This is a genomic window from Sphingomonas guangdongensis (genome assembly GCF_900199185.1).
In the GTDB taxonomy this organism is placed as follows: domain Bacteria; phylum Pseudomonadota; class Alphaproteobacteria; order Sphingomonadales; family Sphingomonadaceae; genus Sphingomonas; species Sphingomonas guangdongensis.
Genome location: NZ_OBMI01000003.1, coordinates 169,405 through 223,792 on the forward strand (window position 1 = coordinate 169,405; position 54,388 = coordinate 223,792).

At 69.2% G+C, this 54,388-nt stretch carries 63 protein-coding genes (2 of these 63 running past the window's edge); 45 read left to right on the forward strand and 18 right to left on the reverse strand.

Going from position 1 to position 54,388, the window contains the following annotated elements:
• The 18 genes from rplD to rpmD form a co-directional block, all read left to right on the forward strand.
• Window positions 1-320, forward strand: the 3' portion of a protein-coding gene (gene rplD, locus CRO12_RS12745; RefSeq protein WP_097064465.1) for a 50S ribosomal protein L4. Its footprint begins 310 nt before the window's first position; only the last 320 of its 630 coding nucleotides appear in the window; its start codon lies off the left edge, out of view; it ends in the stop codon at window positions 318-320.
• On the forward strand, window positions 313-627 hold the full coding sequence (locus tag CRO12_RS12750) for a 50S ribosomal protein L23 (RefSeq protein ID WP_097064466.1): 315 nt from the start codon (window positions 313-315) through the stop codon (window positions 625-627). The genes rplD and CRO12_RS12750 overlap by 8 nt, the downstream gene beginning before the upstream one ends.
• A 5-nt stretch (window positions 628-632) precedes the next feature.
• The gene (gene rplB / locus CRO12_RS12755) at window positions 633-1,481 is read left to right on the forward strand and encodes a 50S ribosomal protein L2 (RefSeq protein ID WP_097064467.1); all 849 of its coding nucleotides are present in this window, start codon (window positions 633-635) and stop codon (window positions 1,479-1,481) included.
• Window positions 1,481-1,759: a 30S ribosomal protein S19 gene (gene rpsS / locus CRO12_RS12760; RefSeq protein WP_097064468.1), complete on the forward strand. Its 279-nt coding sequence runs from the start codon at window positions 1,481-1,483 to the stop codon at window positions 1,757-1,759. The genes rplB and rpsS overlap by 1 nt, the downstream gene beginning before the upstream one ends.
• Window positions 1,759-2,136, forward strand: a complete 378-nt coding sequence (rplV, locus tag CRO12_RS12765; protein WP_097064469.1) for a 50S ribosomal protein L22 — start codon at window positions 1,759-1,761, stop codon at window positions 2,134-2,136. Before rpsS ends, rplV begins: the two co-directional genes overlap by 1 nt.
• Window positions 2,136-2,846: a 30S ribosomal protein S3 gene (rpsC, locus tag CRO12_RS12770; protein ID WP_097064470.1), complete on the forward strand. Its 711-nt coding sequence runs from the start codon at window positions 2,136-2,138 to the stop codon at window positions 2,844-2,846. Before rplV ends, rpsC begins: the two co-directional genes overlap by 1 nt.
• 2 nt (window positions 2,847-2,848) lie before the next feature.
• The gene (gene rplP / locus CRO12_RS12775) at window positions 2,849-3,280 is read left to right on the forward strand and encodes a 50S ribosomal protein L16 (protein ID WP_097064471.1); all 432 of its coding nucleotides are present in this window, start codon (window positions 2,849-2,851) and stop codon (window positions 3,278-3,280) included.
• 4 nt (window positions 3,281-3,284) lie between these two features.
• Window positions 3,285-3,488 carry a 50S ribosomal protein L29 gene (gene rpmC, locus CRO12_RS12780; RefSeq protein WP_097064472.1) on the forward strand — a complete coding sequence of 68 codons (204 nt, stop codon included), beginning with the start codon at window positions 3,285-3,287 and terminating at the stop codon, window positions 3,486-3,488.
• 14 nt (window positions 3,489-3,502) lie between these two features.
• On the forward strand, window positions 3,503-3,781 hold the full coding sequence (gene rpsQ, locus CRO12_RS12785; protein WP_097064473.1) for a 30S ribosomal protein S17: 279 nt from the start codon (window positions 3,503-3,505) through the stop codon (window positions 3,779-3,781).
• An 87-nt stretch (window positions 3,782-3,868) separates the two neighbouring features.
• Window positions 3,869-4,237, forward strand: coding sequence for a 50S ribosomal protein L14 (rplN, locus tag CRO12_RS12790; RefSeq protein WP_097064474.1), 369 nt, complete (start codon window positions 3,869-3,871; stop codon window positions 4,235-4,237).
• Window positions 4,237-4,554 (forward strand): 50S ribosomal protein L24, encoded by a 318-nt coding sequence (gene rplX / locus CRO12_RS12795; RefSeq protein ID WP_097064475.1) that lies wholly within the window; start codon window positions 4,237-4,239, stop codon window positions 4,552-4,554. Before rplN ends, rplX begins: the two co-directional genes overlap by 1 nt.
• Window positions 4,547-5,134 (forward strand): 50S ribosomal protein L5, encoded by a 588-nt coding sequence (rplE, locus tag CRO12_RS12800; RefSeq protein ID WP_097064476.1) that lies wholly within the window; start codon window positions 4,547-4,549, stop codon window positions 5,132-5,134. The genes rplX and rplE overlap by 8 nt, the downstream gene beginning before the upstream one ends.
• A gap of 18 nt (window positions 5,135-5,152) precedes the next feature.
• Window positions 5,153-5,458 carry a 30S ribosomal protein S14 gene (gene rpsN, locus CRO12_RS12805; RefSeq protein WP_097064477.1) on the forward strand — a complete coding sequence of 102 codons (306 nt, stop codon included), beginning with the start codon at window positions 5,153-5,155 and terminating at the stop codon, window positions 5,456-5,458.
• 10 nt (window positions 5,459-5,468) lie between these two features.
• A complete protein-coding gene (gene rpsH / locus CRO12_RS12810; RefSeq protein ID WP_097064478.1) occupies window positions 5,469-5,864 on the forward strand; it encodes a 30S ribosomal protein S8 in 396 nt (131 codons plus the stop codon).
• The gene (gene rplF, locus CRO12_RS12815; protein WP_097064479.1) at window positions 5,864-6,397 is read left to right on the forward strand and encodes a 50S ribosomal protein L6; all 534 of its coding nucleotides are present in this window, start codon (window positions 5,864-5,866) and stop codon (window positions 6,395-6,397) included. Before rpsH ends, rplF begins: the two co-directional genes overlap by 1 nt.
• Complete coding sequence (gene rplR / locus CRO12_RS12820) at window positions 6,397-6,753, forward strand: 50S ribosomal protein L18 (protein ID WP_097064480.1); 357 nt, start codon at window positions 6,397-6,399, stop codon at window positions 6,751-6,753. The genes rplF and rplR overlap by 1 nt, the downstream gene beginning before the upstream one ends.
• A gap of 2 nt (window positions 6,754-6,755) precedes the next feature.
• Window positions 6,756-7,505: a 30S ribosomal protein S5 gene (gene rpsE / locus CRO12_RS12825; RefSeq protein WP_097064481.1), complete on the forward strand. Its 750-nt coding sequence runs from the start codon at window positions 6,756-6,758 to the stop codon at window positions 7,503-7,505.
• Window positions 7,506-7,511: 6 nt separating this feature from the next.
• Window positions 7,512-7,691, forward strand: coding sequence for a 50S ribosomal protein L30 (rpmD, locus tag CRO12_RS12830; protein WP_097064482.1), 180 nt, complete (start codon window positions 7,512-7,514; stop codon window positions 7,689-7,691).
• A gap of 73 nt (window positions 7,692-7,764) precedes the next feature.
• Here rpmD and CRO12_RS12835 read toward each other — a convergent pair whose 3' ends face one another.
• Complete coding sequence (locus CRO12_RS12835; RefSeq protein ID WP_179641026.1) at window positions 7,765-8,133, reverse strand: lysozyme inhibitor LprI family protein; 369 nt, start codon at window positions 8,131-8,133, stop codon at window positions 7,765-7,767.
• 179 nt (window positions 8,134-8,312) lie between these two features.
• Here CRO12_RS12835 and rplO point away from each other — a divergent pair, with 179 nt between their 5' ends.
• The 10 genes from rplO (at window position 8,313) to CRO12_RS12885 (ending at window position 17,279) form a co-directional block, all read left to right on the forward strand.
• Window positions 8,313-8,849, forward strand: coding sequence for a 50S ribosomal protein L15 (gene rplO, locus CRO12_RS12840; protein WP_097064484.1), 537 nt, complete (start codon window positions 8,313-8,315; stop codon window positions 8,847-8,849).
• Between the two features lie 147 nt (window positions 8,850-8,996).
• Window positions 8,997-10,361 (forward strand): preprotein translocase subunit SecY, encoded by a 1,365-nt coding sequence (gene secY, locus CRO12_RS12845; protein WP_097064485.1) that lies wholly within the window; start codon window positions 8,997-8,999, stop codon window positions 10,359-10,361.
• A 35-nt stretch (window positions 10,362-10,396) separates the two neighbouring features.
• The gene (locus CRO12_RS12850; RefSeq protein ID WP_097064486.1) at window positions 10,397-11,083 is read left to right on the forward strand and encodes an adenylate kinase; all 687 of its coding nucleotides are present in this window, start codon (window positions 10,397-10,399) and stop codon (window positions 11,081-11,083) included.
• A gap of 29 nt (window positions 11,084-11,112) precedes the next feature.
• Window positions 11,113-11,646, forward strand: a complete 534-nt coding sequence (locus CRO12_RS12855; RefSeq protein WP_097064487.1) for an SRPBCC family protein — start codon at window positions 11,113-11,115, stop codon at window positions 11,644-11,646.
• Window positions 11,647-11,822: 176 nt separating this feature from the next.
• Window positions 11,823-12,191 carry a 30S ribosomal protein S13 gene (gene rpsM, locus CRO12_RS12860; protein WP_097064488.1) on the forward strand — a complete coding sequence of 123 codons (369 nt, stop codon included), beginning with the start codon at window positions 11,823-11,825 and terminating at the stop codon, window positions 12,189-12,191.
• An 84-nt stretch (window positions 12,192-12,275) separates the two neighbouring features.
• Complete coding sequence (rpsK, locus tag CRO12_RS12865; protein ID WP_066486290.1) at window positions 12,276-12,665, forward strand: 30S ribosomal protein S11; 390 nt, start codon at window positions 12,276-12,278, stop codon at window positions 12,663-12,665.
• 101 nt (window positions 12,666-12,766) lie between these two features.
• Window positions 12,767-13,828: a DNA-directed RNA polymerase subunit alpha gene (locus tag CRO12_RS12870; protein WP_097064489.1), complete on the forward strand. Its 1,062-nt coding sequence runs from the start codon at window positions 12,767-12,769 to the stop codon at window positions 13,826-13,828.
• A gap of 212 nt (window positions 13,829-14,040) precedes the next feature.
• Entirely contained in the window at window positions 14,041-14,460 is a 420-nt protein-coding gene (rplQ, locus tag CRO12_RS12875; RefSeq protein ID WP_097064490.1) for a 50S ribosomal protein L17, read from the forward strand.
• Between the two features lie 90 nt (window positions 14,461-14,550).
• Window positions 14,551-16,683, forward strand: a complete 2,133-nt coding sequence (locus tag CRO12_RS12880; RefSeq protein WP_097064491.1) for a prolyl oligopeptidase family serine peptidase — start codon at window positions 14,551-14,553, stop codon at window positions 16,681-16,683.
• A 77-nt stretch (window positions 16,684-16,760) separates the two neighbouring features.
• Complete coding sequence (locus CRO12_RS12885; protein WP_097064492.1) at window positions 16,761-17,279, forward strand: hypothetical protein; 519 nt, start codon at window positions 16,761-16,763, stop codon at window positions 17,277-17,279.
• Window positions 17,280-17,363: 84 nt separating this feature from the next.
• Here CRO12_RS12885 and CRO12_RS12890 read toward each other — a convergent pair whose 3' ends face one another.
• Window positions 17,364-17,831: an Hsp20 family protein gene (locus CRO12_RS12890; RefSeq protein ID WP_097064493.1), complete on the reverse strand. Its 468-nt coding sequence runs from the start codon at window positions 17,829-17,831 to the stop codon at window positions 17,364-17,366.
• Between the two features lie 285 nt (window positions 17,832-18,116).
• On the opposite strand from CRO12_RS12890, the gene CRO12_RS12895 reads away from it, so the two are divergent.
• The 6 genes from CRO12_RS12895 to CRO12_RS12920 all read left to right on the forward strand — a co-directional run bounded on the left by CRO12_RS12895 (window position 18,117) and on the right by CRO12_RS12920 (window position 28,953).
• Window positions 18,117-20,642 carry a TonB-dependent receptor gene (locus CRO12_RS12895; RefSeq protein WP_097065054.1) on the forward strand — a complete coding sequence of 842 codons (2,526 nt, stop codon included), beginning with the start codon at window positions 18,117-18,119 and terminating at the stop codon, window positions 20,640-20,642.
• A 733-nt stretch (window positions 20,643-21,375) separates the two neighbouring features.
• Window positions 21,376-22,626, forward strand: coding sequence for a lipoprotein-releasing ABC transporter permease subunit (locus CRO12_RS12900; RefSeq protein WP_097064494.1), 1,251 nt, complete (start codon window positions 21,376-21,378; stop codon window positions 22,624-22,626).
• Complete coding sequence (locus tag CRO12_RS12905; RefSeq protein WP_097064495.1) at window positions 22,619-23,293, forward strand: ABC transporter ATP-binding protein; 675 nt, start codon at window positions 22,619-22,621, stop codon at window positions 23,291-23,293. Before CRO12_RS12900 ends, CRO12_RS12905 begins: the two co-directional genes overlap by 8 nt.
• Entirely contained in the window at window positions 23,290-23,769 is a 480-nt protein-coding gene (locus CRO12_RS12910) for a glutathione peroxidase (protein ID WP_097064496.1), read from the forward strand. The genes CRO12_RS12905 and CRO12_RS12910 overlap by 4 nt, the downstream gene beginning before the upstream one ends.
• Window positions 23,770-23,871: 102 nt before the next feature.
• A complete protein-coding gene (gene dnaE, locus CRO12_RS12915) occupies window positions 23,872-27,345 on the forward strand; it encodes a DNA polymerase III subunit alpha (protein ID WP_097064497.1) in 3,474 nt (1,157 codons plus the stop codon).
• 12 nt (window positions 27,346-27,357) lie between these two features.
• A complete protein-coding gene (locus tag CRO12_RS12920) occupies window positions 27,358-28,953 on the forward strand; it encodes a long-chain fatty acid--CoA ligase (protein WP_245858501.1) in 1,596 nt (531 codons plus the stop codon).
• A gap of 171 nt (window positions 28,954-29,124) precedes the next feature.
• On the opposite strand, the gene CRO12_RS12925 is transcribed toward CRO12_RS12920, so the two are convergent.
• The 5 genes from CRO12_RS12925 to CRO12_RS12945 form a co-directional block, all read right to left on the reverse strand.
• Window positions 29,125-30,201, reverse strand: a complete 1,077-nt coding sequence (locus CRO12_RS12925) for a PA0069 family radical SAM protein (protein ID WP_097064498.1) — start codon at window positions 30,199-30,201, stop codon at window positions 29,125-29,127.
• Window positions 30,202-30,350: 149 nt separating this feature from the next.
• The gene (locus tag CRO12_RS12930) at window positions 30,351-30,872 is read right to left on the reverse strand and encodes a hypothetical protein (RefSeq protein ID WP_097064499.1); all 522 of its coding nucleotides are present in this window, start codon (window positions 30,870-30,872) and stop codon (window positions 30,351-30,353) included.
• Window positions 30,869-31,396 carry a molybdenum cofactor biosynthesis protein B gene (gene moaB, locus CRO12_RS12935; RefSeq protein ID WP_097065056.1) on the reverse strand — a complete coding sequence of 176 codons (528 nt, stop codon included), beginning with the start codon at window positions 31,394-31,396 and terminating at the stop codon, window positions 30,869-30,871. The genes CRO12_RS12930 and moaB overlap by 4 nt, the downstream gene beginning before the upstream one ends.
• The gene (locus tag CRO12_RS12940) at window positions 31,386-33,218 is read right to left on the reverse strand and encodes a lytic transglycosylase domain-containing protein (RefSeq protein WP_179641028.1); all 1,833 of its coding nucleotides are present in this window, start codon (window positions 33,216-33,218) and stop codon (window positions 31,386-31,388) included. The genes moaB and CRO12_RS12940 overlap by 11 nt, the downstream gene beginning before the upstream one ends.
• Window positions 33,218-33,922, reverse strand: a complete 705-nt coding sequence (locus CRO12_RS12945; protein WP_097064500.1) for a uracil-DNA glycosylase family protein — start codon at window positions 33,920-33,922, stop codon at window positions 33,218-33,220. Before CRO12_RS12945 ends, CRO12_RS12940 begins: the two co-directional genes overlap by 1 nt.
• A gap of 125 nt (window positions 33,923-34,047) precedes the next feature.
• On the opposite strand from CRO12_RS12945, the gene CRO12_RS12950 reads away from it, so the two are divergent.
• The 8 genes from CRO12_RS12950 to CRO12_RS12985 all read left to right on the forward strand — a co-directional run bounded on the left by CRO12_RS12950 (window position 34,048) and on the right by CRO12_RS12985 (window position 43,667).
• Window positions 34,048-35,706 carry an electron transfer flavoprotein-ubiquinone oxidoreductase gene (locus CRO12_RS12950; RefSeq protein WP_179641030.1) on the forward strand — a complete coding sequence of 553 codons (1,659 nt, stop codon included), beginning with the start codon at window positions 34,048-34,050 and terminating at the stop codon, window positions 35,704-35,706.
• A gap of 28 nt (window positions 35,707-35,734) precedes the next feature.
• Window positions 35,735-37,300, forward strand: a complete 1,566-nt coding sequence (locus CRO12_RS12955; RefSeq protein ID WP_097065059.1) for a tetratricopeptide repeat protein — start codon at window positions 35,735-35,737, stop codon at window positions 37,298-37,300.
• Window positions 37,297-38,127, forward strand: coding sequence for a 4-(cytidine 5'-diphospho)-2-C-methyl-D-erythritol kinase (locus tag CRO12_RS12960; RefSeq protein WP_097064501.1), 831 nt, complete (start codon window positions 37,297-37,299; stop codon window positions 38,125-38,127). The genes CRO12_RS12955 and CRO12_RS12960 overlap by 4 nt, the downstream gene beginning before the upstream one ends.
• A gap of 166 nt (window positions 38,128-38,293) precedes the next feature.
• Window positions 38,294-39,022, forward strand: coding sequence for an N-formylglutamate amidohydrolase (locus CRO12_RS12965; RefSeq protein ID WP_097064502.1), 729 nt, complete (start codon window positions 38,294-38,296; stop codon window positions 39,020-39,022).
• A gap of 8 nt (window positions 39,023-39,030) precedes the next feature.
• Window positions 39,031-40,752: a dihydroxy-acid dehydratase gene (ilvD, locus tag CRO12_RS12970; protein ID WP_097064503.1), complete on the forward strand. Its 1,722-nt coding sequence runs from the start codon at window positions 39,031-39,033 to the stop codon at window positions 40,750-40,752.
• Complete coding sequence (locus tag CRO12_RS12975) at window positions 40,739-41,092, forward strand: hypothetical protein (RefSeq protein WP_097064504.1); 354 nt, start codon at window positions 40,739-40,741, stop codon at window positions 41,090-41,092. Before ilvD ends, CRO12_RS12975 begins: the two co-directional genes overlap by 14 nt.
• On the forward strand, window positions 41,089-42,480 hold the full coding sequence (locus CRO12_RS12980) for an NAD(P)H-hydrate epimerase (protein ID WP_097064505.1): 1,392 nt from the start codon (window positions 41,089-41,091) through the stop codon (window positions 42,478-42,480). The genes CRO12_RS12975 and CRO12_RS12980 overlap by 4 nt, the downstream gene beginning before the upstream one ends.
• A complete protein-coding gene (locus CRO12_RS12985) occupies window positions 42,477-43,667 on the forward strand; it encodes a class I SAM-dependent RNA methyltransferase (protein WP_097064506.1) in 1,191 nt (396 codons plus the stop codon). The genes CRO12_RS12980 and CRO12_RS12985 overlap by 4 nt, the downstream gene beginning before the upstream one ends.
• Here the strand turns inward: CRO12_RS12985 and truA are convergent.
• Window positions 43,642-44,388: a tRNA pseudouridine(38-40) synthase TruA gene (gene truA, locus CRO12_RS12990; RefSeq protein WP_097064507.1), complete on the reverse strand. Its 747-nt coding sequence runs from the start codon at window positions 44,386-44,388 to the stop codon at window positions 43,642-43,644. The genes CRO12_RS12985 and truA overlap by 26 nt on opposite strands.
• Window positions 44,385-45,293 (reverse strand): methionyl-tRNA formyltransferase, encoded by a 909-nt coding sequence (gene fmt / locus CRO12_RS12995; RefSeq protein WP_097064508.1) that lies wholly within the window; start codon window positions 45,291-45,293, stop codon window positions 44,385-44,387. The genes truA and fmt overlap by 4 nt, the downstream gene beginning before the upstream one ends.
• 54 nt (window positions 45,294-45,347) lie before the next feature.
• Here fmt and recR point away from each other — a divergent pair, with 54 nt between their 5' ends.
• From recR to CRO12_RS13010, 3 genes are all read left to right on the forward strand, one after another.
• A complete protein-coding gene (gene recR, locus CRO12_RS13000; protein ID WP_097064509.1) occupies window positions 45,348-45,944 on the forward strand; it encodes a recombination mediator RecR in 597 nt (198 codons plus the stop codon).
• 30 nt (window positions 45,945-45,974) lie between these two features.
• Entirely contained in the window at window positions 45,975-46,499 is a 525-nt protein-coding gene (def, locus tag CRO12_RS13005; RefSeq protein ID WP_097064510.1) for a peptide deformylase, read from the forward strand.
• A gap of 88 nt (window positions 46,500-46,587) precedes the next feature.
• Window positions 46,588-48,000, forward strand: a complete 1,413-nt coding sequence (locus CRO12_RS13010; protein WP_097064511.1) for a DNA recombination protein RmuC — start codon at window positions 46,588-46,590, stop codon at window positions 47,998-48,000.
• 120 nt (window positions 48,001-48,120) lie between these two features.
• Here CRO12_RS13010 and CRO12_RS13015 read toward each other — a convergent pair whose 3' ends face one another.
• The 9 genes from CRO12_RS13015 to CRO12_RS13055 all read right to left on the reverse strand — a co-directional run.
• Window positions 48,121-48,759: an META domain-containing protein gene (locus tag CRO12_RS13015; RefSeq protein WP_097064512.1), complete on the reverse strand. Its 639-nt coding sequence runs from the start codon at window positions 48,757-48,759 to the stop codon at window positions 48,121-48,123.
• Window positions 48,760-48,817: 58 nt separating this feature from the next.
• Window positions 48,818-49,714 carry an arginase family protein gene (locus CRO12_RS13020; RefSeq protein ID WP_097064513.1) on the reverse strand — a complete coding sequence of 299 codons (897 nt, stop codon included), beginning with the start codon at window positions 49,712-49,714 and terminating at the stop codon, window positions 48,818-48,820.
• A 32-nt stretch (window positions 49,715-49,746) separates the two neighbouring features.
• Entirely contained in the window at window positions 49,747-50,544 is a 798-nt protein-coding gene (locus tag CRO12_RS13025; RefSeq protein WP_097064514.1) for a TrmH family RNA methyltransferase, read from the reverse strand.
• 189 nt (window positions 50,545-50,733) lie between these two features.
• Entirely contained in the window at window positions 50,734-51,006 is a 273-nt protein-coding gene (locus tag CRO12_RS13030; RefSeq protein ID WP_097064515.1) for an HPr family phosphocarrier protein, read from the reverse strand.
• On the reverse strand, window positions 51,003-51,410 hold the full coding sequence (locus CRO12_RS13035) for a PTS sugar transporter subunit IIA (protein ID WP_097064516.1): 408 nt from the start codon (window positions 51,408-51,410) through the stop codon (window positions 51,003-51,005). Before CRO12_RS13035 ends, CRO12_RS13030 begins: the two co-directional genes overlap by 4 nt.
• A 29-nt stretch (window positions 51,411-51,439) precedes the next feature.
• The gene (rapZ, locus tag CRO12_RS13040) at window positions 51,440-52,354 is read right to left on the reverse strand and encodes an RNase adapter RapZ (protein ID WP_097064517.1); all 915 of its coding nucleotides are present in this window, start codon (window positions 52,352-52,354) and stop codon (window positions 51,440-51,442) included.
• Window positions 52,351-52,782: an HPr kinase/phosphorylase gene (locus CRO12_RS13045; RefSeq protein WP_097064518.1), complete on the reverse strand. Its 432-nt coding sequence runs from the start codon at window positions 52,780-52,782 to the stop codon at window positions 52,351-52,353. Before CRO12_RS13045 ends, rapZ begins: the two co-directional genes overlap by 4 nt.
• On the reverse strand, window positions 52,779-54,347 hold the full coding sequence (locus CRO12_RS13050; protein ID WP_097064519.1) for an ATP-binding protein: 1,569 nt from the start codon (window positions 54,345-54,347) through the stop codon (window positions 52,779-52,781). The genes CRO12_RS13045 and CRO12_RS13050 overlap by 4 nt, the downstream gene beginning before the upstream one ends.
• A protein-coding gene (locus CRO12_RS13055; RefSeq protein WP_097064520.1) for a response regulator transcription factor crosses the window boundary here: on the reverse strand, window positions 54,347-54,388 show its 3' portion. 666 nt of this gene lie beyond the right edge of the window; the window shows 42 of its 708 coding nt (coding positions 667-708); its start codon lies beyond the right edge, outside the window; the stop codon is at window positions 54,347-54,349. The genes CRO12_RS13050 and CRO12_RS13055 overlap by 1 nt, the downstream gene beginning before the upstream one ends.

Consider the following 54,388-nt stretch of genomic DNA (forward strand, 5'->3'; position numbering starts at 1 on the left):
AGATTCGCGCGCTGGGCCTCAAGATGGCGCTCAGCAGCCACGCAAAGGCGGGCACGCTGATCGTCCTCGACAGCCTGGGTGTTGCCGAGAACAAGACCAAGACGCTGAAGGGCGACCTGGCGCGGCTGGGCTTCGGCAAGGCGGCGCTGGTGATCGACGGTGACGCGGTGGAGACGAGCTTCGCGCTCGCCGCCGGCAACCTCAGGGAGGTCAACGTCCTCCCCGCGATCGGCGCCAACGTCTACGACATCCTGAAGGCCGATACGCTGGTGCTGAGCCGGGCGGCGGTCGAGAAGCTGGAGGCCCGCTTCAATGGCTAAGGCAGCAAAGGGTGCGATCGACAACCGTCACTATGACGTGATCGTCGCGCCGCACATCACCGAGAAGTCGACGCTGATCAGCGAGGCAAACGCGGTCGTGTTCAAGGTCGCGAACGACGCGACCAAGCCGCAGATCAAGGCGGCGGTCGAGGCGCTGTTCAACGTGTCCGTCACGGGCGTGAACACCCTGGTCCAGAAGGGCAAGACCAAGCGCTGGAAGGGCACGCCCTACAGCCGGTCGGACATGAAGAAGGCGATCGTGACGCTGAAGGACGGCGACTCGATCGACGTCACCACGGGGATTTGAGGGTCATGGCACTCAAGAACTACAACCCGACGTCGCCGGGCGTCCGCGGCCTGATCCTGGTCGACCGCTCGGGGCTCTACAAGGGACGCCCGGTCAAGGCGCTGACCGAGGGCAAGACCAAGACGGGCGGCCGCAACAACAAGGGTCATGTCACCTCGCGCGGCATCGCGGGCGGTCACAAGCAGCGCTATCGCATCGTCGATTTCAAGCGCCGCCTGTGGGACGTCGAGGGCACGGTGGAGCGGATCGAGTATGACCCGAACCGCACCGCCTTCATCGCGCTGGTGAACTACGGCAACGACGACGCCGGGAAGGCGAACGTCGCGTACATCATCGCGCCGCAGCGCCTGGGCGTTGGCGACAAGGTGATCGCCGGTCGCAAGACCGACGTGAAGCCGGGCAACGCCATGGAGCTGGGCCAGATGCCGGTCGGCACCATCGTCCACAACGTGGAGATGAAGCCGGGCAAGGGCGGTCAGATCGCGCGCTCGGCAGGTACCTACGTCCAGGTCGTCGGTCGTGACCGCGGCATGGTGATCGTCCGCCTGAACTCGGGCGAGCAGCGCTACATCCACGCCAACTGCATGGCGACGGTGGGCGCGGTGTCGAACCCCGACAACCAGAACCAGAACCTCGGCAAGGCCGGCCGCAATCGCTGGCTCGGCAAGCGCCCGCTGACGCGCGGCGTCGCCAAGAACCCGGTCGACCACCCGCACGGCGGTGGTGAGGGCCGGACCTCGGGCGGCCGGCACCCGGTCACGCCGTGGGGCAAGCCGACCAAGGGTGCGCGCACCCGCCACAACAAGGCGACGGACAAGATGATCATCCGCAGCCGCCACGCGAGGAAGAAGTAATGGCTCGCTCCGTCTGGAAGGGTCCGTTTGTGGACCTCAGCCTTCTGCGGAAGGCGGAAACCGCTCAGGACGCCGGCACCCGTTCCGGCCCGATCAAGACCTGGTCGCGTCGCTCGACGATCCTGCCGCAGTTCGTCGGCCTGACGTTCAACGTCTACAATGGCCGCAAGTTCGTGCCGGTGAGCGTGAACGAGGAGATGGTCGGCATGAAGCTCGGCGAGTTCGCGCCCACGCGCTACTTCCCGGGTCACGCCGCCGACAAGAAGGGCAAGCGCTGATGAGCAAGCCAGCAGCAGGGCGTCGCGTCGGCGACAAGGAAGCGCTGTCGGTCGGCACGCAGATCCGCGGTTCGGCGCAGAAGCTGAACCTGGTCGCAGGCCTGATCCGCGGCAAGCGGGCAGGTGACGCGCTCAACATCCTCGCCTTCAGCAAGAAGGCGATGGCGGTTGACGCGCGCAAGGTGCTCGCCTCCGCGATCGCCAACGCCGAGAACAACCACAACCTCGACGTCGACGCGCTGATCGTGTCGGAGGCGAGCGTGGGCAAGTCGATCACCATGAAGCGCTTCGCGACCCGCGGCCGTGGCAAGTCCACCCGCATCCTGAAGCCGTTCAGCCGTCTGCGCATCGTCGTGCGCGAGCAGGAAGAAGCGTAATGGGTCACAAGAGCAACCCGATCGGTCTGCGCCTGCAGATCAACCGCACGTGGGACAGCCGCTGGTACGCCGACGGCGCCGACTACGGCCGCCTGCTGCTGGAGGATCTGAAGATCCGCCAGTACATCATGAAGACGCTGCCGCAGGCCGCGATCTCCAAGGTGGTGATCGAGCGTCCGGCCAAGCTGTGCCGCATCTCCGTCTTTGCCGCGCGCCCCGGCGTGATCATCGGCAAGAAGGGCTCGGACATCGAGAAGCTGCGCAAGACGCTCGGCGCGATGACCAGCTCGGAAGTGTCGCTGAACATCGTGGAGATCCGCAAGCCCGAGATCGACGCCAAGCTGATCGCGCAGGGCATCGCCGACCAGCTGGAGCGCCGCATCGCGTTCCGCCGCGCCATGAAGCGCGCGGTGCAGTCGGCGATGCGTCTGGGCGCCGACGGCATCCGCGTCGCCTGCGGCGGGCGTCTGGGTGGTGCGGAGATCGCGCGCTCGGAGAGCTACCGCGAGGGCCGCGTGCCGCTCCACACGCTTCGCGCGAACCTCGACTATGCCGAGGCGCAGGCCCACACCGCCTACGGCGTGTGCGGCGTGAAGGTCTGGGTGTTCAAGGGCGAGATCCTCGGCCACGACCCGATGGCGCAGGACCGGCTGATGATGGAGGCCCAGACCTCCGGCGTGCGCCCCGCGCGCGATGATCGCAGGAACTAATCATGCTGCAACCGAAGAAGACCAAGTTCCGCAAGCAGTTCAAGGGCCGCATCCACGGTGATGCCAAGGGCGGCACCTCGCTGAACTTCGGCTCGTACGGGCTGAAGGCGATGGAGCCGGAGCGGATCACCGCGCGGCAGATCGAGGCGGCTCGCCGTGCGATCACGCGTCACATCAAGCGCCAGGGTCGCCTCTGGATCCGCATCTTCCCGGACGTGGCGGTGTCGTCGAAGCCGGCCGAGGTCCGCATGGGCTCGGGCAAGGGTGCGCCGGAATACTGGGCCGCCCGCGTCAAGCCGGGCCGCATCCTGTTCGAGCTGGACGGGGTCGAGGGTCCGCTGGCGGCGGAAGCGTTCGAGCGTGCGGCGATGAAGCTGCCGATCAAGACCAAGGTCGTGGCGCGCCTCGGCGACACGTCGCACCTGGAGGGTTGAGGAAATGGCTAAGGCTACCGATCTTCGCGCCAAGAGCGACGATCAGCTGAGCGAGGAACTCGGCAACCTGAAGCGGGAGGCGTTCAACCTGCGCTTCCAGGCCGCGACCAGCCAGCTCGAGAAGTCGAGCCGGGTTCGCGAGGTCCGTCGCGACATCGCGCGCATCAAGACGCTGCAGAACGAGCGCACGCGCTCGACTGCCCAGTAAGAGGACGAGAAGACATGCCGAAGCGCGTGCTGACCGGGGTGATCGTCTCGGACAAGACCGACAAGACGGTGGTGGTGAACGTTGAGCGCAAGGTGAAGCACCCGCTCTACGGCAAGATCATCCGCCGTTCCAAGAAGTACCACGCCCATGACGAGGCGAACGAGTACAAGGCCGGCGAGACGGTGCGGATCGAGGAGACTGCGCCGATGTCGAAGCTGAAGACGTGGAAGGTGGTCGAGCGGGTGAACACCCATGCGACGCCAGAGCGCGTCGACGTCGACGCAGCCGCCTGAGATCAGGCGCGGTCCCACGAGGGCCGGTTTGTTTGAACGGAACCACCGGGCGCGTCCCGGCAGGCCAGATGAGAAGGATACGGATCGATGATCCAGATGCAGTCCAATCTCGACGTCGCTGACAACAGCGGCGCGAAGCGGGTGCAGTGCATCAAGGTGCTGGGCGGCTCCAAGCGTCGCACGGCCGGCGTTGGCGACGTGATCGTCGTCAGCGTGAAGGAAGCGGTTCCCAGGGGCCGCGTGAAGAAGGGCGACGTGCACCGCGCGGTGATCGTCCGTACGGCGAAGGACATCCGTCGCGCCGACGGTTCGGTGATCCGCTTCGACGGCAATGCCGCGGTGCTGGTCAACAAGAACGAGGAGCCGATCGGCACCCGTATCTTCGGCCCGGTGGTCCGCGAGCTCCGCTCCAAGGGCTACATGAAGATCATCTCGCTCGCGCCTGAGGTGCTGTGATGGCTGCTGCCAAGATCAAGAAGGGCGACCGCGTCGTCGTCCTGTCGGGCAAGGACAAGGGCAAGACCGGCGAGGTCACCCAGTCGCTGCCGAAGGAGGACAAGGTCGTGGTGTCGGGCGTGAACATCGCCGTGCGCCACGCCAAGCCGAGCCAGTCGGATCCGCAGGGCGGGCTGAAGCGCGCCGAGGCGCCGCTGCACATCAGCAAGGTCGCGCACGTGACCGCCGACGGCAAGCCGACCCGCGTTCGCTTCGAGGAGCGCGACGGCAAGAAGGTCCGCGTGGCCGTCAAGACCGGGGAGGCCATCAATGGCTGACAAGTACACGCCGCGCTTGCGGACCATGTATGACGAGAAGATCGCCAAGGCGATGACCGAGAAGTTCGGCTACGCCAACGCGATGGAAGTTCCCAAGCTGGACAAGATCGTCATCAACATGGGCGTTGGTGAAGCCACGCAGGACAAGAAGAAGGTCGAGCAGGCCGCGTCCGAGATGGAGAAGATCGCCGGCCAGAAGCCGGTGGTCACCAAGGCCAAGAAGTCGATCGCGCAGTTCAAGCTGCGTGAGGGCATGCCGATCGGCTGCAAGGTGACGCTCCGTCGCGAGCGCATGTACGAGTTCCTGGACCGCCTGGTCACGATCGCGCTGCCGCGCGTCCGCGACTTCCGCGGCCTGAACCCGAAGTCGTTCGACGGTCGTGGCAACTATGCCATGGGCCTCAAGGAGCAGCTGATCTTTCCGGAGATCAGCTATGACAGCGTCGACAAGATCCGCGGGATGGACATCATCGTGACCACCACCGCGAAGACCGACGAGGAAGCGCGCGAGTTGCTGCGCCTGTTCGGGTTCCCGTTCATCGGCATGACCGATGCGGACCAGCAGGCCCAGGCCGCGTAAGGAAGAGAGCTTAAGTCCATGGCGAAACTGAGTTCGATCAACAAGAATGAGCGTCGCAAGCAGCTGGTGAAGAAGTACGCCGGCAAGTACGCGAAGCTGAAGGCGACCGCGAACGACGAGTCCCTCGACGAAACCGAGCGTCTCATCGCGCGGCTGAAGATGGCGGAAATCCCGCGCAACGGTAACCCGACGCGCATCCGCAATCGCTGCGAGCTGACGGGCCGTCCGCGCGCCTACTACCGCAAGTTCCGTCTTGCCCGCGTCATGCTGCGCGATCTGGCCAACAAGGGCCTGATCCCCGGCGTCACGAAGTCGAGCTGGTAAGGATCAAGAGATGGCTTTGACCGATCCGCTGGGTGACATGCTCACCCGCATCCGCAACGGCCAGCGCGCGCGCAAGGACAGCGTCCTGACGCCGGGCAGCAAGCTGCGGACCCGCGTGCTCGACGTGCTTCAGCGCGAAGGCTACATCCGCGGTTACTCCGAGGAGCAGATGGGCCCGGCCGCGGGCATCCGCATCGAGCTCAAGTATTTCGAGGGCCAGCCGGCGATCAAGCACGTCGCGCGCATCTCGAAGCCGGGCCGCCGCGTATACTCGGGCAGCCAGGAGCTGCCGCGGGTCCGCAACGGCCTTGGCATCACGATCGTCTCGACGCCCAACGGCGTTCTCTCCGACGCGGAAGCGCGCGAGCAGAACGTCGGCGGCGAAGTGCTGGCGGAGGTGTTCTGATGAGCCGCATCGGCAAGAAGCCGGTCACCGTGCCGGCAGGCGTCACCGCCTCGATCGAGGGCAGCACGCTGAACGTCAAGGGGCCGAAGGGTGCCCTGGCACTCGCGATGCGCGACGAGATCAGCTACACGGTGGAGGACGGCGGCATCTCGGTGCAGCCGGCCAACGACACCAAGCAGGCGCGCGCCTTCTGGGGCATGCAGCGTACGCTGGTGCAGAACCTGGTGACCGGCGTGACGGAGGGCTTCTCCAAGAAGCTGCTGATCACGGGCGTCGGCTACCGCGCAAATGCGCAGGGCCGCAAGCTGAAGCTCCAGCTCGGCTACAGCCACGACGTTGACCTGGACGTGCCGGATGGCATCGAGGTGAAGACCCCGGATCAGACCACGGTCGAGATCTCGGGTTCCGACAAGCAGGCGGTTGGCCAATTCGCCGCGGAGATCCGTCGCTGGCGCAAGCCCGAGCCGTACAAGGGCAAGGGCATCAAGTACGATGGCGAGTTCATCTTCCGCAAGGAAGGGAAGAAGAAGTAATGAGCAAGGGTCTCTCCCTCTTCGAAAAGCGGCGTCGCCGCAACCGCACGGCGCTGCGCGCGCGTGGGGCCGGGCGTCCGCGCCTCAGCATTCACCGCTCGGGCCGCCACATCTACGCGCAGGTGATCGACGACAGCGAGGGCAAGACCCTCGCGGCGGCGTCGACCGTCGGCAAGGATCAGGCGGACAAGACCGGCGCGACGATCGAGGCCGCCAAGGCCGTCGGTCAGCGCGTGGCGGAAGCGGCCAAGGCGGCGGGCGTTACTCAGGTCGTCTTCGACCGTGGCGGCTTCCTCTATCATGGTCGCGTCAAGGCGCTGGCGGATGCCGCGCGTGAGAGCGGATTGGAGTTCTGATGATGGCCGACGAGAACAACACGCCGGAAGGCGGCGCGCCGGTGGAGGCCGCATCGGCCCCGCAGGAGGGCGGTTACGCCGGTGGTCAGGGCGGTCGCGGTCGCGGCGGCCCGGGTGGCGGTCGCGGCCGTGGTCCGGGTGGTCCGGGTGGCAACCGCGGTGGCCGTGACGGCGGCCGCGGCGGTCGGCGCGACGATCGTCGCGGCGGTGCCGACGACGGCGGCGAGGAGCTGATCGAGAAGCTGGTCCACATCAACCGCGTGTCCAAGACGGTGAAGGGCGGCAAGCGCTTCGGCTTCGCGGCGCTGGTCGTCGTGGGCGACGGCAAGGGCCGGGTCGGCTTCGGTCACGGCAAGGCGCGCGAGGTGCCGGAGGCGATCAGCAAGGCAACGGCATCGGCCAAGAAGGCGATGGTGCGCGTGCCGCTGAAGGACGGCCGCACGCTGCACCACGACGGCAACGGCCACTTCGGTGCGGGTCGCGTGACGGTGCGTTCGGCCCCGGCGGGTACCGGCATCATCGCCGGCGGCCCAATGCGCGCGATCTTCGAATCGCTGGGCGTCGCCGACGTGGTGACCAAGTCGGTCGGTACGTCGAACCCGTACAACATGATCCGGGCGACCTTCGAGGCGCTGGGCGAGCAGACCTCGCCCAAGAGCGTCGCGCAGCGCCGGGGCAAGAAGATCGCCGACCTGCTCGGCCGCGGCGGGTCGCAGACCGCCGAGGCGGATGCGGCCGCGATCGTGGAGTAAGCGACCATGGCGACCATCAAGATCAAGCAGATCGGCTCGCCGATCCGCCGCACCAAGGACCAGCGCGCGACCCTCGTCGGCCTGGGCCTCAACAAGATGCACCGCGTCAGCGAGCTGGAGGATACTCCCGAAGTACGGGGCATGATCCGCAAGCTGCCGCACATGGTGGAGATCGTGGAGGGCTAAGGCGCGTCCACGGTTGGACTTACGGGAAGGGGCGTCGGCCGGGCCGGCGCCCCTTTTCGCGTCCGGGCGTCCATCAGCGGATCGGGCAGGCGAGGTCGCCCTCCTCGCAGCGGTTGAGCTGGCGCAGTTGCCTCAGGCGATCGTTGGTCAGGCGCTCCATGCAGCCGGCGACCACCATCGGCTGGACGGAGCCGCCGCTGACGCCCGAGGCGACAAAGCGGCACTCGGCGTCGCGGAACGCGATCCAGTGACGCTGCGACGCTCGCAGCAGCTGCTTGGCCGCCGGGGACGCCTTGGTCATCAGCGCGGTGTAGGTCTGGTTGAGGTCGCGGTCGGCCGCCTTCGCTTTGCGGGCCGCGTCGGTATTCAGGGCCATTTGCGTCTGTGCGGCAAGTGGTGCCGGCGCGGCGCTTGCCAGCGTGACGATCAGGGCGAGGGTCATCGGGGGTCGCATCGGGCCTCCTGCGGGTAGGACGGACAGGGTAACGTCCGTGCGGCGGGACCGGGTGCATGCACCATCGCTCCGCACCGGCCAATCAGCGCGTGACAAGCGGTGTGCGCCCCGCTATGGGCCGCCGCTTCCAATCAACCAGCGCGAACATAGCGAAAGCGAGTGCATCCATGAAACTGAACGATCTCCGCGACAACGAAGGCGCCCGTCATCGCAAGATGCGGGTCGGCCGCGGCATCGGTTCCGGCAAGGGCAAGACCGCCGGACGCGGCCAGAAGGGTCAGAAGAGCCGCGAGGGCGTCTCGATCAAGGGCTTCGAGGGCGGTCAGATGCCGCTGCACATGCGGCTGCCGAAGCGCGGCTTCAACAACATTTTCGCCAAGGATTATGCCGAGGTGAACCTGGGCGCGCTGCAGAAGGCGGTGGACGCCGGGACGCTTGATGCCGCGCAGACGGTCGATCATGCGGCGCTGAAGGCGGCGGGTCTCGCCCGCGGCGGCAAGGACGGCGTGCGCCTGCTCGGGAAGGGCGCGCTTTCCGCCAAGCTGACACTGGCGGTGGCGGGCGTCTCCAAGTCGGCGCGCGAGGCGGTCGAGGCGGCGGGCGGATCGGTCCAGGTGGCCGAGATCGTCCCGGCCGCGGAGAAGGCGGCGGCCAAGAAGAACACCGGTCGCGCCGGCAAGAAGCGCGGGCTGGTTCCGGCCTGAAACCGCGCTGACGCCACCCCCGGCCGTGCGGCCGGCGGGCGATCGGGTGCGCCGAGGTTAGACAATGCTTCGGGCGCGCCTATATGAGCGGCGGCGGGCGGAACTAACGCTTGGCCGCCGTTCTCGTTTCCAGGATCAACCGCACTCATGGCATCTGCCGCCGATAACCTCGCCACCGGCCTGAACCTCGCGAAGTTCAGCCAGGCGACTGACCTGAAGAAGCGCCTGTGGTTCACGCTGGGCGCGCTGATCGTGTTCCGGATGCTGAGCTACGTGCCGCTGCCGGGCGTCGATCCGACCGCGCTCAACCTGCTGGCCAACCAGACGCAGGGCGGCGTGCTCGATTTCTTCAACACCTTCTCGGGCGGCGCGCTGGAGCGGATGAGCCTGATCGCGCTCGGCGTCATGCCCTACATCACGGCGTCGATCGTGGTGCAGCTCGCGACCTCGCTCTCGCCGCAGCTCGCCGCGATCAAGAAGGAAGGCGAGTCGGGCCGCAAGAAGCTGAATCAGTACACCCGCTACGGCACGGTTGCGCTGGCGGCGGTGCAGGGCTGGTTCATCGCGGTCGGCCTGGAGGCGTTCGGCGCCAGCCAGGGCGTACAGGCGGTGATCGAGCCCGGCCTCACCTTCCGCGTCGCCGCGGTCGTCAGCCTGGTCGGCGGCACCATGTTCCTGATGTGGCTGGGCGAGCAGATCACCAGCCGCGGCATCGGCAACGGCATTTCCCTAATCATCATGGCGGGCATCGTCGCGCACCTGCCGCGCACGCTGGTCCAGCTGTTCGAGGGCGGTCGCTCGGGCACGATGGGCGTCGGCACGCTGCTCGGCATCCTGGTCGCGGTGGCCGGCCTGATCCTTCTGATCTGCTTCATGGAGCGAGCGCAGCGCCGCATCCTGATCCAGTACCCCAAGCGCCAGACCCAGCGCGGCATGCAGGCGGAGCGCAGCCACCTGCCGCTGAAGCTCAACACCGCGGGCGTGATCCCGCCGATCTTCGCCTCGTCGCTGCTGCTGCTGCCGCTCACCATTTCGCAGTTCGCAGGGCAGGGCGTCTCGGGCGAGAGCGCCTGGGGCGACTTCGTCATCAGCCTCAACCAGTACCTCCAGCACGGTTCGCCGGTGTACATGGCGCTCTACGCGGCCGGCATCATCTTCTTCTCGTTCTTCTACACCGCCGTTGTCTTCAATCCGGAGGAGACCGCGGACAATCTGAAGCGCTACGGCGGCTTCATTCCCGGTATCCGTCCGGGCAAGAACACCGAGAACTACTTCGACTTCGTGCTCACCCGCATCACGGTGATCGGTGCTGCATACCTGACGCTCATCTGCCTGCTGCCCGAGTATCTGGTGTCCGCGCTGTCGATCCCCTTCTATCTCGGCGGCACTAGCCTTCTGATCGTGGTCAACGTTACGATGGACACGGTGACGCAGATCCAGTCGCACCTGCTGGCGCATCAGTACGGCGACCTGATCAAGAAGGCGAAGCTGAAGGGCGGCCGGCTGCGCTGAGCGGCGGCCGTCCGGACGATAAGGGGAGTGGGGGCGTGAACATCATCCTTCTTGGGCCGCCGGGGGCGGGCAAGGGAACCCAGGCGAGCCGGCTGGAAGCGGACCGCGGCATGGTGCAACTGTCGACCGGCGACATGCTGCGCGCCGCTGTCAAGGCGGGCACGCCGGTCGGGCTCAAGGCCAAGATGGTGATGGAAGCGGGCGAGCTCGTCTCCGACGCGATCGTCTCCGCGCTGATCGGCGAGCGGCTCGACATGGCGGACACGCAGGCGGGCGCAATTTTCGACGGTTACCCCCGCACGGCGGCGCAGGCCGACGCGCTCGACCTGCTGCTGGAGGAGCGCGGGCGCACGCTCGACGCCGTCATCGAGCTGACCGTCGACGAGGACGCGCTGGTCGAGCGGATCACCGGGCGGTTCACCTGTGCCAACTGCGGCGCCGGCTATCACGACCAGTTCAAGCCGACGCTCGCCGCCGGCACCTGCGACGTGTGCGGCGCGCACGAGTTCAAGCGGCGGCCGGACGACAATGCGGAGACGGTGCGGACCCGCATGGCCGAGTACCGCGCCAAGACCGCGCCGATCCTGCCCGTCTATGAAGCGCGCGGGATCGTCTACCGCGTCGACGGCATGGCCGACATCGGCGAGGTGAGCGGCGCGATCGAGGCGGTGCTGGCGGAGGTCGGCAGCGCCGCGGTTGCGACGGGCGGACACGCGGCGTAGCCTGCTTCCTCTCGTGGGGAGGACGACAGATGCGGACGGTGGGGCTGGGCGCGCTGGTGCTGGCCGGGCCGGCGACGGCGGAGGTGACCGCGGTCACGCCGACGAGCTTCGTGATCGAGCAAAGTGTTACCGTGGCGGCGGCGCCGCCGCAGCTGTGGGAGAAGCTGCGCGCGCCGCAGAAGTGGTGGGATCCCGAGCACAGCTACTCGGGCGACAGCGCCAACCTCTACCTGGATGCGCAGGCGGCCGGGTGCTTCTGCGAGCGCACGCCCAAGGACAAGGGCAGCGTCGAGCACGCGCGGGTCGTCTATGTGGCGCCCGGGCGGATGATCCGCCTGGTCGGAGCGCTCGGCCCGCTTCAGGCCGAAGCGGTGACGGGCACGCTCACCTGGCGGGTCGACCCGGTTGATGCGACCACGTCGAAACTGTCGCTTAGCTACGTCGTCGGCGGACACATGCGCCAGGGTGGCGAGGTGATGGCGCCGCTGGTCGACAAGGTGCTGCTGAACCAGCTGACCCGGCTGAAGGCGGCGGCGGAGGCCGGAATGGCTCCGGCAAAATGAGCGGGAACGCTTCGCTTGACAGGGCGTTTGCGCGCGCCTAACTGACGCCTCTTCCGAACCACCGTAGCCCGGCGGCGCATGCGCGCACGTCGGTCATCGTGCGTCCGGGAAGACTAACAATGCGATGAGATGGATCGGCGGCCATGCCGGTCCGTGGAGCTGGGAGAACCTATCACATGGCACGTATCGCGGGTGTCAACATCCCGACCAACAAGCGCGTGATCATCGCGCTGCAGTACATTCACGGTATCGGCCCGTCGAAGGCCGAGGAGATCACCGCCAAGCTCGGCATCTCCGCGGAGCGCCGCGTCCAGGACCTGACGGACCAGGAAGTGCTGCAGATCCGCGAGGCGATCGACGCCGGCTACACGGTGGAGGGCGACCTGCGCCGCCAGACGGCGATGAACATCAAGCGCCTGATGGACCTGGCCTGCTACCGCGGCCTGCGCCACCGCAAGGGCCTGCCGGTCCGCGGCCAGCGCACCCACACCAACGCGCGCACCCGCAAGGGCAAGGCCAAGCCGATCGCGGGCAAGAAGAAGTAAGCGCGAGCGCTTACTCCTTCTCCGCCGGAGGCAGGTCGGAAGCCGATCGCCTCCCGATCACCGTATCAGGTCAGGATTAATACAATGGCACAAGCACCGCAGCGTCTTCGCCGTCGCGAGCGCAAGAACATTACCGCCGGCGTCGCGCACGTGAACGCCAGCTTCAACAACACCATGATCACCATCACCGATGCGCAGGGCAATGCGATCAGCTGGTCGTCGGCCGGCATGATGGGCTTCAAGGGCTCGCGCAAGTCGACCCCGTACGCGGCGCAGGTCGCAGCCGAGGACGCCGGCAAGAAGGCCGCCGAGCATGGCGTTCGCACACTGGAGGTCGAGGTCAAGGGTCCGGGTTCGGGCCGCGAGTCCGCGCTGCGCGCGCTCCAGGCCGTCGGTTTCCAGATCACCTCGATCCGCGACGTGACCTCCATCCCGCACAATGGAGTGCGGCCGTCAAAGCGCCGCCGCGTCTAAACACACCCGTCGGGTCCGCGCGCGGTTGATCGCGCGGCGCGGACCCATTCTCCCATGGTCGTGGCCCCGATCAGCCGCGACCCAAAAGCAAGGGGTAGCCCGTGGCCGTCAACGCAAAGAACTGGCAGGAACTGAAGAAGCCCAATGGGCTGGAGAAGAAGGGCGGCGACGGCAAGCGCAAGTCGACCTTCATCGCCGAGCCGCTGGAGCGCGGGTTTGGCCTGACGCTCGGCAACGCGCTGCGCCGCGTGCTGCTGTCCTCGCTGCAGGGTGCGGCGGTGACCTCCATCAAGATCGAGAACGTGCTCCACGAGTTCTCGAGCCTGGCGGGCGTCCGCGAGGACGTGACCGACATCGTGCTCAACGTGAAGCAGCTCGCCATCCGCATGACGGGCGAGGGGCCAAAGCGGCTCCAGCTCGCCGCGACCGGCCCGGCCGAGGTGAAGGCCGGCGACATCGCGGTGTCGGGCGACATCGAGGTGATGAATCCCGAGCTGGTGATCTGTCACCTGGACGAGGGCGCGACGCTCAACATGGAGCTGACCGCCGACACGGGTAAGGGCTATGTTCCGGCCGCGAACAACCGTCCGGCCGACGCGCCGATCGGGCTCATCCCGGTCGACGCGCTCTACTCGCCGGTTCGCCAGGTCAGCTACAAGGTCGACCCGACCCGCGTGGGTCAGGACCTCGACTACGACAAGCTGACGCTGACGGTCGAGACCGACGGTACGGTGACCCCGGAGGACGCGGTGGCCTATGCCGGTCGTATCCTCCAGGATCAGCTCGCGCTGTTCGTGCACTTCGACGACTCGAGCGTCCGCACCTCGGCGCCGATCGGCGTTGCGGCGCCGTCGGCCGTGCCGGAGACGCCGGGCGACACGGCGACGATCAACCGCTTCCTGCTGAAGAAGGTCGACGAGCTCGAGCTGTCGGTCCGCTCGGCGAACTGCCTCAAGAACGACAACATCATCTACATCGGCGATCTGGTCCAGAAGACCGAGGCCGAGATGCTGCGGACCCCGAACTTCGGCCGCAAGTCGCTCAACGAGATCAAGGAAGTGCTGTCCTCGATGGGGCTGCGGCTGGGGATGGAGATCCCGGGCTGGCCGCCCGAGAACATCGAGGAAATGGCCAAGAAGCTGGAGCAGGAGATTCTCGGCTGATCGCAGCGGATTAGCGCGAGCTAATCCGCGCCACGGCGATCAACGCGGCCGGCGAGCTTAGCTCGACCGACGACGCGGGCTTCGCCCGCGGCGCTCCTCGGATTGCTGGACCCCGGCCTACGCCGGGGTGACGGATGTATTGGGTGAGCCAGCCGTCCTCACCTGGTCTGGGGTTCCGTCAGACGGCCCCTTAACGAACGAAGGAAACGATCATGCGTCACAAGGTTGGTGGCCGTAAGCTGCAGCGCACCTCGGCCCACCGTCTGGCCCTGTTCCGGAACCAGTCGGCCGCGCTCATCAAGCACGAGCAGATCACCACGACCCTTGCCAAGGCGAAGGAGCTCCGACCCTACGTCGAGAAGCTGATCACGCTGGCGAAGAAGGGTGGCCTGTCCAACCGTCGCCTGGCGCACGCCCGCCTGCTCGACGATGCGCAGCTGGTGAAGCTGTTCGACACGCTGGCCGCGCGCTACGCCGACCGTAACGGCGGCTACACCCGCATCATTAAGGCGGGCATCCGCGCGTCGGACGCGGCGCCCATGGCGATCATCGAGTTCGTCGACCGCGACACCGCCGCCAAGGGTCAGGACTCCGGTCCGGTCATGGCGGACGAGGACGTCGAGAACGCCTGACGCGCACTTCGTCGTAAAAACGCTTGAGGGGAGGGTCGCGCCGGCTACGGTGCGGCCCTCTTTATCGTTTCCGGAGGGAACCACTCAACGATGCGCCGCGCTCTGCTTGCCGCCCTCATGCTCGCCACCGCCGCGCCCGCGGCCCTCGCGCAGGACCCGATGCCGAAAATCACCTACCCGCAGACCGAGCGCGGCTCGACCGTCGACGAGCAGTTCGGCGTCAAGGTCGCCGACCCCTACCGCTGGCTGGAGAACGACGTTCGCAGCGACGAGAAGGTTCGCGGATGGGTGAGCGCGCAGAACGCGGTCACCGATCAGTACCTGGCGACGCTGCCTGGGCGACAGGTGTTCCGCGACCGGATCAAGGCGCTCTACAATTTCGAGCGCTTCGGTCTCCCGACCAAGAAGGGCGGCAAGTACTTCTACTCGCGCAACACCGGGCTCCAGAACCAGTCGGTGCTCTACGTTCGCGACAGCCTGAACGGCGAGGGACGGGTGCTGATCGACCCGAACGCCTGGGCGAAGGACGGCGCGACCGCTCTCGGCGGGTACAATCCATCGGAGGACGGGACAAAGCTGCTCTACTCGATCCAGGACGGCGGCACCGATTGGCGGACGCTAAAGGTGAAGGATGTCGCGACCGGCCAGGACGCCGGTGACCAGCTGGAATGGGTGCGGGGCCTGGGCGACTGGATGAAGGACGGCTCCGGCTTCTTCTACACACGCTTCCCCGAGCCGCCGGCCGGGCAGAAGTATCAGGCGCTGACGCTCAACTCCAAGGTCTACTTCCACAAGCTCGGCACGCCGCAGTCGGCCGACCGGCTGGTCTACGAGACGCCCGACCTGCCGAAGCGCGGGCATTATGCGAGCGTTACGGACGACGGGCGCTGGCTCGTCATCTACACCAGCGAGGGCACCGACAACCGCAACGAGGTGTCGCTGGTCGACCTGCAGTCGGCCGACTGGCGCCCGCGCAAGCTGATCGCAGGGCTGGAGAACGACTGGTCGGTCGTCGGCAACAGCGGCACCCGCTTTGTCTTCCGCACCAACAAGGATGCGCCGCGCAACCGCATCGTCACGATGGACGTGGCGCAGGCGAACGCGCAGCCGGTCCAGCTGATCGCCGAGGACAAGGCGGTGCTGGATGGCGCGTCGATCATCGGCGGCGTGCTGCTCGCCGACTACATGGTCGACGTGAAGACGGAGGTGCGCCGCTACGGCCTGGACGGCAAGCCGATGGGCGCGGTGGCGCTGCCCGGGATCGGTTCGGCGGGCGGATTCGGCGGGACGCCGGACGATCCGGAGACCTTCTTCGCCTTCACCAGCTTCGCGACGCCTTCCACCGTCTACCGCTATGACGCGCGAACCAATCAGGCGAGCGTGTGGGCGGCGCCGAAGGTCGCCTTCGACCCGAACGCGTTCGAGGTGCGCCAGGTCTTCTATCCGTCGAAGGACGGGACGAAGGTGCCGATGTACATCGTCCACAAGAAGGGGCTGAAAGGCCCCGCGCCGACGATCCTCTACGGCTATGGCGGGTTCAACGTCTCGCTGCTGCCGAGCTTCTCGCCCACGCGCATCGCGTGGATGGAGCAGGGCGGGGTGATCGCCCAGCCGAACCTGCGCGGTGGCGGCGAGTACGGCAAGGCGTGGCACGATGCCGGGCGGCTCGCCAACAAGCAGAACGTGTTCGACGACATGATCGCGGCGGCCGAGTATCTGGGCAAGCAGGGCATCGCGTCGCCGAAGACCACGGTGATCCAGGGCGGATCGAACGGCGGTCTGCTGGTCGGGGCGGTCATCAACCAGCGCCCGGACCTGTTCGCCGCCGCGCTGCCGGCGGTCGGGGTCATGGACATGACCCGCTTCGATCGCTGGACGGCAGGGCGCTACTGGGTGGACGATTACGGCTACCCGTCGAAGCAGGCGGACTTCGCGACGTTGTACAAGTATTCGCCGTACCACAATGTCCAGTCGGGCAAGGCCTATCCGGCGATCCTCGCGACCACGGCTGACACCGACGACCGCGTCGTCCCCGGCCACACCTTCAAGTACACCGCGGCGATCCAGGCGGCGGACATCGGTGACAAGCCGCACCTCGTCCGCATCGAGACGCGTGCCGGGCATGGCTCTGGCAAGCCGACCGACAAGATCATCGAGGAAGCGGCCGACCTGTGGGCCTTCAGCGCGCAGTGGACGGGCATGCAGGTGAAGCCGGTCAACTAAGGTCGTTACGCCAGCGGTTCATCACGCCGTCAGAACGACTCGTCTACGCCGCTCTCCAACGACAAGGGAGAGCGGCGATGATGGTGAAGCGGGTTGGAAGCGCGTTGGCGGTCCTGGCGATGGTCGGGCTTGCCGCACCCGCGGCGGCGGACGACCGCAAGCCGCGACGGCACCATCACCGCGGTGATCGCGATCGTGGCAACAAGGTAAGCGCCGGCGGAATTGCGATCGGCGCGCTGCTGATCGGCGGCGTGCTCGCGCTGGCCGGGGGCAAGATCGAGGATGTGGAAGTCGCGGATATCGACGACGAGCCGGCCGAGGTCCCCGCCGCGATTCCGGTACCCACACCCTTCAGCGAGGAGGAGGCGACCGACGCCTGTGCGCAGGCCGCAGAGTCGAGCGGGGGCGCACTCGCGCGTGTGGTCCGCATCGGTGAGGTGACCCAGGTCGACGCGGCCGGCGAGGGCTGGATTGTGAAGGGAAACGTCAGCTTGCGCGACGGCTATCGCGCGGGCCTGCCGGTCACCACGCGCGGCTTCCGATGCACGATCGCCGGCACGGGCGTGCCGAGCGTACGCTTCGACGCGACGTCCTGAGCGACACAAGAAAAAGCGCCCGGACCAGCGTGGGTCCGGGCGCCCTCCTGCGGCGCCGAAAGGGAGCTACAGCGCCGCGAGCGGTTACGCGGCTTCGGCGGTGCGATGCTCGATCGTCTGGGTCGAGCCTGCGGTGCCGACCGCGATCTTCTTTGGCTTCATCGCTTCGGGGATTTCGCGCACCAGGTTGATGACCAGCAGGCCATCGGTCAGGTTCGCGTCCTCGACCCGGATGAAGTCGGCAAGCTCGAAGCGGCGCTCGAACGAGCGGTTCGCGATGCCGAGATGCAGCATCTGCGCCGCATTGTCCTGCGCTTCGCCGCGCTTGCCGGTGACCACCAGCAGGTTCTGCTGCGCGGTGATGTCGATCTCGTCGTTGCGGAAGCCGGCGACGGCGAGCGTGATGCGGTAGCGGTCCTCCGCCACGCGTTCCAGGTTGAACGGCGGGTAGTTGTCGGGGGTCGCTCCTCGCGCGCCCTGCTCCAGCAGGTCGAACAGCCGGTCGAAGCCGATGGTCGAGCGGCGATAGGGGGTGAAATCGATCTGACGCATTTTCAAAGCCTCCAAATATGAGCGTTTCGAACGTCGTGTCCGGGGCCGCTCACGGCGCACCTCCGGCACTCCGCGGCCCGTCCAGCGGCGCCGCGTAGCCGTAATTTTGGAAGCGGAAGGGACGGCTTCAAGGGGGTGAGCGACGATCCGCCAGCGCCGACAAGCACGACTTGTGCGGGCGCAAGATCATCTGGTGAGTACTCCCACTGAATCGATGGGAATATGGTTGCCGACACCAAGAAGGGCAGCCCCACCGATGACGATCGCACCACCGGACTCGCGCGCATGATGCTCCGCGCACTGCTGCTCGCGGGAGCTGCCTCGTGGGCCGCGCCTGCCTTCGCCCAGGATCAGGCGATTGCCCCCGATGACGGCGGCGCCGCTCCAGTCGTGACCGCCGCGGCTGCGGACGAGCCGGCTGCGCAGACCACGCCGCCGGTTGCCTCCGGTGAGATCGTTGTGACCGCGCGTCGTCGGCAGGAGAATGTGCAGGACGTGCCGATCGCGGTGTCGGTGGTGAGCGGCGCGACCCTGGACGCGGTGGGCACCTACAACATCCAGCGGCTGACCCAGCTCGCCCCGACGCTGCAGTTCTATTCGCAAAATCCGCGCAACACGTTCATCAACATTCGTGGGATCGGCGCGCCGTTCGGGTTGACCAACGACGGGTTCGAACAGGGCGTCGGCATCTACATCGACGACGTCTATTATAATCGCATCGCGTCGGCGACGCTCGACTTCGTCGATGTCGAGCGAATCGAGACGCTGCGCGGCCCGCAGGGCACGCTCTACGGAAAGAACACGACCGCCGGCGCGATCAACATCACGACGCGCGCGCCGAGCTTCGAGTTCGAGGGGAAGGCGGAGGTGTCGCTCGGCAATCTCGACTTCGTTCAGGGCAAGGCGTCGATCTCCGGACCTTTGTCGGAGACGGTTGCGGCGCGGCTGAGCGTCACCGGGACCAGCCGGCGCGGCACGCTGTTCGACACGTACAAGAGCACCTACATCCAGTCGCAGGACAGCATTGGAGTGCGCGGCACCGTGCTGTGGCGAGCCTCACCCAATCTCGCGATCACGCTGGCTGGCGACTACAACCTCCAGGATCCCAATTGCTGCGCCTTCGCCTACGGCGGCTACGGCCCGACGCAGCGTGCGGCCAATCGCCAGTACCCGGCGCTGATTTCCTACTTCCCGGGCTACAGCGTGCCGAGCATCGACCCGTACGATCGCCTGACCGACGCCGATGCGGCGCTCAGGGCGCGGAACGAGCACGGAGGGCTTTCGGCGCGCGCGGTGTGGGACATCGACGACGCGAACACGCTGACCTCCGTCACCGCCTGGCGCTACTGGGACTGGAGCCCGGCCAACGACCGCGACTACACCGGGCTGCCGATCTACACGGCCGTCAACAACCCGACCAAGCAGAACCAGTACACGCAGGAGTTCCGCTTCAACCACCAGGGCGACGGCTATGACGTCGTGTTCGGGCTGTTCGGCTTCTATCAGGAGATCCGCACCAGCGGGCTCCAGCAGACCGGGCCCGCCGCCAGCCGCTGGCTGCTCGCACCGCCGAGTGGCGGGGTGTGCACGCCGACAGCCACCGCGCTCGCGTGCAATCCGGCGGTGCTGAACAACGTCGTCGCGATCAACGACATTCGCCTCGACAACACCAGCCTTGCCGCCTTTGCCAAGCTCAACTGGGAGTTCGGGCGGCTGACGGTCTCGCCCGGCATCCGGCTCAACTACGACAATAAGGACGGGCTGTACGACTCGGTCGTCACTGGCACCGCGTCGGACGGGACGCGCCAAGTCGTCTCTGCGGCCCCAGGGTCTCCCTACTTCTCCGATCCGTGGACGGCGGCACAGCGCGGCGTGCAGGCCTCCCAGTTCTTCGAGCCGCAATATGACGCGTGGAACCTCTCCTACGACGTCAATCTGCGCTACGAAATCACCGACGACGTCAACCTGTACGCAAACTACGCGCGGGCGTTCAAGACCGGCGGCATCAACCTGAACGGCGTGCCCGCCGACGCCAACGGTGCGCCGATCCTGGCCGCGGGTACGATCGAGCCCGAGAAGGTCGACCACTTCGAAGTCGGCATCAAGACGCAGTTCCTCGATCGGCGCGCAACGCTCAACGTAACCGGGTTCTGGACGGAGATCCGCGACTTCCAGGCGAACGTCACCAACGGCCAGTTCGGCACCATCCGCGGCTACCTGGCCAACGCCGACAAGGTGCGCAGCCGGGGCGTGGAAGCGGACTTCTCCATCCGCCCGAGCGCGCAGTTCAATGCCTATCTGAGCGGCGCTTACACCGACGCGACCTACACCCGCTTCACCGATGCGCCGTGCCCGCCCGAGCTGTCCGGCGGCACCACGGTGACCGGCAGCCAGGTGCCGGGTCCGGCCGGCGTGCCGGGCTCGCTCAGCCCGGCCAATTGCGACGTGTCGGGGCAGGTGCTGCCCGGCGTGTCGGAGTGGACGGCGTCGTGGGGCGCGGAGGGCAACGTGCCGAGTACGCTGTTCGGCGAGGAAGGGCAGTTCTACCTCGGCTATGACGCGAGCTACCGGTCCGACTGGTCGTCCAACCCGTCGCCGTCGATCTACACCAATGTCGAGGGCTACTCGCTTCACAACTTCCGCGGCGGCTTCCGCACCGACCGGTTTGATGCCTTTGCCTGGGTGCGGAACGCCTTTGACCAGGACTACATCGACCTTCTGCTCGCGGGCACCGGCGGCAACACCGGGCTGATCGCGGCGCAGGTCGGAGACCCGCAGACCTGGGGCGGAACGATCCGCTTCAACTTCTGACGCCGGTTCAGGCTGGCGACATGATGCCGTGGTTACCGCTACGGCAAGGGGGCACGGGACGGTGCCGTCGGTCTGGAAGCTCCGGCACCGTCCCGTTCAAGTCGAGGGTCACGCGAAGCGGTGATCCGAGATCGGACGGCGGCTCGGCAGTTATCCGCCTAACCCGGCCGACGGCGTTGCCGGCGGCGTGACCGACCGCTTTGCTCCCCTTCCTGAAGGGGGCCGGGGGTGGGTCTATGCATGCGTTACGGTCGCCAAAGCTCGCGCCAGCAGCTTAGTCCAGGCCTCTATTCACCCGCGACCCCCGCTCTTCAGTTAGGGGGTAACGAGTGCGGGCGACGGCGAAGCCGCCGCCGTGACGTCGAACGGGATCGGCCTTCGGCCGAACCGCCGGCCGGTTCGGGCGATCCTTGCTGCGCTCGGATCGTTCGCGATGCTCGCTTCGCCCGAACGCAAACGCCCGGATCGTTTCCGACCCGGGCGTCCTGCGTGACGATAACTCGTCAGCCCCCTGATTTTCCGCCTCCTGCCCGCACGCCCACCCTCCCAGATGAGCGGGGCCGGAGGCCTCCCTGAACCGTGGCCATTGCCTACGTTCCAGTGAGTTTCGGGTACGCCCACGGAAACGGATTGTCACGGAGGTTGCGACCCTTAGCGGACGATTGCCGCGTCCGTGTGGGATTCGTGCAACACACCGCTTGTGCCTCGCCCGCGCCCTTCCTAGAGCACGCCCATGCTGCTGTCCCGTTACGAGCGCACGATCGCGAGGCGCTATCTTCTTCCCGGACGCGGCGAAGCCTTTATCGCCCTGGTGGCGGGGATCAGCCTGGCGGCGGTGATGCTCGGCGTCGCCGCGCTCCTCGTCATCATGAGCGTCATGAACGGCTTCCGCGCGGAGCTGTTCGACAAGATCGTCGGGCTGAACGGCCACGCGGTGATCCAAGGCTATAACGGCCAGCTGCGCGACTGGCGCGCGATCGTCGCGGAGGCGCGCGCCACGCCGGGCGTCACCGGCGCTACCCCGCTGGTCGAGCAGCCGCTGATGGCCGGCTTCAACGGCCGGGTGGAGGCGGTGCTGGTGCGCGGGATGCGGGTACCCGACATCCGCGCCAACCAGACGCTGTCGGGGAACGTAGTGGTGGGATCGCTCGGCGCGCTGACGCCCGGCAGCGGCCGGATCGCAATCGGCTCCCGCCTGGCGCAGACGCTCGGCGCGACGCTCGGCAGCGAGGTGTCGCTGATCAGCCCGCAGGGGCCTGCATCCCCGTTCGGCACCGTGCCGCGGATCGTCAGCTACACGGTCGGCGCGATCTTCGAGGTCGGCGTCTACGACTATGACAAGCAGTTCGTCGTCATGCCGATGGAGGATGCGCAGACGCTGCTGCTGATGGGCGACTCGGTCGGCATGGTCGAGCTCGACACCGAGAACCCGGACCGCGTCGCCGCGATCCTGGCGCCGCTCGCGCCCAAGATCGCGGGCCGGGCGCAGCTGACCGACTGGCGGCAGATGAACGCCCAGCTGTTCGAGGCGCTCTCGGTCGACCGGCTGGTAACCTTCACCGTGCTCTCAATCCTGCTCGCGGTGGTCAGCTTCAACATCGTGTCGTCGCTGATCATGCTGGTGCGCGCGAAGACCCGCGACATCGCGATCCTGCGCACCATGGGCGCGACCCGCGGCGCGCTGATGCGGATCTTCATGACGGTCGGCACCACCATCGGGTTGCTCGGGACGGCGGCGGGGTTGGTGCTGGGCGCGGTGCTGCTGGTGTTCCGCCAGCAGGTCGTGAGCTTCCTAGGGCTCGTCACCGGCACCCAGATCTGGGACCCCTCCATGCGCTTCCTGACCGAGCTACCCGCCAAGACCGATCCGCTGGAGGTGGTCGGCATCGTCGCGATGGCGATGGGGTTCAGCTTCCTCGCGACGCTCTACCCGGCCTTCAAGGCGGCGGGAACCGATCCGGTGCAGGTGCTCCGCTATGAGTGAGCCGGTACTCCAGACCCGCGGACTGGCACGCTCGTTCGAGCAGGGTGGCGTGCGCATCGACGTGCTGCGCCAGGTCGATCTGGACGTCATGCCCGGAGAGATCGTCGCGCTGCTCGGGCCGTCCGGTTCGGGCAAGTCGACGCTGCTCCAGGCGGTCGGGCTGCTCGAGGGCGGCTTCGCCGGATCGATCCGGATCATGGGCACGGAGGCGGCGAAGCTCGACAGCGCGGGGCGCACGACGATGCGGCGCGACCGGCTCGGCTTCATCTACCAGTTCCATCACCTGATGCCCGATTTCACGGCGGCGGAGAACGTGATCCTGCCGCAGCTGATCGGCGGCGCGACGCGGCCGGAGGCGCAGGTGCGGACCGAGCAGCTCTTGTCGGCGCTGGGGCTGGGCGCGCGGCTGACTCATCGGCCCAACCAGCTGTCGGGCGGCGAGCAGCAGCGCGTGGCGGTCGCTCGCGCGCTCGCCAACCGGCCGGCGCTGATCCTCGCCGACGAGCCGACGGGTAATCTGGACGAGGCGACCGCGGACGTGGTGTTCGCCGAGTTCCTGCGGCTCGTGCGCGAGGAGCGCTCTGCGGCGCTGGTCGCGACCCACAACGAGCGGCTGGCGGCGCGGATGGACCGGGTGATGCGGCTGCATGAGGGAGTGCTGACGTGAGCGAGCTGACGACGATCCCGGTCCGCACCGCCGATGGGAATGCCGGTGACCTGTCCGCCTACGCCGGCAAGGTGCTGCTGATCGTCAACACCGCGTCCAAGTGCGGGTTCACGCCGCAGTATGAGGGATTGGAGGCGCTTCACCGGCGCTACGCCGACCGCGGGTTCGAGGTGCTGGCGTTCCCGTGCAACCAGTTCGGCGCGCAGGAGCCGGGCGATGCGGCGGAGATCGCGAGCTTCTGCTCGCTGACCTATGACGTGACCTTTCCCGTGTTCGCGAAGGTCGAGGTGAATGGTGACAAGGCCGCGCCGCTGTTCCGCCACCTGAAGAAGGAAGCGCCCGGGCTGCTGGGATCGCAGGCGATCAAGTGGAACTTCACCAAGTTCCTAATCGATCGCTCGGGCACCGTCGTCAGCCGCTACGCTCCGACCACCAAGCCGGAGGAGCTGGCGAGCGATATCGAGGCGCTGCTCTAACTACCGCCGCCATCCCGGCCTTGAGTTGGAGCGGCGGTTTGTCCACCGGAAGTTGCCTGCACTCCGCTGGCAAAATCAGCCGCCTGGCCTTACACTTGCGCGATGCCTCACGCCGGTTTCGTGCCTCTCCGCGTCTTCTCATCCTACACCATGCTGGAGGGTGCGATCGAGCCGAAGGCGATCGCCAAGCAGGCGAAGAAGCTCGGCTTCCCCGCGGTTGCGCTGACCGACCGCAACGGGCTCTACGCGGCGATGGCGTTCGGCGACGCGTGCAAGGCGGAGGGGGTGCAGCCGATCGTCGGCACGCTGCTCGCGGTGCAGCGTCCGGTGCCCGACGGCACGGCAGCGGTGATCGATTGGCTCGCGCTCTACGCGCAGGATGAGGGCGGATACGACAATCTGTGCGCGCTGGTCTCCATGGCGCATCTCGACCGACCGATCGAGATCGACGCGCATGTGCCGCTGTCCGCGCTTGAGGGGCGTACTGGCGGTCTGCTCGCCACAACTGCGGGCGCGGAGGGCGCGCTCGCGCGGCTGCTGGCCGATGAGCAGGCGGAGGCCGCCGCAGCCTACCTCGATCGATTGCAGCCGCTGTTCCCCGACCGGCTCTATATCGAGCTGTCGCGCCGCGGCGACGCGATCGAGGAGCGTGCGGAAGAGGCGCTGGTCGACCTGGCCTATGCCCGAGACCTCCCGCTCGTCGCAACCAATCCGTGCTGCTTCGCCGACGCGGCCTTCCACGAGGCGCACGACGCGATGCTGTGCATCGCGAGTTCGAGCTACGTGACGAGCGAGGAGCGCCCCCGCAGCTCGCCGGACGCCTGGATGAAGCCGGCGGACGCGATGAAGGCGGCGTTCGCCGACCTGCCCGAAGCCATCGACAACACGCTGGTCGTCGCGCAGCGCTGCGCGGTGGCTGCGCCCAAGCGCAAGCCGATCCTCCCCAGCCTGGCCGGCGACCGAGAGGGTGAGGCCGCCATGCTGCGCGAGCAGTCGCGCGCGGGCCTTGCCGCGCGGCTGGAGAAGGCCGGCATCGCGGACGACGCGGCGGTCGAGAGCTACAGCAAGCGCCTGGAGTTCGAGCTCGACGTCATCATCCAGATGGGATTCTCCGGCTACTTCCTGATCGTCGCCGACTTCATCAAATGGGCCAAGGATCACGACATCCCGGTCGGCCCGGGCCGCGGGTCGGGCGCGGGCTCGGCGGTCGCGTGGGCGCTTACCATCACCGACCTTGATCCGATCCGCCTCGGGCTGCTGTTCGAGCGGTTCCTGAACCCGGAACGCGTGTCGATGCCCGACTTCGACATCGACTTCTGCGAAACCCGGCGCGGCGAGGTCATCCGCTACGTTCAGGGTAAGTACGGCCGCGATCAGGTCGCGCAGATCATCACCTTCGGTAAGCTGAAGGCGCGCGCGGTGCTGAAGGACACCGGCCGCGTGCTGCAGATGGGCTATGGCCAGATCAACCGGCTGGCGGGGCTCGTACCCAACCACCCGACCGACCCATGGACGCTCGATCGCGCGCTGAACGGGGTGGGGGAGCTCCACGCCGAGTACAAGAACAACGCCGACGTCCGTCGCTTGCTCGATCTCGCCATGAAGTTGGAGGGTCTGCCGCGCCATTCCTCGACCCACGCGGCCGGCGTGGTGATCGGCGACCGGCCGCTCGCTGAGCTGGTCCCGCTCTACCGCGACCCACGCTCCGACATGCCGGTCACCCAGTTCGACATGAAGTATGTCGAGGGCGCCGGCCTCGTTAAGTTCGACTTCCTCGGCCTAAAGACGCTGTCGGTGCTCAAGAAGGCGGTCGAGCTGCTCGGCGATCGCGGCATCCACGTCGATCTGGACACGCTCAGCTGGGACGATCCGGAGGTCTATGCCCTGCTTCAGCGCGGCGACACGGTGGGCGTGTTCCAGTTGGAATCAGAAGGCATGCGCCGCACGCTCTCCGCCGTGCGCCCGTCCAACTTCGGCGACATCATCGCGCTCGTCTCGCTGTACCGTCCGGGTCCGATGGACAACATCCCCTCCTTCGGCGCGCGCAAGAACGGGCGCGAGCAGGTGACCTATCCGCACCCGCTGCTCGAGGGCATCCTCGCCGAAACCTACGGCATCTTCGTGTATCAGGAGCAGGTGATGCAGGCGGCGCAGGTGCTCGCCGGCTACTCGCTGGGCGGCGCCGACCTGCTGCGTCGCGCGATGGGCAAGAAGATCCAGGCGGAGATGGACGCGCAGCGCGCGACCTTTGTCGAGGGGTGCGCGACCCACAACAACATACCCGCCGACTACGCGAACCAGCTGTTCGACCTGATCGACAAGTTCGCGGGCTACGGTTTCAACAAGAGCCATGCCGCGGCTTACGCGCTGCTCGCCTACCAGACCGCGTGGCTGAAGGCGCACTACCCGCACGAGTTCTTCGCAGCCTCGATGTGCTTCGACATCCACCAGACCGACAAGCTCGCGATCTTCCTCGACGATATGAAGCGGCTGCGCGTGCCGTGCCTGAGCCCTTGCGTGAACGAGAGTGGGGCGGAGTTCGGGGTCGAGCGCCACGGCGACGACTGGGCGGTGCGCTACGCGCTCGGCGCGCTGAAGGGCGTGGGGGAGCGCGCGATGGAGCAGCTGTGCGCCGAGCGGCAGGCGAACGGGCGCTTCACGTCGCTGGACGACATTGCGCGACGGGTCGATCCGCGTTTGCTCAACAAGCGGCAGGTGGAAACGCTCGCCGCCGCCGGCGCGCTCGACTGTCTAAGTCCGAACCGCGCCGGGCTCTACGCCGCGGCGGAGACGCTGCTGGCGGTCGCGGCGAGCACGCACCAGAGCCGCGCGACCGGACAGGGCGGGCTGTTCGGCGAGGCCGACCCCGGCCGCACCGATATTCCGCTGCCAAGAGACGCGCGCTGGTCGCTGGTCAAGCGGATCGAGGCGGAGAAGGAGGCGTTCGGCTTCTTCTTCTCCGCCCACCCGCTAGATCGCTACAGCCATCTGGCGCGCGGCAATGGCGCGCGCACCATCGCGACGCTGAACGAGGTACCGGTGGCGGAGGGTGCGCGCTCCGGCGCGACGCTGGTCGCGCTGATCGAGGACGTGCGCCGCCGCACCTCCGCGCGCGGCAAGCAGTATCTGATGCTGACGCTCAGCGACCAGTCGGGCCAGGTCAATGCGACCTGCTTCGACGAGGTGGTCGGCAAGGAGCTGGAGGAGGCGGGCAAGGCCGGCGGGTGCGGGCTGCTGACCGTCGAGCTCGACCGGCGGCCGGGTGAGGACAGCGCGCGCGTCACGGTCCGCCGGATCGTGTCGCTGGAGGAGATCGCCTCCAGCGCGCGCATGACGCTGACGATCACGGTCGATGATGCCGGCGTGCTGCCGCAGGTGGCGCGGACGTTCGGCGAGCACCGCGACGGGCGCTGCGAGGTGCGGCTGCTCGCCGCGCTGCCGGCGGGGGAGGCGGAGGTGCTGCTCGGCCGCGATTTCCGCGTCGACTCCGAACTTGCGGGCACGCTCGAGAATTTGCACGGTGTGCGCGGCGTAACGCTGAAGGCCCAGGAACAAAGGCTGGCGCTCGCCGGATAGGAGAGCGCGCCCATGACCCCCGGCACGATGCAGGATGTCGAGCTCAGGGTGCCGCGCCTGCTCGACCACGCCGCCCGCGAGCATCCCACCCGGGAGATCGTGACCCGCTGGGCCGACGGCCGCGAGACCCGCAGCGACTGGGTCGGGATCGCGCACGATGCGAAACGGCTGGCGCAAGCGCTGGAGCGGCGCGGCGTGCTGCCGGGCGACCGGGTGGCGACGCTCGGCATGAACCACGGCGCACACCTGGCGGCCTGGTACGGGATCATCGGCATGGGCGGCGTGCTCCATACGATCAACCCGCGGCTGTTCGATGATCACCTGATCTACATCGCCAACCATGCGGAGGATCGGGTGCTCCTCTACGATCGCGCGTTCCAGCCGATCGTGGACCGGCTGCGCGGGCGCTGGAAGACAATCGAGCACTTCATCTGCTTCGACGGCGACGGGCCGGACGGATGGGACGCGGTGCTCGCGGCGGAGGACGGCGCCTACGCCTGGGTGGAAGGAGACGAGCGCACGCCGTGCATGCTCTGCTACACCAGCGGGACAACCGGCGACCCGAAGGGGGTGCTCTACACCCACCGCTCCACCGTCATCCACGCGATCACCGAGCTGCAACCGGCCGAGTTCGACCTGTCGACGCAGGCGGTGGCGCTGCCGGTGGTGCCCTTCTTCCACGCGGTCGGCTGGGGGCTTCCCTTCGCCGCCGCGGCGGTCGGGGCAAAGCTGGTGCTCTCCGCCGTCAACGATCCGGTGGTGCTGTGCGATCTGATGAACCGGGAGCGCGTGACCCACACGGCCGGTGTCCCGACCGTGTGGTTCGCGATGTTCGGCCACATGGACGCGACCGGCGAGGCGCCGCGCCACCTGAAGATCGTCACTATTGGCGGGTCCGCCGCGCCGCGCGCGATGGTGGAGCGGCTGATGCGGATGGGCGTGCGCGTCAATCACGCCTGGGGCATGACCGAAACCTCGCCGATTGGGACCATGGGGGCGCCGAGCGCCGACTGGGACGAGCTCTCCTTCGAGCAGCAGGTCGATCAGGTGGTCAAGCAGGGGCGGGTGCCGTTCGGGGTCGAGATGCGGGTGGTGGACGATGACGGCATCGTGCAGCCGCGTGACGGCGCCAGCTCGGGCGCGCTGCAGGTGCGCGGGCCCTGGATCGTCCAGCGCTACTACAAGGGGGCCGAGAGCGCGCTGACCGCGGACGGCTGGTTCGACACCGGTGATGTCGCCGTCATCCACCCGGACGGCGTCATGCAGATCACCGACCGTGCCAAAGACGTCATCAAGTCGGGCGGCGAGTGGATCAGCTCGGTCGAGCTCGAGAACGCGGCGGTTGGCTGTCCGGGCGTGGCGGAAGCGGCGGCGATCGGCGTGCCTCACCCGCGGTGGGACGAGCGGCCGATCCTGGTGGTGGTGCGCAAGGACGGGAGCACGGTGACGGCCGCCGACATCACCGAACACCTCGCGACGCGCGTCGCGAAATGGTGGCTGCCGGACGAGGTCCACTTCGTCGACGCACTGCCGCACACCGCGACCGGCAAGCTGCTGAAGACGGCGATCCGGGCGCAGTACCGAGACCATCGCCTGGCGTCGGTGTGAGGGTTTAGGGCGTCGACACGCCCCACTTGAAGTCACCCCAGCGAAGGCCGGGGCCCATGTCTGTCGCGACACCCGCTGCCGTCAGCCCATGGGGACAGAGACATGGATGCCAGCCTGCGCTGGCATGACGGAATTAGAAGTTACTCATCGTGCCTCCGCCGGCTAAGCGCCCTAGAACAACTCGCCCTGCGGCCCTGCGGGTGGGCGGAACAGGTCGGTACGCAGCGCCAGCCGCTCGCCCGTCAGCCCGTGCTTGCGGCATGCGATCTGGAAGCGGGTGCGGAGCAGGTCCGCCCACGGGCCGGAGCCTTGCATCCGCGTGAAGAAGTTCGGATCGTTGCGCTTGCCGTCGCGCAGCGAGCCGACGATCGCCATCACCTTGGTCTTGCGGTCGGGAAAGTGCTCATCCAGCCACGCCTCGAACAAGGGCGCGACCTCCCACGGCAGGCGGACCGGGATAAAGGTGGCGGAGCAGGCGTCGGCCGTTGCCGCGCGCGCGATCAGCGCCTCCACCTCATGGTCGGTGATCGCCGGAATGACGGGCGAGATCGACATGCGGACGGGCACGCCAGCTGCGGCGAGCTTCGCGATAGCGGCGATGCGGCGCTCGGGCGTGGCGGCGCGGGGCTCCAGCGTCATGGCGGTGCGCGGGTCGAGCGTCGTCACCGACACCATGACCGCCGCCAGCCCCTTCGCCGCCATCGGCGCGAGCAGATCGAGGTCGCGCACGACCCGGTCCGACTTTGTGGTGATCGTCACCGGGTGGTTGCACGCGGCCAGCACCTCCAGGCAGGCGCGGGTGATACGCCACTTGCCCTCGATCGGCTGATAGGGGTCAGTGTTGGTGCCGAAGGCGATCGGACGGCAGACGTAGCCGGGCTTCGACAGTTCCACGCGCAGCAGCTCGGCAGCGTTCGGCTTGGCGAACAGCCGCGTTTCGAAGTCGAGCCCGGGCGAGAGATCGAGGTAGGCGTGGCTCGGCCGTGCGAAACAGTAGATGCAGCCGTGCTCGCAGCCGCGGTAGGGATTGATCGAGCGATCGAACGGTACGTCCGGCGACTGGTTGCGGGTTATGATCGTGCGGGGCGGCTCGACGGTCACCGTCGTGCGAAGCGGCGGTGGCGCGCCGTCGACCACCGCCTGCGCATCGAGCCAGTCGCCGTCCGCCGCACGCTCGGGTAGGTTGAAGCGGCTGCTCTCCGCATTGAGCGTAGCACCACGGACGGCGCGGGGTTTCGCGACTCCCATGCCGCGACGATAACAAAGGCGGCGGAACGTAACAAGAACATACCGTTCCTTAACGTCATTCGGCTAGATCGATATGTCAGCCTGCTGCGCTACCGACCTGCGCGGGCGGCGCAAACTCCCCCGGCGATGGCGCCGATCGAGGTGCCCGGTCAGGGGATCGCTGCGACCTCGTCCGACTGAGCCGGAAAGCGGCCCATCACGCCGCGCGCCAGCTTGGCGGCGAGGGCGGCGGGGCTGTCGTTGCGGGTGGCCTCCACCTGCACGGTGAGCGCCTTGCCGGTCCACACCGGCTGCCCGCCGCCGCGCGGCACGATCGCGATGTCGAGTCGGGTCGCGTAGAGCATCCGCATCTGCGGCTTGCGCGAGGGTAGGCGAACGGAGAGCGCCGCGCCCCATGACCCGAGCCCGCCCGACGAGTCCCAGCGCGGTTCGCTCGAGGCGACCTGGCCGCGTGCCTCGCGACTGACGCGGAGCCGGGCCGTGTAGCGGCCCTGACCGGGCGGGCGGATCGGCAGGAACTGGACGTCGGTGAGCGCACCCTGCACGGCCTCGGCGAAGATCTGTGCCGTTGCACCGGACACATCGCCAGTCGCGGGCTCGACCGAAACCGTGCCGGGCACCGGCGCCTGCGCGGCAAGAAGCAGCGGCAGCAGGGCGGCGAGCGCCCTCACGCCTCGGTCAGCCGCGGCATCAGCTCGACGAAGTTGCAAGGCTTGTGGCGGATGTCGAGCTGGCTGGCGAGGATGCCGTCCCACCCGTCCTTCACTGCACCCGTGGAGCCCGGCAGCGCGAAGATATAGGTGCTGCGCGCGACGCAGGCGGTGGCGCGCGACTGGATGGTCGACGTGCCGATCTTGTCGAAGCTGAGGTAGCGGAACAGCTCGCCGAAGCCGGGGATCATCTTGGTCGCGACCCGCTCCAGTGCCTCCGGTGTGACGTCGCGGCCCGTCACCCCGGTGCCGCCGGTAGTGATCACGCAGTCGATGGCGGGATCGACGATCCAGCGCTCGAGCTGGGTCACGATCAGGTCGGCGTCATCGCGTAGAATGGTGCGCTCGGCAACCTCGTGGCCGGCAGCTTCGATCCGGGCCACCAGCGTGTCGCCCGAGCGATCCTCAGCCAGGCCGCGGGTGTCCGAAACTGTCAGCACCGCGATCCGCACCGCGCGGAACGCGACGCTCTCGTCAATTGGCACGAGCGGCGTGGCCACCGGCGAGGTCGCGGGCGCTGACCCGCACCGCCTTGGTGCCGCGCATGCCCGGGAACTTGGGCCACAGCCCCTGCGCCAGCGCCGCCCGGCTGACGGACGCCTTGCCGGCCTGACCCTCGTACATCCAGTAGTTGCGCAGCACCGTCATGACATAGCCGCGGGTTTCCCAATAGGGGATGCTCTCGATATAGAGCAGCGGGTCGCCGCCATCGCGCATCTGCGCGTTCCACACCGAGACGGGGAGCGGTCCGGCGTTGTAGGCCGCGATCACCTTGGGCAGCAGCCCGCCGGTCGCCGGCTGGTCGCGCAGCTTTTCCAGGTAGCTCTGCCCGACCTCGATGTTGGTCGACGGGCGGGTCAGCGCCGCGCGGTCGAGCGCGGTCAGGCCCTTGGCGCGCGCGATGTCGGTCGCCGCGGCGGGCATGATCTGCATGAGGCCGTACGCGCCCGCGGGGCTGACCACGCCGATCCGGAACCGCGATTCCTGGAGCGTGTGGGCGAACACAAGCTCCTTGTCGACGCGCCAGCCGCCGTCCGGCTGCCAGTTGGGGGAGGGATAGCGCGACGCCATCGCAGGGCGCACGCCCTGCGGGCAATTGTGCGACAGCCACAGCTGCGTGGCGGGCAGGTCGAGCCGCCCGGCCAGGCGGGTGAGTGCGGGGAAATCGCGCGGGTCGCCGATCTTGGCCTGCTGGCGAAGTACGGCGTCGGCGAGGTCGCCCTCGCCGACCTCGACCAGCGCCGCGGCCACGCGGACGTTCGGGCGTCGCGCGAGCTCCTGCCAATCCTCGGCCGTGGTCTTCTCGCCCGCCGAAGCGAGCGCCGCCGTGACGCCGAGCGACTGGCGCGCGAGCTGGCCGTAGAACGTCTCCGGATACTGGGCCGCAAGCTGCAGCCGGCCCTGGACCAGGTCGGGGCGGCCCGCGGCCATGTCGGCGCGCGATGCCCAGAAGGCGCCGGCGGCGCGCAGGTCGGTGTCGCTCGCACGCTGCGCGACGCGGCTGAAGGCGGTCCCGGCGCCCGCGAAATCCCTGGTGCGCCAGGCCGCCAGCCCGGCAACCCAGTCGCCCTGCGCCGCCCACTCGCCGGCACCGGCCTGCGCCAGCGCCGCCATCCGGCGGGCACCGGCGTCGTCGCCGGCGACGTAGTAGATCCAGGCGACGCGCTGCCGCCACTCGGTCAGCGCCTCGGGCGTAAGGAGCGCGGCCTTGCTCTCAACCAGCGCTTCCGCCTCCGCCCCGCGATCCTCCTTGATCAGCGGGGCCATTGCCACCGTCAGCTCGGCCGCCGCAGCGTCGGAGCGGACCGCGCGGGCGCGCTGGCGGTTAGGGGCGCCGTCGACCCAGATCAGGCGCTGCTCGACCGGCAGCTGCGGCAGCTCGACGGCGCCGCGGCTCTTCGCCAGCCGCGCGAGCTGCGGCGCCTGCGGCAGCTCAGGTGCCTGCGAGAGGAGCGCCAGCACCGGCTCCAGCGCAACCTTGGGCGAGCCCTTGGCCGTGTAGATTTCGGCGGTTGCGATCGGGTGCAGCGGCCCGGGCTTCATGGCGTCGAGCGCGAGCTGCGCGTCGCTCCAGCGGCCGGCGCGGATGCTCGCGAACACCGCGCGGTAGGCGGCGCGCTGCTCACCGTCGAGCTGGTCGGGGATGCCGTCGCCCTTGGGTGCGGCGGAGGTCGTCGGGAAACGCGCGTCGACCGGCGTGACGGCCGCGGAGTCCGCGATCGGTGCGGCGACTGCCGCAACTCCCTCAGCCTGGGCAGCGATCGGCAGCGTCGAGGCGAGGAGTGCAAACACGAGTGTGGAGCGCATCAGCGCAGTCCCCCCTTCAGCAACAGCAGGTCCCTCCAGGCCGCCGCCTTCTGCGCAGGATGCTCCAGAAGGAACCGCGGGTGGAGGCTCGCAACAACCTGAACAATGCCGCTTTCTAGGTTAACGGCATGTAAATTACGCCCGGGCGGGGAAGCGTCCGTCCCGATCAAGGCACGGCTCGCCGCCAGGTTTAGGCTCAGCACCACCTGCGGGCGGACCAGCGCGACATGGTGACGGAGCAGCGGCGCGAGCGTGCTCACCGCCTCCGGCACCACGCGGCCGGCGAGCGGCCGGGTTGGCGTGAGCGCGGCGAGGTGGACGGCCGATCGCGCGAGGCCGATCGCGGCCAGCATGCGATCGAACAGCCGGCTCGCGTCGTCGTTCAGCAGCGCGGCGCCCTCCGGACAATCGACCAACACCATCACGGCCGCGTCGCCCGGACCCTCCGGCGCGACGGGCGTGCCGCGGCCGGCATCGGGTGCATCCGGCCCGAGCCGCCAGGCGAGGAACGCCGGGAGAGTGTCGGGTAGCCGCCGTGCCGCCGGCGGCGCGGGCAGCGGTGCGGCGATCGTCGGAGCAGGCGCGGGCGGGGCATCGAGCCAGTTGCGCGGCGCGTCGTCGACCGGCGTGTCGACGCCCGCGTCGCGCCACCAGTCGAGCGCACTCGCCGCCAGTGCCCGCCAGTCGTGCTGTTCTGCCCCCATCCGGACAAGGCTAGGCTAACAGCTTGACCTGCGGGTCAATCTGACCGAACCGCAGGTGAGACAAGATGGTGCGCGCGTGCGGCGGGTAACGCCGCGACGCCAATGGTGCACCCTAGGAGACGACCATGTCCGAGCGCGAGTCCATGCCGTATGACGTCGTGATCGTCGGCGCCGGCCCGGCGGGGCTTGCGGCCGCGATCCGACTGAAACAGCTTGCGGCGGAGAGCGGGGCCGAGCTGTCGGTCTGCGTCCTGGAGAAGGGGTCGGAGGTCGGCGCCCACATCCTGTCGGGCGCGGTGATCGACCCGCGCACGCTGGACGAGCTGCTGCCCGACTGGCGCGAGGACGGCTGCCCGCTGGCCGAGGTGCCGGTGACGGAGAACCTCCACTGGGTTCTTTCGAAAAAGAGCAAGGTCAACCTGCCGCATCTCTGGACGCCGCCGTTCCTCCACAACAAGGGCACCTACACCGGCAGCCTCGCCAACCTGTGCCGCTGGCTCGCGGGCAAGGCCGAGGAACTGGGCGTCGAGATCTTCCCGGGCTTCGCCGCGGCCGAGGTGCTGTTCAACGACGACGGCAGCGTGAAGGGGGTCGCGACCGGCGACATGGGGGTAGCGCGCGACGGCACTCGCAAGCCCGACTATCAGCCAGGGTTGGAGCTCCATGCGAAATATACCTTCCTTGCGGAGGGCGCGCGCGGGCACCTGACCAAGGAGCTGATCCGCACCTTTGATCTCGCAGCGGACAGCGACCCGCAGGTCTACGGCCTGGGGATCAAGGAGCTGTGGGACATCGCGCCGGACAAGCATGTGCCGGGCAAGGTCGTCCACACACAGGGCTGGCCGCTCAGCGAAACCGGGTCGAACGGCGGCGGCTGGATCTACCACCAGGCGAACGGACAGGTGTCGATCGGCTTCGTCACCTGGCTCAACTATTCCAACCCGTACCTGTCGCCGTTTCATGAGATGCAGCGCTGGAAGACGCACCCGGCGGTTGCCGAGTTGCTGGAGGGCGGCAAGCGCGTGTCCTACGGCGCGCGCGCGATCAACGACGGCGGACTGCAGTCTATCCCCAAGCTGGTCTTCCCGGGCGGCGCGCTGATCGGCTGCTCGGCCGGGTTCCTGAACGTGCCGCGGATCAAGGGCACCCACACAGCGATGAAGTCGGCGACGATGGCGGCCGAGGCCGCCTTTGCCGCGATCCAGGCGGGCCGCGCCGGCGACGAGCTCGCCGCCTATCCGGCCGCCTTCGAGACGTCGTGGGTGCGCGAGGAGCTGTCGGTCGTCCGCAACGTGGTGCCGCTGGTCAAGAAGTTCGGCGACTTCGTGGGCTCCGGCCTGTCGGGCATCACCATGTGGCTGGAGCACTTCGGGCTGAAGATGCCGTTCACCCTGCGTCACAAGCCCGATCACGAGACGCTGTGGCGCAAGGACATGGTGAAGCCGATCGATTATCCGAAGCCGGATGGGGTGCTCACCTTTGACCGGCTGTCCAGCGTGTTCCTGTCGAACACCAATCACGAGGAGGACCAGCCGGTCCACCTGACGCTACGCGACCCGGACATCCCGATCGCCTACGACCTGCCGATGTTCGACGAGCCGGCGCAGCGCTACTGCCCGGCCGGCGTCTACGAGGTGGTGAGCCAGGATACGGGTGACCCTAAGTTCGTGATCAACGCGCAGAACTGCGTCCACTGCAAGACGTGCGACATCAAGGACCCGACCCAGAACATCAACTGGGTCGTGCCGGAGGGCGGCGGAGGACCCAACTATCCGAACATGTAGCGTCCTGCCCGCGCTCGCCGCGTTGCTGATGCCGACGGCGGCGCACGCGAACACGCCCGAGGCGCTGGGTGCCTATGTCCGCGCGCGGGCACTGGATGCCGCCGGGCAGGTCAATCTCGCCGCCGCCAACTACGCGGCCGCGCTGGCAGCCGCACCCGGCGACCCGGTGGTCGCGGTGCGCGCCTACCGAGAAGGAATTGCGGCCGGCGACCTGGCGCTCGCGACGCGCGCGGCGGCCGTGCTCGAGCAGGCCGGCGTTGCGCCGCCGGACACCGCGGTGCTGGCGCTGGCCCGCGCGGTGCACGGGCGGGACTGGACCGCGGCACAGGCCGCAGCCGCGCGACTGGAACGTGGGCCGCTCGCTTTTCTCGCCCCCGCGGCGCTCGGCTGGATCGCCTTCGAGCGTGGCGCGCCCGATCTGTCCGCGCTCACCGCGGACAGCAGCAACCTGCTCGCGCGGCGCTTCAACGCGGAGAACCGCGCGCTGCTCCAGATCGCGGGCGGGCAGGTCGATGCGGGGCTCGCGTCGCTGCGGCTGCTGCTCGGAATCGACGCGGGCAACGCTGGCTTGCGGATCAGCGCAGCGCAACTGCTCGCCGCGCGGGGGCGCAAGGAGGAGGCAAGGGCGCTCCTCGCCGGAGATGATCCCGTACTCGCGGCCGAGCGCCGCGCGCTCGGGCGGCGCGTAAAGCCGGGCGCGGCATGGGGTGTCGCGCGGCTGTTCGACCGGCTCGCCGCCGATATCGCGGACGGCGACGCGCGCACGCTAGCCATCCTGCTCACCCGCTCGGCACTGCTGCTCGATCCGCGTGATGACGGCGCCCGGCTGATCCTGGCGCAGGCGCTTGCTGCCGACGGGTCGCCAGGAACAGCGCTCGCGACGCTTGCCCAGGTGAGCGCGAGCAGCCCGCGCGCGGCGGCGGCACCGGCCGTGCGGATCGCGATCCTGGCGGCGAACGGCGACGGGTCGGCGGCGCTGACCGCCGCTGCGCGGCTGAACGATGACGATGACGCGAGCGGCGCGGATGCGCGTCGTCTGGGCGACCTGCTCGCGGGTGCCGGCCGCTATGACGAGGCGGCGGCCGCCTACGCGACTGCGATCGCGCGAACGGAGGCACCCGCCGAGTGGAGCCTGCTCCTCCAGCGCGGCGGAGCGCTGGAGCGCGCCGGCCGGTGGGAAGAGGCGCGGCCGCTGCTTGAACAGGCGGCGGCGCTCGCCCCCGACGAGCCGGTTGTGCTCAACTACCTAGGGTATGCGCAGGTCGAGCGCGGCGAGAATGTCGCTGCGGCACGCGCGCTGCTGGAACGAGCCGCCAGGCTTCGGCCCGACGATGCGGCCATCACCGACTCGCTCGGCTGGGCCTATGTGATGAGCGGCGACCTGGCGAAGGCGCTGCCGCTGCTGGAGCGGGCCGCGCGGGCCGAGCCGGCGGACGTCGCGATCCAGGAGCATCTGGGTGACGCCTTGTGGCGGTCCGGTCGCCGCTACGAGGCACGCTACGCCTGGCGCGCGGCGTCGGTCTATGCCGACGCGGGCGAGGCGGAGCGGCTGTCGTTGAAACTCGCGCGCGGGCTGGAGCGGGCGCAACCGTGATCGTCGAGTTGGCGCCGGCCAAGCTCAACCTGGCGCTGCACGTCCGCGCGCGGCGGGCGGACGGCTATCACGAGCTCGAGACCTTGTTCGCCTTCGTTGCCGACGGTGATCAGGTCACGCTCGCGCCGGCCGAGCGGGAAAGCTTCGTCGTGACCGGTCCGTTCGCGAGCAGTTTGGCGCAGAGCGACGACAATCTGGTGACTCGGGCGGCGCGGCTGTTCGCCGAGACAGTCGCACCGGTCGGGCCGCTCGCGATCACGCTCGACAAGCGCTTGCCGGTCGCCTCCGGGATCGGTGGCGGCTCGGCCGACGCGGCGGCGACGCTGCGGGCGCTGGCGCGGATGTCGGGCGTCGCGCATGACGATCCGCGGCTGGTCGCGGCGGCCGAGCGGCTCGGGTCGGACGTGCCGGCCTGCCTGCTCGGGCTGACGGCGCGGGGCGGGGGGCGGGGCGAGCGGCTCGACCCCGTCGCCGGGCTCGCCGGGACGCCGGTGCTGCTCGTCAATCCGCTGGTCGCCGTCTCGACCGCCGCCGTGTTCGCGCGGTGGGACGGGATCGATCGTGGTCCGCTGCCGGCGGGCAATGCCGCACAGGTGGCGGCGGCCGGGCGCAACGACCTGACCGTGCCGGCGAAGCTGGTCGCACCCGTTATCGGTGAGGTCATCGATGTGCTGGACGGGCTCGGCGGCGCTCGCCTCGTGCGCATGTCGGGATCGGGCGCGACCTGCTTCGCCCTGTTCGATACGACCGCGGACCGCGCCGCCGGACGCGCTCGGCTGTCTGCCGCTTACCCGGGCTGGTGGTGCCTCGAAACGGCACTCACGTGACACATAGCTGTGCCGTCGTGGCACGATCATCCGACCGCACGTCGCTCATACGGGGCGAAACCGCGTCTGGCATGGTCCGTGCTGTTGCTCGGAGCAGCGGATCCGTCGCCGGGAGCGAACCGTCCGTCGGTGGCCTGCGGCTCGTCCGCTCGCCACCCTCCGATCGATGAGCGCGCGCGTCCTGGACGGCAGTGGCGACGTGCTGCTGCTGTGCGATCACGCCTCTGCCGCCGTGCCGGACGACATCGCGCTCGGGGTCGCCCCAACAGTGATGGCTAAACATGTCGCGCTCGACATCGGTGCCGAGGCGCTGACGCTGGCGCTCGCCGCCCGGCTGGACGTCCGGGCGGCGCTTGGCACTGTGTCGCGCCTCGACATAGACCTGCACCGCGAGCCCGACCACCCGCAGCTCATACCGGTCGTGAGCGACGGCTATGAGGTACCCGGCAACCACGCGGCGGACCGCGCCGAGCGCATCCGCCGCTTCCATTCGCCCTATCACCGCGCGGTCCACGACCTGGTCCGCGTCCGCCGCCCGGCACTGATCGTCGCGGTGCACAGCTTCACCCCGCGGCTGGAGGTCGGCAGGGCCGCGGACCGGAGGTGGGATATGGGCGTCCTGTCCAACCGCGATCGCCGCGCCGCCGATCTGGCGATCGCCTTCCTCGCTCAGGAGAACCTGGTCGTCGGTGACAACGAGCCCTACTCGGGGCGGCTGCTCAACGCGACGCTCAACCGCCATGCCGAGGCTCGTGGCATTCCGAGCCTTAGTCTCGAGGTGCGCAACGACCATCTCCTGAGCGCACCTGGCGTCGCGACCATGTGCGACATCGTCGCGCGCTGCGTTGCGCACGTGCGGGACGGGCTTGCGCGCGGGCGTCACTCCGCGACATAGGCAGCCGCATGCCGCAGCAATTCGACAAGTCGCGCCTGCCGAGCCGCCACGTCTCCGTCGGCCCGGAGCGCGCACCGCACCGCAGCTACTATTACGCCATGGGGCTAACGGAGGAGGAGATCGCGCGCCCCTTCGTGGCGCTCGCCTCCGCCGGCAACGACAGCGCGCCGTGCAACACCACGCTCGATGCACAGGCCGACGCGGCACGGGCCGGGGTGGAGGCGGGCGGGGGCATGCCGCGCCGCTTCAACACCATCACCGTCACCGACGGCATCGCGATGGGTCACCAAGGCATGAAGTCGTCGCTGGTCAGCCGGGAAGTCATCGCCGACTCGATCGAGCTGTCGGTGCGCGGCCACTGCTACGATGCGCTGGTCGGGTTCGCGGGCTGCGACAAGTCGCTGCCGGGCATGATGATGGCGATGCTGCGGCTTAACGTGCCGTCGATCTTCGTCTACGGCGGCTCGATCCTCCCCGGCCGGTTCGAGGGCCGCGACGTAACGGTCAAGGACGTGTTCGAGGTGGTCGGACGCTACGCCGCCGGCGCCTGCCCGATCGAGGAGGTCCACGCGCTCGAACGCGCCGCCTGTCCGGGGCACGGCGCGTGCGGCGGGCAGTACACCGCCAACACCATGGCCTGCGTCGGCGAGGCGATCGGGCTGTCCTTGCCGAACAGCAACATGGTGCCGGCCCCTTATACGTCCCGCGAGCAGATCGCCCACGCCGCTGGCGCGCAGGTGATGGACCTGCTCGCGCGCAACCTCCGCCCGCGCGATATCTGCACGCGCGAGGCGTTCGAGAATGCGGCCCGCATCGTCGCCGCGACCGGCGGCTCGACCAACGGCGCGCTTCATCTGCCCGCGATGGCGCATGAGGCGGGGATCGCGTTCACGCTCCACGACGTGGCGGAGACGTTCAAGTCCACGCCCTATTGCGCCGACCTTCAGCCCGGCGGGCGCTACGTGGCGCGCGACATGTACGAGGCCGGCGGCGTCTACATGCTGATGAAGACGCTGCTCGCCGAGGGATTGCTCCACGGCGACTGCCTGACCGTCACCGGCCGCACCTTGGGCGAGAACATCGACGAAGTGACCTGGAACCCGGACCAGAAGGTCATCTACGACGCGCGCGCACCGATCACCGCAACCGGCGGGGTCGTCGGCCTTCGGGGTACGCTCGCGCCCGATGGCGCGATCGTGAAGGTCGCCGGGTTGCACAGCCTGCAGTTCGAGGGGCCGGCGCGCGTCTTCGACTGCGAGGAGGACACCTTTGCCGCGGTCGAGGCGCGGACCATTGCCGAGGGCTCGGTGATCGTGATCCGCTACGAGGGGCCGAAGGGCGGGCCGGGCATGCGCGAGATGCTATCGACCACCGCCGCGCTCTATGGGCAGGGGATGGGGGAGAGCGTTGCGCTGATCACTGACGGCCGCTTCTCGGGCGCGACCCGCGGCTTCTGCATCGGCCATGTCGGGCCGGAGGCGGCGGACGGCGGACCGATCGCGCTGGTCGAGGACGGCGACCCGATCCGGATCGATGCGGAGGCGGGAACGATCGACCTGCTGGTCGACGCCGCCGTGCTCGCGGAGCGCCGCGCCCGCTGGCAGCCGCGCCGCAACGATTACCAATCGGGCGCGCTGTGGCGGTACGCGCAGAATGTCGGGCCTGCCTGGGCAGGCGCGGTGACCCATCCCGGCGGCGCGTCCGAGACACACGTTTATGCGGATATCTAGCGCACTGCTCCTGCTGATCGCACTTGTCGGCTGCGACGGCGCGCCGGAGGACAGCGGCTTTCCCGGGACCAACGCCGCGGCGCCCGCGCCCGAACGGATCGCGTGTGCGCGCGGCGAGGGCCCGCTCGCCGAGCAGTGCCTGGTCGAGCGGTCGCCGGCACCGGGTGGCGGCGAGCTGCTGGTCATTCACCACGGCGACGGCGGGTTCCGGCGCCTGCGCCAGGCCGGCGCGACGGTGGAGTCGCTCGATGGCGCGGTCGCACCAACAGTTGAGATGCGTGACAGCGGCCTGGACGTGCAAGTCGGGCAGGATCGCTACCGGCTGCCGACCGCGCGATGAGCCGATTGCCGGCGGGTGCGCCGATCGTCACCGCGGCGCAGATGCGCGCGGCGGAGGAGGCGGTGTTCGCCGGCGGCGCGACACCGCTCGCGCTGATGGAGCGTGCCGGCGTCGCAGTCGCGAGGCAGGTGGCGCGGCTCGCGGCCGGTCGCCCAATCCTGGTACTGGCGGGGACGGGCGGCAACGGCGGCGACGGCTATGCCGCCGCGCGGCTGCTGCGCGAGGCGGGGTGTGACGTCCGCGTTGCGTCGCTCGGCCCGCCTACCCATCCGGCGGCGATGACGATGGCGGCGCGCTGGACCGGGCCGACCTGGCCGCTGGCGAGCGCGGCGTCTGCGCCGGTGGTCGTCGATGCGCTGCTTGGGATTGGTGCCGCGCGGCCCTTCGCGGCCGAGCCGGCCGCCGCGCTCGACCGGCTGCTCGCCCTGGCCGACCTGCGGATTGCGGTCGACCTGCCGAGCGGGCGCGACCCGGGCACGGGCGAGGGCGGCATCCAAGCCGACGTGACGATCGCGCTCGGCGCGCTGAAGCCCGCGCATGTGCTCGGCGACGACCGTGCTGGCCACGTGCTGCTCGCTGACCTGAGCATCCCGCTCGCGAGCGACTGGTCCACGCTGTCGCGGCCGACGCTCCGCCCGCCGCGTCGGGAGGCGACCAAGTTCACCCGCGGCAAGCTGGTGGTGGTCGGCGGCGCGATGGCGGGGGCGGGTGTGCTCGCCGCGAGTGCGGCGCTGCACGGCGGCGCCGGCTACGTCATCCTCGCCGAACCCGAGCGGCGTGACGGTGCACCTCATGCGCTGGTCCGCCGCCACGTGGCCGATGCGAGCGCGCTCGCCACGCTGCTCGCCGATGACGGAATCGGGGCGGTGCTGGTCGGGCCGGGGCTGGGGCGGGACGAGGCGGCACAGGCCCAACTGGCGGTGGTCCTCGCGTCGCCCCACGACCTGGTCATCGATGGCGACGCGCTGACCTTGCTCGGCCGTGAGGTGGGCGCACGGATCGGCACGGATCGCCGTCGCGTGTTCCTGACGCCCCACGGCGGCGAATTTTCGCGAATGTTCACGGGCCATGGCAGCAAGATCGCAGCGACCGCCGGCGCCGCCGCCGCGAGCGGCGCGACGGTGATCCACAAGGGTCCGGCGACGGTCATCGCCGACCCGAGCGGCCGGGTGCAGGTCGCCGCCGATGCGTCGTCGTGGCTGGCGAGTGCCGGGACGGGCGACGTGCTCGCCGGGCTGGTCGCCGCGCGGCTGGCGGCCGGGGACGAGCACCCGGCGGAAACGGCCGTGTGGCTGCACGGCCGCGCCGCGGCAAGGGTCGGGGCCGGGCTGATCGCCGATGCGATGATCCCGGCGCTCTCACCGCTGCTCGATCGGCCGAGCACGTGAGCGAAGTCGTCCGGATCGCCGCGCGCGGCGACGGGGTCACCGCCGACGGGCGGCACGTGGCGCTCGCCGCGCCGGGCGACATGCTCCGCGACGATGGCACGCTGCAGCCCGGCCCGCATCACCGCACGGCGCCCTGCCGGCACTTTCCGGCCTGTGGCGGTTGTCAGCTGCAACAGCTCGATGGTCCAAGCTATGCCGGGTTCGTCCGCGACCGGGTGGTGGGGGCGCTCGCCGCCCAGCAGCTCGTCACCGACGTGCGCGATGCGATCGTCTCACCGCCGCGGACGCGTCGCCGCGCGACGCTCCACGCCGAGCGGCAGGGGCGGCATGTTCGGCTGGGCTTCGCTGAGCAGGGCAGCCACCGGCTGATCGACCTCGCCGAGTGTCACGTGCTGCTGCCGGAGCTGTTCGCGCTGGTCGCGCCGCTCCGCACGCTGCTCGCCGCGGTACTGCCGGAGAGGTCCCGCGCCGACGTCCATCTCGCCCGCGCCGACGGCGGCATCGACGTGCTGCTCCGCGGCAGCGTGATCGATGGATTAGCCGCAGCGGAAGCGATCACCGGCTTTGCCGAGCGACAGCGCCTCGCCCGCTTTGCCGTAGACGAGGGGCTCGGCGCGGAGGTGCGCTGGGAGCCGCAGCCCGCGACGATCACGCTCGGTGGCGTGCCCGTGCCGCTACCCCCAGGCGCGTTTCTCCAGGCGACCGCGGATGGCGAAGCGGCGCTGATCGCGGCGGTGCGGGAGGCGATCGGCTCTGCGCGAACGACGGCGGACCTGTTCGCCGGGCTCGGCACCTTTGCGCTCGCGCTGCCCGGCCGCGTCTATGCGGCGGAGGGCGCGCGCGACTCGGTGCTCGCACTTTCAGGGGTCGGGCGTGCCCGCGGGGTGTTCGCGGAGCACCGTGACCTGTTCCGCCGCCCGCTGGTGCCGGCCGAGCTCGACCGTTTCGAAGCGGTGGTGCTCGATCCGCCCCGCGCCGGGGCGCGCGAACAGGTGCTCCAGCTAGCCGGATCTAAGGTGTCGCGCATTGCTTACGTCTCCTGCAATCCCAGCAGCTTCGCGCGCGATGCTGCGGTGCTGTGCGAGGGTGGCTACCAGCTCGACTGGGTGCAGCCGGTCGGCCAGTTCACCTGGTCGACCCATGTCGAGCTCGCCGCCGCCTTCAGTCGGCCGGGTAGTCCGCGCTGAGAAAGTAGAGGCCGTCGGGCGGCGCGTTGAGCCCCAGTGCCGCGCGGTCGCGGGCGGCGAGCGCGGCGCCCATGTCGTCGGGCGACCAGCGGCCCTGACCGACCAGCGCGAGGCATCCGACCATCGAGCGGACCTGGTGATGGAGGAAGGAGCGGGCGGAGGCGTAGACGTCCACGCCCTCCGCGGTCGGCACCACGTCGAGCCGGTCGAGCGTGCGGAGCGGACTGTCGGCCTGGCAGTGCGCCGAACGAAAGGTCGTGAAATCGTGCCGGCCGACCAGCCGCTCGGCGCCCGCGGCCATCGCGGGCCTGTCGAGCGGAGTCGTCAGCCGCCACGCGAGACCCTGCTGCCAGGTGAGCGGCGCCCGGCGCACGACGATGCGGTAGCGGTAATGTCGCGCGACGCAGGAGAAGCGCGCGTGCCAGTCGTCCGGCACCTCGCGAGCGGCGAGTACCGCCACCGGATCGGGCCGAAGCCGCGCGTTCAGCGCTTCGCTCAGCCGAAAGGCGGTGATCGGCTTGGCGATATCGAGGTGCGCGACCATGCCGCGCGCGTGCACCCCCGCGTCCGTACGGCCGGCGGCGTGGACCGTCACCGTCTCCCCCGTGACCTCCAGCGCCGCCCGCTCCAGCGCCGCCTGCACGCTCGGCCCGTGATCCTGCCGCTGCCAGCCCATGAACGGCCGGCCGTCATATTCGATCGTCAGCGCGAAGCGGGTCACGCGAGGTGGGTGCCCGCCGTAACAGGGAAGCCGCGAAGCAACTCGGCCGTGACTACCATCCCGCGGCCGGCGCGCTGGACCGCGACCGGCACCAGGACGCCGTCGCCGCACGCGACCTCCAGCGCATCGCCGATCACGGTGCCTGGCGCGCCGCCGCCCCCTTGGACGGTCGCGGCGAGCAGCTTGATCCGCTCACCGCCGATCTCGAACCAGGCGCCGGGCGCGGGATTGAAGGCGCGGACCTGACGCTCGATCTCCGTGGCGCTGCGGGTCCAGTCGATCCGCGCCTCGGCCTTGTCGATCTTGGCGGCGTAGGTCACGCCGTCGCTCGGCTGCGGAACCGGCGGGTAGCGATCGAGGTCGCCCAGCACCTCTATCATCAGCGTTGCGCCCACGACCGCGAGCTCGGCGGTGAGCTCGCCCGCGGTCTTGCCGTCCACCGTCGTTCGCGCCTCCGCCCGCACGACCCCGGTATCGAGCCCCGCCTCCATCTGCATGATCCCGACGCCCGTTTCCGCATCGCCGGCCAGGATCGCGCGCTGGATCGGTGCCGCGCCGCGCCAGCGGGGCAGGAGCGAGGCGTGGATGTTGAGGCAGCCGTGGACCGGCGCGTCGAGCACCGGCCGCGGCAGGATCAGGCCGTAGGCGGCGACCACCGCCACATCGGCGGCGTGCGCGGCGAACGCCTGCTGCGCCTCTGCGCCGCGCAGGGTCACGGGCGTCAGCACCGGCAGCCCGAGCGCATCGGCGCGGACGTGCACCGGCGTTGGCACCTCAGCCTTCCCTCGCCGGCCGCCCGGCCGCGGAGGCTGGGTATAGACCGCCGCGATCTCGTGCCCCGCGGCGACCAGCGCGTCGAGCGCCGGCACCGCAAAGTCGGGCGTTCCCATGAAGACGATCCGCATGGGGCCGCTCTCGACACGCTGGCGCGCCCGGGCGCAACCCCCTATCTGTTCCCCATGGCTTCCCCGGAGATCGAGGCGCTGTCGGGCGCGTTGGCGCGTCTGCCCGGGCTGGGGCCACGGTCCGCCCGGCGCGCGGTGCTGCACCTGCTCAAGCGGCGCGAGACGTCGCTCGCGACGCTGCTCGGCGCGCTTCAGGCGGTCAATGATCGGCTCTCCACCTGCTCGATCTGCGGCAACGTCGATACGAGCGACCCTTGCGCGGTGTGCGCGGACCCGCGCCGCGACGCGCGCGCGCTGTGCGTGGTGGAGGAGGTCGCGGATCTGTGGGCGCTGGAGCGCTCGCGGCTGTTCCCCGGGCGCTTTCACGTGCTCGGCGGGCGGCTATCGGCGCTGGAGGGGGTCAGACCGGAGGATCTCGCGATCGACGGGCTGATCCGCCGGGTCGCGAACGGCGGCGTCGATGAGGTGGTGCTGGCGATGAACGCGACACTGGAGGGGCAGACCACCGCCCACTACCTCGCCGAGCGGCTGGAGCAGTTCCCCGTGCGGCTCACCCAGCTCGCCCACGGCCTGCCGGTCGGCGGCGAACTCGACTATCTGGACGAGGGCACGCTCGCGCAGGCACTCCGCGCGCGCCGTCCGCTTGCCTGATCCGAGCACAAGGATTAGCTCGACCGGATCATGACCGTGCTGACCATTCTCGAGATACCCGACCCCCGCCTGCGCGCGGTTGCCGCCCCCGTGGAAACCGTTGATGACGCGGTCCGCCAGCTGATCGACGACATGTTTGAGACGATGTACGCCGCCCGCGGCATCGGCCTCGCCGCGACCCAGGTCGGGGTCGAGCGCCGGGTAGTCGTCATCGACCTGCAGGAAGGAGAGGATGACGAGGGCAAACCGATCCGCGATCCGCGCGCCTATGTGAACCCGGAGGTCACCTGGGTGAGCGAGGAGCTGTCGCGCTACAACGAAGGTTGCCTGTCGATCCCTGAGCAGTACGCGGAGGTCGACCGGCCGGCCCGCTGCCGCGTCACCTGGCTCGATCGCGATGGCCAGCCCCACGAGGCGGAGATGGACGGCCTGCTCGCGACCTGCATGCAGCATGAGATCGATCACCTGAACGGCGTGCTGTTCATCGACCACATATCTCGGCTGAAGCGGGACATGCTGGTCAAGAAACTCAACAAGGCGCGCCGTGCGGCCTGACGCAAACCCGCTCAACTTGGCGCGGGCACCGCTTGTCCACGCGGCGCGCGGCAGGTAGGTTCGCCCTCTGTTCTGAGTGGGGCGTGGCATGGATAGCGTGATGTTCGTGGCGATCGTGGTGGCCGTCATCGTCGGTCTGGCGGTCGGCTGGCTGCTCGGCGCGCGCGGGACCGCCACGGCGCGGGCCGAGCGGGACGCGCGCGAGGAGGACTTCAAGCGCGCGATCAGCGATCTGGCGGTCGCCAGTGAGCGCGTCCGCGAGATGCCTGAGCTCCGCCAGGCGCTCGAAGAGACGACGCGCGAGCGTGACGTCGCCCGGCTGGAGGCGGTCGAGCTGCGGACCCGCGCCGCCGCGTTCGAGGCGCGCTTCGCCGAGTTCAAGGCGGACCGCGAGGCGATGGCGGCGCAGTTCCGCGATCTCGGTGCCAAGGTGCTCGACCAGGCGCAGGAGAGCTTCCTCAAGCGCGCCGACGAGCGCTTCGGCCAGGCCGGCAGCGCCAATGCCGAGAAGATCAAGGCGCTGCTGGCGCCGGTCGAGACGACGCTGAAGCGCTACGAGGAAGGACTTCAGAAGGTCGAGCGCGACCGGATCGACAGCTATGCGGGCTTGCGCGAGCAGATCGAGCACGTCCGCGCCGGGCAGGGCCAGGTCCGGGACGAGACCGCCAAGCTCGTCAACGCGCTCCGTACCAGTCCGAAAGCGCGCGGGCGCTGGGGTGAGCAGAGCCTGAAGAACGTGCTGGAGCAGGCCGGGCTATCGCCCTTCGCCGACTTCCAGCGCGAGGTGGTGGTCGGCAGCGACGACGGCACGCTGCGCCCGGACGTCATCGTCCGCCTGCCGGGCGGTCGCCAGCTGGTGATCGACGCGAAATGCTCGCTGAACGCCTTCCTCGACGCGAGCGACGCGATCGAGGAGGACGCGCGCCAGGCGGCGCTGCGGGCGCACTCGGCCTCCGTCCGCAACCACGCCGGAGCGCTGGGTTCCAAGAGCTACTGGGACAAGTTCGGCGACGCGGCCGATTACGTCGTCATGTACATTCCCGGCGAGCATTTCCTGTTCGCCGCGCTGGAGCAGGATCCGCTGCTCTGGGAGTGGGCGATCGAGCGTCGCGTGCTGCTCGCGACGCCCACCAACCTCGTCGCGATCGCGCGCACCGTCGCCAACATCTGGCGGCAGGAGAAGCTGGTCGAGGACATGCAGGCGGTCGATGCGCTCGGCAAGGAGCTGCACGAGCGCCTGGCGGTCGCGGCGACGCATCTCAAGCGGGTGGCGGGCGGGCTCAACACCGCGGTCGACAACTACAACAAGTTCGTCGCGAGCTTCGACGGGCGGGTGATGGTGTCGGCGCGCAAGTTCAAGCAGCTGAACGTCGGCACCGGCGCGCGCGACATCGACGCGCTGGAGACGGTGGATGTCGCGGCGCGGCTGTCATCGGCGGACGTGAGCATGTTGCCGAGTATTCCTGAGAGTGGCGAGGAACGGGCCGAGGCGGCAGAGTAAGACGGTCGGGTCAGTAACTTCGTCACCCCAGCGCAGGCTGGGGTCCATGTCTGTGGCAAAGCTATGCCACGTCAGCTCGATTGACACAGACATGGATGCCAGCCTCCGCTGGCATGACAATCAGCGCTTCAAGGTCAGGCTGGTTTCGCCATCGGACAGCACCAGACCGTCGGTGCCCTGGTGCACGTACAGCTTCTGCCCCAGCGCGCTGATCACGGCGCGCTCGGCCGCCATAGATGCTGGCGGGCACATCATACGCGTCGCCGCGATCGGGGCGGTGGTCAGGATGCCGCGCGCGAGTGTGTAGGAGCCTCGCAGCGTGTTGCAGACCTTGCCGGTGAGCGCGCCGTCCGTGAAGGACAGCGTCGCGGCCACCGTTGGAGCGAGCGCTCGACCGTTCACTTGCGTAATCCGCCACTTACCGCCCTCCAAACCGGCGACTTCCGTCGCGGCACCGCCGCAACCCCTCAGTATCTGCCGGCCGACGCGGACCTGCACCGTTTCCGGGTAGCGGCGGTCGCTCATGCCGTCGCTGCACGGCACGCGGGTGATCTCGACGGTTAGCGCGGCGGTGCGGTAGCGGCGGCCGCCACGGATGGTGACGGCGCGCGGTGTCGTGACGCGCACGTTGCGGCCACCCGCAGGCTGATAGCTGATCTGGTCGCGCGCGATCGTCAGCGACCAGAACGGCTCGGTGCCGACCGCCTTGTAAGGTGGCGGCATTGCGGTAGCAGCGAGGAGGAGCGTCAGGGCAGGCATGGCGGGACTCCGGATCGGATTTGCTGCAGTTGCCAACAGCGGCTGAACCGCGGCTTGCTCAACGCAGTGCCAGTCCCATCGCCACGCAGGCGATCCTGGCGGCGATCGCGGCCGAGCGCCGCCGTGCGTCGTCGCGGTCAGGTACGTGTTCGGCGACGATGATCCCGGCGATCGTCGCCCGCTCAGCAGTCGCGTGGAGCAGGTCGATCACGTCGTCGTAGGAGAGCCCACCTGGCGTCGGCATCGCGACGGCCGGGAACACCGCGGGATCGATCCCGTCGCAGTCGAGCGAGATCACGACGCGCGCGCCGGGTGTCAGCCGCGCGGCCGTGGCCGCGGCACCCTTGCGGCGAAACTCGCGGGCGGTGACGAGCTGGCTGCCCCAGGCACGCGCGTCCTCGATCTGCCAGGCCTTGCCGCTGCCGAGACCGCGCAGGCCCACCTGCACCATGCCGGTCACGTGTGCCATCTCCGACGCGCGACGCATGGTCGAGCCGTAGCCGAGCGGGTTGCCGCGCACCCGGTCGCCCCAGTCGGCATGCGCGTCGATCTGCAGCACCTCGATCTGCCGTTCACCTGCGAAGCCGGCGAGCGCCGGGATCGGCACCGAATCGTCGCCGCCGAGCACCACTGGCATCGCACCTGCCGTGACGATAAGCGCTACCGCCTGCTCGATGGCGAGGCGGTTCTCGGCGGGTGTGTCGACCTTGGTGGGCACATCGCCGACGTCGACGATGCCCCCGGTCGGCATCGTTCCGTCCAGGTCGAAGTCGTGATGGGCAAGCTGGGCCGCGAACCCGATCGATGCGTCACGGATCGCCGCCGGTGCGCGCGCCGCGTGGCTCGGCTGGTCGGCGTACGGAGTCGCCTCGCTCGCGCCGACCACCACCGCGTGCGCGCCGCGCAGGTCATCGAGCCGGGCGGCAGGCGCGCGGATGAAGGTTGGGAAACTCATACACCGCGCCAATGAACGGGCAGGCGTTTGGTTCAGCCGAGCTGCGCCAGTACCTCATACGCCATCACTGCGGTCGCAACCGCGGCGTTGAGGCTGTCGGCCTTGCCGCGCATCGGGATCTTGACGAGCAGGTCGCAGGCGCGGGCGAGCGCGTCGGGCATCCCCTGCGCCTCGTTGCCGGTGAGCAGGAAGATCGGGGCGGCGTAGCGTGCGGCGCGGTAATCCTGATTGGTGTCGAGGCTCAGCCCGACCAGCTGACCCGGGCCGGTGCGCAGCCAGACGAGGAAGTCCGCGGCACTCGCCCGCGCGATGGGGACGGTGAACAGCGCCCCCATGCTCGCGCGCACCGCCTCAACGGAGAAAAAGTCGACCGAGTCGTCGAGGAGGATCAGTCCGCCCGCACCGACCGCGTCGGCGGTGCGCAGGATCGTGCCAAGGTTGCCGGGATCGCGCAGCCGCTCTGCCACCAGCCAGATCGCGGCGGCGCTCCGGTCGAGGTGGTCGAGCGGCGTGACGAACTCTTCGTAGACGCCGAGCACTGCGCCGGGATTATCCTTGCCCGAAAGCTTGGACAGGATGTCGACGGTGGTCAGCACCGCCTCGCCGCCGGCACGCTCCGTCTCGGCAACCAACGCGGTCACGAGCGGGTGCGCGGCCATGTCGCCCGAGAAGAACAGGGTGGCGGGCAGGCGACCGGCCTCGCGTGCTTCCGTCAGGATTCGCAAGCCCTCCGCCAGGAACTGCCCCGCCTCGCGCCGGTGGCGCTTTTCCCGCAGCAGCCGCGTCTGCTTGACGAGCGGGTTGGAGAAGGCGGTGATCTCGCGGGGCATGGGGCGCGCGTAAGAGGCGTGCGAGGGCAGGCGCAAGATTAATCGTCGTTTCGACTCAAGGCCGGGGCGGCGGAGAAGTGTGGTGAGTGGAGGCGCGACACGGCGAGCCGTGTCGTCGGTCGGCGCGAAGCGCCGCCGGCCGTGATCGCTGCCGAGCCGCCAAACTGCCCGGCAGTTTGGCTGCGGCGATCAGTCCTCCCCGAACTTGGCCTCGACCAGCTCGCACAAGGCGGTCACCGCGTCCTCCGCTCCCTCGCCGGTCGCACGGATCACGATCTCGTCGCCCATCGCGGCGCCCAGCATCATCAGTCCCATAATGGAGGTGCCGGTCACGCTCGACCCGTCCTTGCTGACGGTCAGATCGGCACGCTGGGCCGACGCGAGCGTCACGAATTTGGCGGAGGCACGGGCGTGGAGCCCGCGGCGGTTGCAGATCTGGACGGTACGCTCCGCCTCGCTCACGCCGCCGCTTCTCCCAGCACCTCGGACGCGACGGAGATGTACTTGCGCCCGGCGTCGCGCGCAGCGGCGACCGCGTCCACGACCTTCATGGCCCGCCGCGCGCCGCCCAGGCGGATCAGCATCGGCAGGTTGATGCCGGCGATCACCTCGACCCGGCCCGGCTTCATCAGCGAGATGGCCAGATTGGACGGCGTGCCGCCGAACAGGTCGGTCAGCACGATCACGCCGCTGCCATCGTCGACGCGGGCGATGGCGTCGGCGATCTCGCCCCGGCGGCTCTCCATGTCGTCCTCCGGGCCGATGCAGATCGTCTCGATCCGCTCCTGCTTGCCGACGACATGCTCCATCGCGACCACGAACTCCTGCGCCAGCCTGCCGTGCGTCACCAGCACCAGGCCGATCATGCCGTCGTTCTTTCCGGGCTTGGCAGGAGTCATCGTGACTTAGGTGCGTCCTCGAGCGAGTCCTGCGGCGCTGTGCCGAGGTCGCGATGCGTCACCGTGGGCGAAAAGCCCGCGCCTTGCAACCGCCGCGCGAGCCGTTCGGCGACGTGGACGGAGCGGTGTCTCCCCCCGGTACAACCGACCGCGATGGTCACATAGGATTTCCCCTCCACCCTGTAGCGGGGAAGCAACAACAGCAGCAGCCGCTCGATCGCGTCGACCGATTCGGCGTAGGCGGGATCGGCCTGGACATAGGCAGCCACGTCCGGATCGAGCCCAGTGCCGGGGCGGAGCTGTGCGTCCCAGTGGGGATTGCGCAGGTAACGCATGTCGAACACCAGGTCGGCGTTGCGCGGCAGCCCGCGCGCGAAGCCGAACGAGACCAGGCCGATCACCGGCTCGCCCAGCCCCTCGCCGGCGAAGCTGCCACGGATCGCCTGCTGGAGCTCGTTGGCCACCATGTTGGTCGTGTCGATCACCCGGTTCGCCCAGCGGCGCAGCGGGTTCAGCAGCTCGCGCTCCCGCGCGATCCCGTCGCTCGCCGGTCGATCGAGCGCGAGCGGGTGGCGCCGGCGCGTTTCCGAGTAGCGCCGCTCCAGCTCGCCCTCCGCGCAGTCGAGGAACAGCGTGCCGATATCGTGGCCGTGAGACTCGCGCAGCTGCTTGATTCGCCCGACGATCCGCTCCGCATCGAAGCCGCGGGTCTGCGCACCGATGCCGAGTGCGAGCGGGCGGGCGTCGCCCTCCGCCCCGGCCGGCAGCGCGGTCGCGAGCAGGCGGTCGAGCAGCAGCAGGGGCAGGTTGTCGACCGTCTCCCAGCCGAGATCCTCCAGCGTGCGGAGCACGGTCGACTTGCCCGCGCCCGACATGCCGGTCACGAGCAGGATGTGCTTGGGCAGGCTCATGTGGCGCGCCGCGCCTTCAGCGCCAATTCGACCTTGATCGGTGCCGAGGGTTCGAGCGCGGGCAGCGCGATCTCACGCAGATCGACGCCGGCAAGCCGGCGGGTGCGGCCGTCCGCCGGCATGCGGGCGGGCAGGGACACGATGGTGACGAGTAGCGCGACCGGTGCCTCGCTGAGGTGCGGCAGCTCGACGATGCCGATCCCGCGCACCTCCAGCTTGCCGGCGAGATTGGCGGGCGCGGTCGCGACCAGCGCACCGCCGCGTCGCAGCAGGGTGGTGTAGTCGTCGCTGACCAGCACCGCGCCGCGATCGATCAGGCGCAGCGCCAGGTCCGACTTCCCCTCGCCCGAGCGTCCCTCGATCAGCACCGCGGCGCCGTCGATCGCGACGCAGCTCGCGTGGATGGTCTCGGAGGAGAGTTCGGTCACGCCGCCTCCAGCGCGCGGGGCAGGCGTACCGTGAAGCAGGCGCCGGGCCCGTCGTCGTTCCGCGATTCGACCATGATGCTGCCCCCATGCCCGTCGACGATCGTCCGGGCAATCGCGAGGCCCAGGCCCGAGTGCTGCCCGAATGCTTCGCTGGCGGGGCGTACCGAATGGAAGCGCCGGAACACGGCGTCGCGCGCCTCCTCCGGCACGCCTGGTCCTTGGTCCTCGACCTGGATCACCAGCTCCTCCGTATCGGCGCCGACGGTCACTCGAATGGTGGCGCCGTCGGGGGAGAAGGACAGGGCATTGTCGATCAGGTTTTCGAACACGCGCTCCAGCCGCGTACCCTCGCCCAGCACCGTGGCCGGCTGAGCCGTCGCGGTGATGTCGAGCGTGAGGGTGACGCCGCGCTCGATCCCCCTCGCGCGACGCTGCTTCACCAGCCCCTCCAGCATTGCCGCGACCGCCACCGGCTCGAACTTGGCACGGCTGAGCTGCGCATCGAGGCGCGAGGCTTCGGAGATGTCGGTGATCAGCCGGTCGAGCCGGTGGACGTCGTCGCGGACGATCGCGAGCAGCCGCTCCTGCAACGAAGGATCGCGCACCCGTCCCAATCCCTCGACGGCCGACCGGAGCGAGGCGAGCGGATTCTTGAGCTCATGGGTGACGTCGGCCGCAAATGCCTCGGTTGCGTCGATCCGGGCGCGCAGTGCGCCGCTCATGTCGGAGAGCGCGCGGGCGAGCAGCCCGATCTCGTCACGGCGCTCCGGCAACCGCGGAACCACTACCTCGCGCGCGCGCCCCAGCCGCACCCGGACCGCGGCGCGCGCCAGACGGCGCAGCGGACGGACGATGGTGCGGGCGAGAAAGAGCGAGAGCAGGGTGGAGAGCAGGAAAGCGATGCCGAGCACCACGGCGAGCCGGAAGCGCTCGATCCGCACGGTGTTGGTAATGTCGATCGCGTTGGCGGTGGTGAAGACAGTGCCGCCCCCGTAGTTCGCCGCGGCCGTGATCACCGGGGTACGATCGGGCGCGCGCCAGACACTGGCACGAGCGACCGCCGGGTCGCGGGCGGCCTGCACGTCCGGCCAGTCGAACCCGCGCTCGTGCGCCCGCTCGCGGAACAGCGGTGGGCGGACCGCGCGCACCACCGTGTCGATCACCGCATCGAGGAAGCGGGCGACATCCTGCTGCCACGGGTCCTTGTCGGGGTCGCGCAGCACGGCGTTGCGCGAGCCCCAGTTGCGGGTGTCGGCGATCAGGTGCCCGGCAAGGTCGTAGACCCGGAGCCGCGCGCCCGTGTCGCGGGCATAGCCCATCAGCAGCGCACGATGTCCGTCCGGCGGCGTCGCCGCGAGCGCGTCGGCAATCAGCCGCGCCTCGCGGCTCGCCTGCGCGATACGGCTGTCGAGGATACGGCTGCGAAAGCTGTCGAGGTAGAAAAATCCGCCCGCCAGCAGCGCGAGCGCGATGATGTTCACCGCCAGAATGCGCGGGGTGAGCGAGACCCTGGACGACCACAGCAGGCGAAGGTCGCGCTCGCTCTCGCGTCCGGCGGCCGACATCACTCCTCGGAAAAGCGGTACCCCGCCCCGTAGAGCGTTTC

Coding starts and splice junctions, on each gene's coding strand:
- CRO12_RS12750 (WP_097064466.1), top strand. CDS start 313: ATGGCTAAGGCAGCAAAGGGTGCGATCGACAACCGTCACTATGACGTG.
- rplB (WP_097064467.1), top strand. CDS start 633: ATGGCACTCAAGAACTACAACCCGACGTCGCCGGGCGTCCGCGGCCTG.
- rpsS (WP_097064468.1), top strand. CDS start 1,481: ATGGCTCGCTCCGTCTGGAAGGGTCCGTTTGTGGACCTCAGCCTTCTG.
- rplV (WP_097064469.1), top strand. CDS start 1,759: ATGAGCAAGCCAGCAGCAGGGCGTCGCGTCGGCGACAAGGAAGCGCTG.
- rpsC (WP_097064470.1), top strand. CDS start 2,136: ATGGGTCACAAGAGCAACCCGATCGGTCTGCGCCTGCAGATCAACCGC.
- rplP (WP_097064471.1), top strand. CDS start 2,849: ATGCTGCAACCGAAGAAGACCAAGTTCCGCAAGCAGTTCAAGGGCCGC.
- rpmC (WP_097064472.1), top strand. CDS start 3,285: ATGGCTAAGGCTACCGATCTTCGCGCCAAGAGCGACGATCAGCTGAGC.
- rpsQ (WP_097064473.1), top strand. CDS start 3,503: ATGCCGAAGCGCGTGCTGACCGGGGTGATCGTCTCGGACAAGACCGAC.
- rplN (WP_097064474.1), top strand. CDS start 3,869: ATGATCCAGATGCAGTCCAATCTCGACGTCGCTGACAACAGCGGCGCG.
- rplX (WP_097064475.1), top strand. CDS start 4,237: ATGGCTGCTGCCAAGATCAAGAAGGGCGACCGCGTCGTCGTCCTGTCG.
- rplE (WP_097064476.1), top strand. CDS start 4,547: ATGGCTGACAAGTACACGCCGCGCTTGCGGACCATGTATGACGAGAAG.
- rpsN (WP_097064477.1), top strand. CDS start 5,153: ATGGCGAAACTGAGTTCGATCAACAAGAATGAGCGTCGCAAGCAGCTG.
- rpsH (WP_097064478.1), top strand. CDS start 5,469: ATGGCTTTGACCGATCCGCTGGGTGACATGCTCACCCGCATCCGCAAC.
- rplF (WP_097064479.1), top strand. CDS start 5,864: ATGAGCCGCATCGGCAAGAAGCCGGTCACCGTGCCGGCAGGCGTCACC.
- rplR (WP_097064480.1), top strand. CDS start 6,397: ATGAGCAAGGGTCTCTCCCTCTTCGAAAAGCGGCGTCGCCGCAACCGC.
- rpsE (WP_097064481.1), top strand. CDS start 6,756: ATGGCCGACGAGAACAACACGCCGGAAGGCGGCGCGCCGGTGGAGGCC.
- rpmD (WP_097064482.1), top strand. CDS start 7,512: ATGGCGACCATCAAGATCAAGCAGATCGGCTCGCCGATCCGCCGCACC.
- CRO12_RS12835 (WP_179641026.1), bottom strand. CDS start 8,133: ATGACCCTCGCCCTGATCGTCACGCTGGCAAGCGCCGCGCCGGCACCA.
- rplO (WP_097064484.1), top strand. CDS start 8,313: ATGAAACTGAACGATCTCCGCGACAACGAAGGCGCCCGTCATCGCAAG.
- secY (WP_097064485.1), top strand. CDS start 8,997: ATGGCATCTGCCGCCGATAACCTCGCCACCGGCCTGAACCTCGCGAAG.
- CRO12_RS12855 (WP_097064487.1), top strand. CDS start 11,113: ATGCGGACGGTGGGGCTGGGCGCGCTGGTGCTGGCCGGGCCGGCGACG.
- rpsM (WP_097064488.1), top strand. CDS start 11,823: ATGGCACGTATCGCGGGTGTCAACATCCCGACCAACAAGCGCGTGATC.
- rpsK (WP_066486290.1), top strand. CDS start 12,276: ATGGCACAAGCACCGCAGCGTCTTCGCCGTCGCGAGCGCAAGAACATT.
- rplQ (WP_097064490.1), top strand. CDS start 14,041: ATGCGTCACAAGGTTGGTGGCCGTAAGCTGCAGCGCACCTCGGCCCAC.
- CRO12_RS12880 (WP_097064491.1), top strand. CDS start 14,551: ATGCGCCGCGCTCTGCTTGCCGCCCTCATGCTCGCCACCGCCGCGCCC.
- CRO12_RS12885 (WP_097064492.1), top strand. CDS start 16,761: ATGATGGTGAAGCGGGTTGGAAGCGCGTTGGCGGTCCTGGCGATGGTC.
- CRO12_RS12890 (WP_097064493.1), bottom strand. CDS start 17,831: ATGCGTCAGATCGATTTCACCCCCTATCGCCGCTCGACCATCGGCTTC.
- CRO12_RS12895 (WP_097065054.1), top strand. CDS start 18,117: ATGATGCTCCGCGCACTGCTGCTCGCGGGAGCTGCCTCGTGGGCCGCG.
- CRO12_RS12900 (WP_097064494.1), top strand. CDS start 21,376: ATGCTGCTGTCCCGTTACGAGCGCACGATCGCGAGGCGCTATCTTCTT.
- CRO12_RS12905 (WP_097064495.1), top strand. CDS start 22,619: ATGAGTGAGCCGGTACTCCAGACCCGCGGACTGGCACGCTCGTTCGAG.
- dnaE (WP_097064497.1), top strand. CDS start 23,872: ATGCCTCACGCCGGTTTCGTGCCTCTCCGCGTCTTCTCATCCTACACC.
- CRO12_RS12920 (WP_245858501.1), top strand. CDS start 27,358: ATGACCCCCGGCACGATGCAGGATGTCGAGCTCAGGGTGCCGCGCCTG.
- CRO12_RS12925 (WP_097064498.1), bottom strand. CDS start 30,201: ATGGGAGTCGCGAAACCCCGCGCCGTCCGTGGTGCTACGCTCAATGCG.
- CRO12_RS12940 (WP_179641028.1), bottom strand. CDS start 33,218: ATGCGCTCCACACTCGTGTTTGCACTCCTCGCCTCGACGCTGCCGATC.
- CRO12_RS12945 (WP_097064500.1), bottom strand. CDS start 33,922: ATGGGGGCAGAACAGCACGACTGGCGGGCACTGGCGGCGAGTGCGCTC.
- CRO12_RS12950 (WP_179641030.1), top strand. CDS start 34,048: ATGTCCGAGCGCGAGTCCATGCCGTATGACGTCGTGATCGTCGGCGCC.
- CRO12_RS12955 (WP_097065059.1), top strand. CDS start 35,735: ATGCCGACGGCGGCGCACGCGAACACGCCCGAGGCGCTGGGTGCCTAT.
- CRO12_RS12965 (WP_097064502.1), top strand. CDS start 38,294: ATGAGCGCGCGCGTCCTGGACGGCAGTGGCGACGTGCTGCTGCTGTGC.
- ilvD (WP_097064503.1), top strand. CDS start 39,031: ATGCCGCAGCAATTCGACAAGTCGCGCCTGCCGAGCCGCCACGTCTCC.
- CRO12_RS12975 (WP_097064504.1), top strand. CDS start 40,739: ATGCGGATATCTAGCGCACTGCTCCTGCTGATCGCACTTGTCGGCTGC.
- CRO12_RS12980 (WP_097064505.1), top strand. CDS start 41,089: ATGAGCCGATTGCCGGCGGGTGCGCCGATCGTCACCGCGGCGCAGATG.
- fmt (WP_097064508.1), bottom strand. CDS start 45,293: ATGCGGATCGTCTTCATGGGAACGCCCGACTTTGCGGTGCCGGCGCTC.
- recR (WP_097064509.1), top strand. CDS start 45,348: ATGGCTTCCCCGGAGATCGAGGCGCTGTCGGGCGCGTTGGCGCGTCTG.
- def (WP_097064510.1), top strand. CDS start 45,975: ATGACCGTGCTGACCATTCTCGAGATACCCGACCCCCGCCTGCGCGCG.
- CRO12_RS13010 (WP_097064511.1), top strand. CDS start 46,588: ATGGATAGCGTGATGTTCGTGGCGATCGTGGTGGCCGTCATCGTCGGT.
- CRO12_RS13015 (WP_097064512.1), bottom strand. CDS start 48,759: ATGCCTGCCCTGACGCTCCTCCTCGCTGCTACCGCAATGCCGCCACCT.
- CRO12_RS13020 (WP_097064513.1), bottom strand. CDS start 49,714: ATGAGTTTCCCAACCTTCATCCGCGCGCCTGCCGCCCGGCTCGATGAC.
- CRO12_RS13025 (WP_097064514.1), bottom strand. CDS start 50,544: ATGCCCCGCGAGATCACCGCCTTCTCCAACCCGCTCGTCAAGCAGACG.
- CRO12_RS13035 (WP_097064516.1), bottom strand. CDS start 51,410: ATGATCGGCCTGGTGCTGGTGACGCACGGCAGGCTGGCGCAGGAGTTC.
- rapZ (WP_097064517.1), bottom strand. CDS start 52,354: ATGAGCCTGCCCAAGCACATCCTGCTCGTGACCGGCATGTCGGGCGCG.
- CRO12_RS13050 (WP_097064519.1), bottom strand. CDS start 54,347: ATGTCGGCCGCCGGACGCGAGAGCGAGCGCGACCTTCGCCTGCTGTGG.